The 57671-nt window shown below is 36.4% G+C and carries 64 protein-coding genes, 1 riboswitch and 1 other annotated feature (1 of these 66 only partly in view); of the genes, 20 read left to right on the top strand and 44 right to left on the bottom strand.

Features of this window, described 5'->3' with window-relative positions; translation table 11 throughout:
* The 3 genes from AN957_RS29110 to AN957_RS09515 form a co-directional block, all read right to left on the bottom strand.
* Positions 1–144: the 5' portion of a nucleotidyltransferase family protein gene (locus AN957_RS29110; RefSeq protein WP_425388940.1), read on the bottom strand. The gene continues 123 nt to the left of window position 1, outside the view; 144 of the gene's 267 nt are visible here — the first part of the coding sequence; its start codon is at positions 142–144; the stop codon falls past the left edge of the window.
* Between the two features lie 19 nt (positions 145–163).
* Positions 164–469, bottom strand: coding sequence for a nucleotidyltransferase family protein (locus AN957_RS29105; RefSeq protein ID WP_425388939.1), 306 nt, complete (start codon positions 467–469; stop codon positions 164–166).
* A 255-nt stretch (positions 470–724) separates the two neighbouring features.
* Positions 725–2284 (bottom strand): glycoside hydrolase family 10-like protein, encoded by a 1560-nt coding sequence (locus AN957_RS09515; RefSeq protein WP_056683654.1) that lies wholly within the window; start codon positions 2282–2284, stop codon positions 725–727.
* A gap of 411 nt (positions 2285–2695) precedes the next feature.
* Between AN957_RS09515 and AN957_RS09505 the strand changes: the two genes are divergently transcribed.
* The gene (locus AN957_RS09505) at positions 2696–2884 is read left to right on the top strand and encodes a DUF4177 domain-containing protein (protein WP_053475364.1); all 189 of its coding nucleotides are present in this window, start codon (positions 2696–2698) and stop codon (positions 2882–2884) included.
* Between the two features lie 29 nt (positions 2885–2913).
* On the opposite strand, the gene AN957_RS09500 is transcribed toward AN957_RS09505, so the two are convergent.
* Positions 2914–3474: a CBO0543 family protein gene (locus tag AN957_RS09500; protein WP_245637771.1), complete on the bottom strand. Its 561-nt coding sequence runs from the start codon at positions 3472–3474 to the stop codon at positions 2914–2916.
* Positions 3475–3641: 167 nt separating this feature from the next.
* On the opposite strand from AN957_RS09500, the gene AN957_RS09495 reads away from it, so the two are divergent.
* On the top strand, positions 3642–4175 hold the full coding sequence (locus tag AN957_RS09495; protein ID WP_053475363.1) for a hypothetical protein: 534 nt from the start codon (positions 3642–3644) through the stop codon (positions 4173–4175).
* A gap of 142 nt (positions 4176–4317) precedes the next feature.
* Here the strand turns inward: AN957_RS09495 and tyrS are convergent, their stop codons facing one another.
* Entirely contained in the window at positions 4318–5568 is a 1251-nt protein-coding gene (gene tyrS, locus AN957_RS09490) for a tyrosine--tRNA ligase (RefSeq protein ID WP_053475362.1), read from the bottom strand.
* Positions 5569–5612: 44 nt separating this feature from the next.
* Positions 5613–5831 (bottom strand) — a binding site (T-box leader).
* Positions 5832–5845: 14 nt separating this feature from the next.
* Positions 5846–6358 (bottom strand): MarR family transcriptional regulator, encoded by a 513-nt coding sequence (locus AN957_RS09485; protein ID WP_053477492.1) that lies wholly within the window; start codon positions 6356–6358, stop codon positions 5846–5848.
* A 657-nt stretch (positions 6359–7015) separates the two neighbouring features.
* Here AN957_RS09485 and AN957_RS27600 point away from each other — a divergent pair.
* Positions 7016–7186, top strand: a complete 171-nt coding sequence (locus AN957_RS27600) for a hypothetical protein (protein ID WP_156319096.1) — start codon at positions 7016–7018, stop codon at positions 7184–7186.
* A gap of 26 nt (positions 7187–7212) precedes the next feature.
* Here AN957_RS27600 and AN957_RS09480 read toward each other — a convergent pair whose 3' ends face one another.
* Both AN957_RS09480 and AN957_RS09475 read right to left on the bottom strand, forming a co-directional pair.
* Entirely contained in the window at positions 7213–7614 is a 402-nt protein-coding gene (locus AN957_RS09480; protein WP_053475361.1) for a YunG family protein, read from the bottom strand.
* Between the two features lie 391 nt (positions 7615–8005).
* Positions 8006–8830: an N-acetylmuramoyl-L-alanine amidase gene (locus AN957_RS09475; protein ID WP_056683646.1), complete on the bottom strand. Its 825-nt coding sequence runs from the start codon at positions 8828–8830 to the stop codon at positions 8006–8008.
* Positions 8831–9142: 312 nt separating this feature from the next.
* On the opposite strand from AN957_RS09475, the gene AN957_RS09470 reads away from it, so the two are divergent.
* Positions 9143–10897, top strand: a complete 1755-nt coding sequence (locus AN957_RS09470; RefSeq protein WP_053475359.1) for a B12-binding domain-containing radical SAM protein — start codon at positions 9143–9145, stop codon at positions 10895–10897.
* A gap of 32 nt (positions 10898–10929) precedes the next feature.
* Here the strand turns inward: AN957_RS09470 and AN957_RS28800 are convergent, their stop codons facing one another.
* Entirely contained in the window at positions 10930–11061 is a 132-nt protein-coding gene (locus AN957_RS28800) for a hypothetical protein (RefSeq protein ID WP_256376275.1), read from the bottom strand.
* On the bottom strand, positions 11061–11222 hold the full coding sequence (locus AN957_RS28035) for a hypothetical protein (protein ID WP_172797629.1): 162 nt from the start codon (positions 11220–11222) through the stop codon (positions 11061–11063). Before AN957_RS28035 ends, AN957_RS28800 begins: the two co-directional genes overlap by 1 nt.
* Before the next feature lie 142 nt (positions 11223–11364).
* Here AN957_RS28035 and AN957_RS09465 point away from each other — a divergent pair, with 142 nt between their 5' ends.
* Positions 11365–11712, top strand: coding sequence for a DUF3905 domain-containing protein (locus AN957_RS09465; RefSeq protein WP_053475358.1), 348 nt, complete (start codon positions 11365–11367; stop codon positions 11710–11712).
* A 226-nt stretch (positions 11713–11938) separates the two neighbouring features.
* Here AN957_RS09465 and AN957_RS09460 read toward each other — a convergent pair whose 3' ends face one another.
* The 6 genes from AN957_RS09460 to AN957_RS27595 form a co-directional block, all read right to left on the bottom strand.
* Positions 11939–13303: a TrkH family potassium uptake protein gene (locus tag AN957_RS09460; RefSeq protein ID WP_053475357.1), complete on the bottom strand. Its 1365-nt coding sequence runs from the start codon at positions 13301–13303 to the stop codon at positions 11939–11941.
* Between the two features lie 147 nt (positions 13304–13450).
* Positions 13451–14008: a hypothetical protein gene (locus tag AN957_RS09455; protein WP_142108972.1), complete on the bottom strand. Its 558-nt coding sequence runs from the start codon at positions 14006–14008 to the stop codon at positions 13451–13453.
* Positions 14009–14010: 2 nt separating this feature from the next.
* A complete protein-coding gene (locus AN957_RS09450) occupies positions 14011–14643 on the bottom strand; it encodes an SCO family protein (protein ID WP_053475355.1) in 633 nt (210 codons plus the stop codon).
* Positions 14644–14916: 273 nt separating this feature from the next.
* Positions 14917–16614, bottom strand: a complete 1698-nt coding sequence (locus AN957_RS09445) for a cbb3-type cytochrome c oxidase subunit I (RefSeq protein ID WP_053475354.1) — start codon at positions 16612–16614, stop codon at positions 14917–14919.
* Positions 16615–16629: 15 nt separating this feature from the next.
* On the bottom strand, positions 16630–17091 hold the full coding sequence (locus AN957_RS09440) for a cytochrome c oxidase subunit II (protein WP_053475353.1): 462 nt from the start codon (positions 17089–17091) through the stop codon (positions 16630–16632).
* Positions 17092–17103: 12 nt separating this feature from the next.
* Positions 17104–17250, bottom strand: a complete 147-nt coding sequence (locus tag AN957_RS27595) for a cytochrome c oxidase subunit 2A (protein ID WP_231690042.1) — start codon at positions 17248–17250, stop codon at positions 17104–17106.
* 267 nt (positions 17251–17517) lie between these two features.
* Between AN957_RS27595 and AN957_RS09435 the strand changes: the two genes are divergently transcribed.
* Positions 17518–17724, top strand: coding sequence for an alpha/beta-type small acid-soluble spore protein (locus AN957_RS09435; protein WP_053475352.1), 207 nt, complete (start codon positions 17518–17520; stop codon positions 17722–17724).
* Positions 17725–17880: 156 nt separating this feature from the next.
* On the opposite strand, the gene AN957_RS09430 is transcribed toward AN957_RS09435, so the two are convergent.
* From AN957_RS09430 to AN957_RS09400, 7 genes are all read right to left on the bottom strand, one after another.
* A complete protein-coding gene (locus tag AN957_RS09430; RefSeq protein WP_056683643.1) occupies positions 17881–18984 on the bottom strand; it encodes an anti-sigma factor domain-containing protein in 1104 nt (367 codons plus the stop codon).
* A complete protein-coding gene (gene sigI / locus AN957_RS09425) occupies positions 18981–19733 on the bottom strand; it encodes an RNA polymerase sigma factor SigI (RefSeq protein ID WP_053475350.1) in 753 nt (250 codons plus the stop codon). Before sigI ends, AN957_RS09430 begins: the two co-directional genes overlap by 4 nt.
* Before the next feature lie 129 nt (positions 19734–19862).
* The gene (locus AN957_RS09420; protein ID WP_053475349.1) at positions 19863–21008 is read right to left on the bottom strand and encodes a DUF5667 domain-containing protein; all 1146 of its coding nucleotides are present in this window, start codon (positions 21006–21008) and stop codon (positions 19863–19865) included.
* A gap of 158 nt (positions 21009–21166) precedes the next feature.
* A complete protein-coding gene (locus AN957_RS09415; RefSeq protein WP_053475348.1) occupies positions 21167–21643 on the bottom strand; it encodes a hypothetical protein in 477 nt (158 codons plus the stop codon).
* Positions 21644–21798: 155 nt separating this feature from the next.
* Positions 21799–25077, bottom strand: a complete 3279-nt coding sequence (locus AN957_RS09410; protein WP_056683640.1) for an efflux RND transporter permease subunit — start codon at positions 25075–25077, stop codon at positions 21799–21801.
* 138 nt (positions 25078–25215) lie between these two features.
* Positions 25216–26610: a Na+/H+ antiporter NhaC gene (gene nhaC / locus AN957_RS09405; protein ID WP_053475346.1), complete on the bottom strand. Its 1395-nt coding sequence runs from the start codon at positions 26608–26610 to the stop codon at positions 25216–25218.
* A 266-nt stretch (positions 26611–26876) separates the two neighbouring features.
* Complete coding sequence (locus AN957_RS09400; RefSeq protein WP_056683637.1) at positions 26877–28457, bottom strand: peptide chain release factor 3; 1581 nt, start codon at positions 28455–28457, stop codon at positions 26877–26879.
* A gap of 217 nt (positions 28458–28674) precedes the next feature.
* On the opposite strand from AN957_RS09400, the gene AN957_RS09395 reads away from it, so the two are divergent.
* Positions 28675–29544, top strand: coding sequence for a metal-dependent hydrolase (locus AN957_RS09395; protein WP_053475344.1), 870 nt, complete (start codon positions 28675–28677; stop codon positions 29542–29544).
* A gap of 23 nt (positions 29545–29567) precedes the next feature.
* Entirely contained in the window at positions 29568–29990 is a 423-nt protein-coding gene (locus AN957_RS09390) for a YkvA family protein (protein WP_053475343.1), read from the top strand.
* Positions 29991–30196: 206 nt separating this feature from the next.
* Here AN957_RS09390 and AN957_RS09380 read toward each other — a convergent pair whose 3' ends face one another.
* On the bottom strand, positions 30197–30796 hold the full coding sequence (locus tag AN957_RS09380; protein ID WP_053475341.1) for a cell wall hydrolase: 600 nt from the start codon (positions 30794–30796) through the stop codon (positions 30197–30199).
* A gap of 210 nt (positions 30797–31006) precedes the next feature.
* A riboswitch (TPP riboswitch) is annotated at positions 31007–31114 on the top strand.
* A gap of 109 nt (positions 31115–31223) precedes the next feature.
* On the opposite strand from AN957_RS09380, the gene AN957_RS09375 reads away from it, so the two are divergent.
* Genes AN957_RS09375 through AN957_RS09355 form a run of 5 tightly spaced genes read left to right on the top strand, consistent with a single transcriptional unit; the run spans position 31224 to position 34794 of the window.
* Positions 31224–32213 carry an ABC transporter substrate-binding protein gene (locus AN957_RS09375; protein ID WP_053475340.1) on the top strand — a complete coding sequence of 330 codons (990 nt, stop codon included), beginning with the start codon at positions 31224–31226 and terminating at the stop codon, positions 32211–32213.
* Between the two features lie 13 nt (positions 32214–32226).
* Positions 32227–32520 (top strand): thiamine-binding protein, encoded by a 294-nt coding sequence (locus AN957_RS09370; RefSeq protein WP_053475339.1) that lies wholly within the window; start codon positions 32227–32229, stop codon positions 32518–32520.
* Positions 32517–33284 carry an ABC transporter permease gene (locus AN957_RS09365; protein ID WP_053475338.1) on the top strand — a complete coding sequence of 256 codons (768 nt, stop codon included), beginning with the start codon at positions 32517–32519 and terminating at the stop codon, positions 33282–33284. Before AN957_RS09370 ends, AN957_RS09365 begins: the two co-directional genes overlap by 4 nt.
* Complete coding sequence (locus AN957_RS09360; RefSeq protein ID WP_056683634.1) at positions 33281–34024, top strand: ABC transporter ATP-binding protein; 744 nt, start codon at positions 33281–33283, stop codon at positions 34022–34024. Before AN957_RS09365 ends, AN957_RS09360 begins: the two co-directional genes overlap by 4 nt.
* A complete protein-coding gene (locus tag AN957_RS09355; RefSeq protein ID WP_053475336.1) occupies positions 34021–34794 on the top strand; it encodes a TatD family hydrolase in 774 nt (257 codons plus the stop codon). Before AN957_RS09360 ends, AN957_RS09355 begins: the two co-directional genes overlap by 4 nt.
* A 58-nt stretch (positions 34795–34852) precedes the next feature.
* Here AN957_RS09355 and AN957_RS09350 read toward each other — a convergent pair whose 3' ends face one another.
* From AN957_RS09350 to AN957_RS09330, 6 genes are all read right to left on the bottom strand, one after another.
* Positions 34853–35002 (bottom strand): YjcZ family sporulation protein, encoded by a 150-nt coding sequence (locus AN957_RS09350; protein ID WP_056683631.1) that lies wholly within the window; start codon positions 35000–35002, stop codon positions 34853–34855.
* Positions 35003–35047: 45 nt separating this feature from the next.
* On the bottom strand, positions 35048–35164 hold the full coding sequence (locus AN957_RS26770; protein WP_075209117.1) for a YjcZ family sporulation protein: 117 nt from the start codon (positions 35162–35164) through the stop codon (positions 35048–35050).
* Positions 35165–35389: 225 nt separating this feature from the next.
* Positions 35390–36925 carry a flotillin lipid rafts scaffold protein FloT gene (locus AN957_RS09345; protein WP_056683629.1) on the bottom strand — a complete coding sequence of 512 codons (1536 nt, stop codon included), beginning with the start codon at positions 36923–36925 and terminating at the stop codon, positions 35390–35392.
* Between the two features lie 15 nt (positions 36926–36940).
* Complete coding sequence (locus AN957_RS09340; RefSeq protein ID WP_053475334.1) at positions 36941–37465, bottom strand: NfeD family protein; 525 nt, start codon at positions 37463–37465, stop codon at positions 36941–36943.
* A gap of 139 nt (positions 37466–37604) precedes the next feature.
* Entirely contained in the window at positions 37605–37919 is a 315-nt protein-coding gene (locus AN957_RS09335; RefSeq protein WP_053475333.1) for a metal-sulfur cluster assembly factor, read from the bottom strand.
* 126 nt (positions 37920–38045) lie between these two features.
* Positions 38046–38789 carry a hypothetical protein gene (locus AN957_RS09330; RefSeq protein ID WP_056683626.1) on the bottom strand — a complete coding sequence of 248 codons (744 nt, stop codon included), beginning with the start codon at positions 38787–38789 and terminating at the stop codon, positions 38046–38048.
* A gap of 177 nt (positions 38790–38966) precedes the next feature.
* Here AN957_RS09330 and AN957_RS09325 point away from each other — a divergent pair, with 177 nt between their 5' ends.
* On the top strand, positions 38967–39203 hold the full coding sequence (locus AN957_RS09325; RefSeq protein WP_053475331.1) for a helix-turn-helix domain-containing protein: 237 nt from the start codon (positions 38967–38969) through the stop codon (positions 39201–39203).
* Positions 39204–39294: 91 nt separating this feature from the next.
* Positions 39295–39492: an alpha/beta-type small acid-soluble spore protein gene (locus AN957_RS09320; RefSeq protein WP_053475330.1), complete on the top strand. Its 198-nt coding sequence runs from the start codon at positions 39295–39297 to the stop codon at positions 39490–39492.
* A 49-nt stretch (positions 39493–39541) separates the two neighbouring features.
* On the opposite strand, the gene AN957_RS09315 is transcribed toward AN957_RS09320, so the two are convergent.
* Positions 39542–40669 carry an amidohydrolase gene (locus AN957_RS09315; RefSeq protein WP_053475329.1) on the bottom strand — a complete coding sequence of 376 codons (1128 nt, stop codon included), beginning with the start codon at positions 40667–40669 and terminating at the stop codon, positions 39542–39544.
* A 111-nt stretch (positions 40670–40780) separates the two neighbouring features.
* On the opposite strand from AN957_RS09315, the gene AN957_RS09310 reads away from it, so the two are divergent.
* On the top strand, positions 40781–41263 hold the full coding sequence (locus tag AN957_RS09310) for a hypothetical protein (protein ID WP_053475328.1): 483 nt from the start codon (positions 40781–40783) through the stop codon (positions 41261–41263).
* Between the two features lie 96 nt (positions 41264–41359).
* Complete coding sequence (gene pepT / locus AN957_RS09305; RefSeq protein WP_053475327.1) at positions 41360–42598, top strand: peptidase T; 1239 nt, start codon at positions 41360–41362, stop codon at positions 42596–42598.
* A gap of 82 nt (positions 42599–42680) precedes the next feature.
* On the opposite strand, the gene AN957_RS09300 is transcribed toward pepT, so the two are convergent.
* From AN957_RS09300 to AN957_RS09290, 3 genes are all read right to left on the bottom strand, one after another.
* Positions 42681–43862, bottom strand: coding sequence for an NAD(P)/FAD-dependent oxidoreductase (locus tag AN957_RS09300; RefSeq protein WP_053475326.1), 1182 nt, complete (start codon positions 43860–43862; stop codon positions 42681–42683).
* A gap of 36 nt (positions 43863–43898) precedes the next feature.
* Positions 43899–44342 carry a helical membrane plugin domain-containing protein gene (locus AN957_RS09295; RefSeq protein WP_053475325.1) on the bottom strand — a complete coding sequence of 148 codons (444 nt, stop codon included), beginning with the start codon at positions 44340–44342 and terminating at the stop codon, positions 43899–43901.
* 325 nt (positions 44343–44667) lie between these two features.
* A complete protein-coding gene (locus AN957_RS09290; RefSeq protein WP_056683623.1) occupies positions 44668–45606 on the bottom strand; it encodes a COX15/CtaA family protein in 939 nt (312 codons plus the stop codon).
* A gap of 223 nt (positions 45607–45829) precedes the next feature.
* Here AN957_RS09290 and AN957_RS09285 point away from each other — a divergent pair, with 223 nt between their 5' ends.
* Complete coding sequence (locus AN957_RS09285) at positions 45830–46537, top strand: class I SAM-dependent methyltransferase (RefSeq protein ID WP_056683620.1); 708 nt, start codon at positions 45830–45832, stop codon at positions 46535–46537.
* A 93-nt stretch (positions 46538–46630) separates the two neighbouring features.
* Here the strand turns inward: AN957_RS09285 and AN957_RS09280 are convergent, their stop codons facing one another.
* The 7 genes from AN957_RS09280 to AN957_RS09250 all read right to left on the bottom strand — a co-directional run bounded on the left by AN957_RS09280 (position 46631) and on the right by AN957_RS09250 (position 53761).
* On the bottom strand, positions 46631–47914 hold the full coding sequence (locus AN957_RS09280; RefSeq protein WP_053475322.1) for an MFS transporter: 1284 nt from the start codon (positions 47912–47914) through the stop codon (positions 46631–46633).
* Positions 47915–48115: 201 nt separating this feature from the next.
* Complete coding sequence (locus AN957_RS09275; RefSeq protein ID WP_056687121.1) at positions 48116–49417, bottom strand: alkaline phosphatase family protein; 1302 nt, start codon at positions 49415–49417, stop codon at positions 48116–48118.
* A gap of 185 nt (positions 49418–49602) precedes the next feature.
* A complete protein-coding gene (locus tag AN957_RS09270) occupies positions 49603–51078 on the bottom strand; it encodes a sodium:solute symporter family protein (RefSeq protein ID WP_056683617.1) in 1476 nt (491 codons plus the stop codon).
* A 2-nt stretch (positions 51079–51080) separates the two neighbouring features.
* Positions 51081–51263: a hypothetical protein gene (locus tag AN957_RS09265; protein WP_056683614.1), complete on the bottom strand. Its 183-nt coding sequence runs from the start codon at positions 51261–51263 to the stop codon at positions 51081–51083.
* Between the two features lie 166 nt (positions 51264–51429).
* A complete protein-coding gene (locus AN957_RS09260) occupies positions 51430–52065 on the bottom strand; it encodes an FMN-dependent NADH-azoreductase (protein WP_056683611.1) in 636 nt (211 codons plus the stop codon).
* Between the two features lie 177 nt (positions 52066–52242).
* Positions 52243–52941, bottom strand: a complete 699-nt coding sequence (locus AN957_RS09255; RefSeq protein WP_053475318.1) for a hypothetical protein — start codon at positions 52939–52941, stop codon at positions 52243–52245.
* Positions 52942–52945: 4 nt separating this feature from the next.
* Positions 52946–53761, bottom strand: coding sequence for an ATP-binding cassette domain-containing protein (locus AN957_RS09250; RefSeq protein WP_056683608.1), 816 nt, complete (start codon positions 53759–53761; stop codon positions 52946–52948).
* Between the two features lie 175 nt (positions 53762–53936).
* On the opposite strand from AN957_RS09250, the gene AN957_RS09245 reads away from it, so the two are divergent.
* The gene (locus AN957_RS09245) at positions 53937–55091 is read left to right on the top strand and encodes an acyl-CoA dehydrogenase family protein (RefSeq protein ID WP_056683604.1); all 1155 of its coding nucleotides are present in this window, start codon (positions 53937–53939) and stop codon (positions 55089–55091) included.
* A gap of 69 nt (positions 55092–55160) precedes the next feature.
* On the opposite strand, the gene AN957_RS09240 is transcribed toward AN957_RS09245, so the two are convergent.
* Both AN957_RS09240 and AN957_RS09235 read right to left on the bottom strand, forming a co-directional pair.
* Positions 55161–55625 (bottom strand): CBS domain-containing protein, encoded by a 465-nt coding sequence (locus AN957_RS09240; RefSeq protein ID WP_053475315.1) that lies wholly within the window; start codon positions 55623–55625, stop codon positions 55161–55163.
* 103 nt (positions 55626–55728) lie between these two features.
* Positions 55729–56388: a TetR/AcrR family transcriptional regulator gene (locus tag AN957_RS09235; protein WP_053475314.1), complete on the bottom strand. Its 660-nt coding sequence runs from the start codon at positions 56386–56388 to the stop codon at positions 55729–55731.
* A 160-nt stretch (positions 56389–56548) separates the two neighbouring features.
* Between AN957_RS09235 and AN957_RS09230 the strand changes: the two genes are divergently transcribed.
* Entirely contained in the window at positions 56549–56785 is a 237-nt protein-coding gene (locus AN957_RS09230; protein ID WP_053475313.1) for a DUF2187 family protein, read from the top strand.
* Positions 56786–56892: 107 nt separating this feature from the next.
* Here AN957_RS09230 and AN957_RS09225 read toward each other — a convergent pair whose 3' ends face one another.
* Entirely contained in the window at positions 56893–57648 is a 756-nt protein-coding gene (locus AN957_RS09225) for an amino acid ABC transporter ATP-binding protein (protein ID WP_053475312.1), read from the bottom strand.
* Between the last annotated feature and the right edge of the window lie 23 nt (positions 57649–57671).

The raw sequence follows: 57671 nt of genomic DNA, 5'->3' as shown, positions 1-57671 counted from the left end.
ATTGAATGGTGCATAAATATTAAATAAATCACTCTGCTCTTTCCTAATCCCTAATGAAGTAGCTGTTGTTGGCCAACTATGTATCGCGTCTTCAAGTGATACATAGGGTTGAATTGAAAAGCCAAACTTTTTCTCATACCACAGATGAACTCGGGCTTGATTTTTAACATCTAATCGAAAGGGAAAATCTCCAATTTATAACCAGGTAATCAGTAAATTTTTGTTCACTTGTTAAGCTTAAATCTTTATTATCAAAATACACTACATCTACATCAGATATTCCGTAAGTTAGCGGATAACCAGATAAATGGTTCCAAATAGTGTTTGTAATACAACCAGCACCGATGTAATAATTAAAAGGGATATTTGATTCTTTTAGTATCTCGAATAACCTCTTCAATTGGTAACTGTTACTTATAATTTCTACTAGTTTCTCCTCATTTTTTTCACAGAATCTCTCCTTAATCATCATTCACTGAAAATTTCTAAATCATCTTGCAAAATAAAGTCTACAATAAAACTTTTCACTCTTGTGTTTCGATAGTTCCAAACTCTTGTACTTAATATGTTCTAGCAAACTATTTGAATTAACACATCTTTAATGGACCATGCTTTTTACACATTTTAAGATGCTCTATTTTCTTTGTTTAGTTTCAGGTGCAGTTTTCGGTTTTCAAAAAAACCTTCTTAACCCATTATGATCAAGAAGGTTTTGATTATATTTTTATTGCACAATTACTGCACTACTTGCATCACTTTCATTATGAAGTCGGTCTAGGGATGTAATTACATACGTATATTTTTTTCCGATTTCTGCCGTTTTATCTAGGAACTTTTGCTGTGTTGCTGTTTTTCGAATCGTCTTTACTAAATAAGCCGAGTCATCAATGCTTTCTATACTATCCCCATCTATTCGATAAATGGCATAGTATGTTGAATCTTGATTTAAAGGATGATCCTCAATCGTAAGCTCAATGCCGTTCATTGTACGTGCAGCACTTTGAAGAATTGGCTGCTGCGGTGAAATATTATCGAGCCAAGGCATTGTTGGAATTAACGCTGGCTGCTTATAAAGATCATTTGTTAAGCGATCTTTTATCCCAAGTGGATTTCGATTTAAATCCTTCAAACTGAAATGCATGCTGCCCATGAATGTATCATATTGACGATTTAAGTAAATTTGTTTAGGATACTCCTCAGCATTTTTCCATGCTGGACTAGAATCATTTTTGATCTTATAAGCTGCTTGTCCAATATAAAGGTGAATGGGTTTACCGCTCGTCTCTTTAACCCACCAGTCTAGTAGAATATCGTAAGCCGCTGGCTTAAAGCCAATATTCCAATAGATTTGCGGAGTAATATAATCTATATAACCTTTGCGTATCCACTCTCTTGTATCGGCATATAAATCATCATAATTGCTTAGACCTGCTGTTGTTTTTGAACCTGTCGAATCTTTGGCAATGTTTCTCCATACTCCGAATGGGCTAATCCCGAATTTCACATAAGGCTTTTCCTTTTTAATTGCCTTATTCAAATCCCGGACTAGCTGGTTTACATTATCTCTACGCCAATCCGCTATTGTTTTAAACTTCCCTTTACCATATTTTTTAAATTCTGCCGTATCAGGAAAATCTTTTCCTTTTACTTTATAAGGATAAAAGTAGTCGTCCATATGAACACCATCAATATCATAGTTCTTTACAACCTCTAAAATTCCATCAATGATAAATTTCTTTACCTCAGGTAGTCCAGGGTTATAGTAGAGCTTGCCTCCATATGATTCAACCCAATTTTGATGTTTTCTAGCAGGGTGATCTGCCGATAAACGTTTAATATTCGTGTGATTCATAGAAATTCTGTATGGGTTGAACCAAGCATGAAACTCAAGATTACGTTTATGAGCCTCATCAATCATAAAGGCAAGTGGATCATAGCCTGGATTTTTTCCTTGAGTACCCGTTAAATATTCAGACCACGGACCATACTTGCTAGGGTAAAACGCATCAGCTGTTGGTTTCACTTGGACAATAACAGCATTCATTCCCATTTTCTCTGCTTCATCTAATAGCTTCGTAAACTCTTGTTTTTGTTTTTCTATTGATAATCCTTTTTTCGAAGGCCAATCAATATTCGTTACTGAAGCGATCCAAACAGCTCGCAGCTCTCTTTTTTTGTATGTAGTTATAGTTTCTGCTTGTCCATGTTTAGGAAATTGTATAAATGACGTCCCCATTAAGACAAGAATAAGCGAAATGATTGCCGCTTTTTTTGCTACCTTCATTCTTCGTCCTCCTCATATAGTAGTACTCTATGACCCTCTCATTTTCACAATTATTGGAAGGATAGTCAATTATTATATGAATGAAATTATTTTTCAGAGTATTATATAATTAAGTAGGACTAAAAATTCGGGGTGTTACTATGACTAATCAGGTTCAAACTTGCAAAGCCTGTGGTAGTACAAAATTTACTAAAGGCCGTTTAGATGGTTACGCAAAAGTCAGACCAATCAACAAGACTTTTTCTCTAGGCTCTAACTTAATACTTACATTTTGCAAAAAATGTGGTGAAGTATCTTCTATGAAGGTAGAAAAGCCAAACAAATTCTAAGATGGTTTAACAATATTTCATGAAACTATTTAGCCCAATCTACCGTAGTATTGGAAACAAGAAAAACTAAGGAGTGATGTTTATGTATGAATACAAGTTTGTCGATGTTGCTGTAGGTTCTTTTAGTAATTATCCTAAAGAAGATTACCATGAGATTATTCATGAGCACGCTCGCAAAGGGTGGAGGCTCCACCAAATTCTAACTCCCCCTTTTGCCGCAGGCGGCCAAGCAATCACTATGGAATTAATATTCGAAAGGAAACTTGGATAAGCAAGGCGGGCCGCGAGCCTGCCAATATTTTATTTGCCGCCAATCATTTCAAAGCTTCTCCTTCTGCTAAACCAGTGAGCAACTAAATATAAAGAAGTTAGAATTAAAAAAGAATAGGTATAGGCCCAGTCTACTTTTTTATATAGGTCTAGCATAGACATAATTGGCATACCTACAAAAGCACCGAAAGCTCCAAACAAAAGTGCCTTAATAAATGGATTCACATGGGACTTATATTGAAGTAAAAACATAATCGTTACCGGTATTACTGAATTTCTAAAGGAATAGCTTATTGTAGGCAACGGGATTACTTTAACAGGATACGTCCATTTGCCAAAGTCGACTCCTACTCCATCTAAGTTTGTCGATAAAATCATTATAATAAATCCAACAAATAGTAGTCGTGCCGAGCTTTCCCTTTTTCGGAATATTGCCCATAGAATCCATGGTACAATTAACATTGCTAACGATACCCACCAGCTCCAGGTGAATAGGAATGCATTAATCGTTGCATCAACAATTAATTCGTTTGCATGGACAATTATTTTATTTGCTTTTTCAACTTGCTTTAATCCCTCTTGAAACGTCATTCTCCACACACCCTTTTTATTCCTTAATACTTACCTCTTAATATTAGACTTGATGTTTTTTTTATTCTTGTTCTTGAGTGTTAAATGAACAAACCATTCTTTAATCCCTTACTTATTCATTTTCCATTTCCAAATGTTGTATAATATAGGGAGGAGAGTGATTATATTTGCAAATAGCGATGAAAAAACAAGACATTGATTTTACGGGTGCTAATCTAGGCGAAAAATGCTTTGAACCACTTATTAAGCTTTATAAAAAGAAAGTTGCGGAACAAACCGATTTCAATCGGATTAAAGAACAATTTTATGAGGAACTATCAGAAGGTCAAAGAGCATTATTTATGTTTTATGTTTTTTACAAACATGTAAGTAAGTCACATATCGAATTTTTTTGGTGGAGTGCTTATTTAATGGCTCAACCTAAAAGTTGGTCAGCCATCAAAGCTGGTATAAAGTATTTTAAAGACGAATCCATGCATTCACTTCTTGAGAAAATAGAATTAGAACTTAAACGACATCACTATCCCGAAACATTAGAAACCTTTTCCATTAAACGTGAAGATTTAGATCAAAACAAAGTACTTCTTGCATCCATCAAATCTCTGTATAGCTTATTTGAACATACATCCCCTCTTACTATTAAAAAAATTAATAACTGCATTGCTAAAAACTTACAAGAATATGTTGAAATAGAAGCCTAGTTTTTTAACAATGCAGCTTACTACAGCATCTTGTATTAAGATGCTGTTTTACCATTTGAATTAGATAGTTTCTCTATTAGTAACCTGCTATTTCATATGATTTTTTTGTATGAATTTCTATAAAGTATAACTTTTAATTACACTATGATTGGATTATCATTTTCACAAATTTCCGCTTACCAACCTGTATAATTAATCCATCAGTAATGGAAATTTGCTGTTGAACATCCCGTACCTTTTCACCATTAATCTTTATACCTCTATTTTCAATCATTCTACGGGCTTCACTTTTGGATTGGAACAACTTTACATTCACAAGTAAGTCGATTACAGAAATTTCTTCATTTCCTCTCCATTCAATCACTGGAATCTCGTCGGGAATACTACCTTGTTGGAAGACTTGAATAAAATGCTGTTCTGCTTGTTCTGCTGCATCTAACCCGTGATACATTCTTACAATCGTCTTTCCGAGTAGCATTTTTGCATCTCTTGGGTGCAGTATTCCTGATTTAATTTCTTCTTTGATTTTCTGAATTTGTACAGGCGTTAGATCTGTGACCAGCTCAAAATACTTATCCATTAACTCATCAGGTATAGACATCGCTTTTCCGTACATTTCTTGTGGACTTTCATCAATACCAATGTAGTTTTTCTTTGATTTAGACATCTTTTCTACACCATCAAGCCCCTCTATTAACGGCATTAATAATGCAACCTGCTTATCTTTTCCAAACTTTTCTTGAAAATGTCTTCCCATCAAAATGTTGAAATGCTGATCTGTTCCACCAAGTTCAATATCACATTCTAATATGACTGAATCATATCCCTGCATTAAAGGATAGAAGAATTCATGTAGAGAAATTGGTTTCCCAAAAGCTATCCGTTCTTCAAAGTCATCTCTTTCCAGTAATCTAGCAACTGTTATTTTCCCTGCTAATTGAATGACTTCCTCAAAATTCAATTTAGACAACCACTGGGAGTTGAAATGCAGCTCTACTTTCGACATATCCATGATCTTTCCAAATTGTTCAAAGTACGTTTTTGCATTATGCTTAACGTCTTCATCTGTAAGTTGCTTTCTAGCTATTGATTTACCTGTTGGATCGCCAATCTTCCCAGTAAAGTCACCAATAATTAGTTGGATGGTATGCCCATTTTCTTGAAACTGCCTAAGTTTATTTAAAACGACCGTATGACCAAGATGTACATCTGGAGCAGATGGGTCTAATCCAAGTTTTACTTTTAAAGGACGATTCTCAATTATTGATTTGGCTATTTTAATTTCTAATTCTTCCGTTGGAATAATTTCTTGCACACCTTGGCTGTAAATTGCCATCTGTCGCTTTACTTCTGTTCGTTGTTTCTCAGTCAATCGTTCCATTAAATGACTCATCTTCATTCCTCCTAAAAAATAATATAAAAAAACCACATCCCCTAAAAAGGGACGTGGCTTAACTTTTACACGCGGTACCACCCTTATTGAAGGATATGATCCTTCCACTCAACGTTTAACGGTTTTTCCGTTCTTTGCTGCTTTTTTCGCAAAGAAAGCTCAAGGAATGTAATTCGCGTTATCTTTGTGTCAATTCACACCAGCCATTGACTCTCTGATTACAGGGAGATAACTGCTACTAGATTTCCTCTCATTGCTTTTCGCATATTCATTTATATCAAAAATTGTTCTCTCTAATAACTCTTCGAAGTAATTTTGAAATGCCTTTTTGTTCACTCACACTCAAACTCAAGACAATATCAACTTCATTTTCATGAAATTGAGGATATAATTCTTCCATTACCCGTTTCCCTTTTTCCGTTATGGTTACAAAGGTAATTCTTCGGTCCCTGTTATCAACTTTTCGAAAACATAATTCTTTTCGCTCTAGTGTATTAGTTATATTGCTTACTGTTGCTTTTGTGATACCAGCTGATAAAGCCAATTTTTTTGTTTCTAATGAATTCCATATCCACAAATCATAAAGAATGGAAAATGAGGTCCACGATAACCCATATGCGGATAACACTTCACGTTCCATCTTTGTTCTTAATCCTTGTGCAATTCGATAAATATTTGTTACCACAGCAATTGCATCTAAGTTTAACGATTCAATTGGGATTTTAGTTAAGAGATTGATTGTATCTACCTCTTCGGGAAGCAATTCTCCATTTTCATTAAATGAATGTATAATCACTCACCTCGTTAATTTTCAAAATCATTAGCTATGAAACGATAATACCAAAAGAATTTTATGAATGCAATAACATTTTATTAAATTTATAAATTCAATAGTTTCTCTGCCAGATATACTTTAGCCATATAATAAGCATTTACTGTAAAAAGTTATGTTTTTATTTGATTATTTCGTATTAGTACTCGCTCCAAATAACTAAGTTAGTGTTATGAATAATTTTAACAGTATTCAACTTTTTCCTTCTTTTTTATGGATATAATCTTTTGATTGTCATAGTTGAAGAACGAGGAGGATTTTGTCGTTTAATTTTTACCTAGTTATCACTTTTTTCAATTATAATTAAAAAAGCTTCTTTCATAAAAACGCTCTTGTCCAAATACACTTAATATTAAATCATTGAAAGGGTGATTATTTTGAGTGAATTCATCGTTTGTAAAGAATGTGGAGAACTAGCTAGTTTTGAGAAAATGACATATATAAACAACGAGCCAATTTGTCCCTCCTGTTGTGACAAGGAAGCTTATGTACTACAACCTTACGATAGCAAATAGAGGGGAAACCCTCTATTTATTTTGAAAATTTCATTTTATAAAAATTCTCACCTGTACAAAAGCAATTACTAGGAATATGTAAGTATGAGGAGAGATCATTTTGAAAAAGGTATTTGGTTTTATTCTATTAGTTTTAATATTTATTTTTCTGCTTACCGGTCAATTTGACCGGGCATTAACAGTTTGTTATGCAGCAATAGTTATAGCTAACACATATCAAGCAATCGAATTTTTTCAGAAAAAAAACGAAAACAGACCATTATCCACCTAATTATTGCATCTGGATTTTTTTCTTTTTTATTCATTCATTGCTCTAGTTTCACTTAGTCGGACAGAGACTTCCTGCCTGATTGGGATTAATTTTTCTACTCTACGTTTTAAATACTTGTATTGTTTTTGATTGGTATCCAAAAAAGCTTCTTCCCTATTAGATTTAATATCTTTGTAATTAATTTCCTCACTAAATTGGGATTTGGTAAAATCATAACACTTCCCATCGACCCTATTGTAGAAGTGCCATCCATCTGGCAACATGGTTTTCAATATTTCTCCGCCGAAAATATCGTTTACGACTAATGCTGTTACCCCGCATTGTCCTTTTGCTGGATTATCCTCAGACCACTTGGAACTTGATTGAATGGACCAAGATTGGAATAAGAATCTCATCAAGTTTTCTAACTCATCTTTTTTGGAAGACATAATTTATCCCCTCTCTCTTTCCCTGATTATATTATACAAATCAATATATGTTTTATAATAAATACGAAATAACAAAATTTCTTCAATAAACGATGAATGAATCCTTCTCATTTTATGTAAGATATACGTACATACTTTCATTAAGGGAGTCATCGCATGCTAAAACATTTATTAATTAACATCCTTGCTTCTAGTATAGTAATGAAACGAAACTTAGATTGGCATAGACAGATCTTATGGATTTCCATTCCTTTGTTTACCATATTCATGTTGATTCAAACGAAGTATATTATTTATCAAATCAAAAAAGGAAACGACTAAAGAAAAATCCCACCTTAAATTTCATTGCAATAATACCTCATAGTCCCTCTCATAATTGAGAGGGACTATTTTATTTGTAATACTCATTTGCCTTCTTTAACAAAGCCTTTGACGGAGTTTCATATTTGATATAGCCGTCAATTTTAGTAATCCAATGATTATCCCCGACATCGTATTGCCCAAAATAAAGATCATCATATCCATAAACTCTGTAAACCTCACCAGGCTGTAGAATCCTAACAAAAACAAGCTGATCATTCGCGTCGCGTTTCCATAAGTTTATTCGTTTTAAAATTCTAATACGGCCAATTTGTTCTTGCTTCAGCTCCATTCCTTCCCACATTGGCGGTTTTGGTGCTTTTTCCTGAAGATTGAATGCACGTACCAAACCATTCGCATGCCCATGAGCGATCCTTTCAATATAGGGTTGTTGCTTTAATTTCGCTGCATCAGACGGATGATCAATAAATCCGTTTTCTGTTAAAATTGAAGGCATATTGCTTTCTCTTACCATATGAAAATTAGCTTTTTTCTTTCCTCGATCTTGAAAGTCAACCTCTTTTTTAATTTCTGCATGAATCATATTTTGATAGTTAACCGCTGCTGCACTAGCAGTTGGATAAATATAATCCTCAAATCCTGTACCACCGCCTGAATTAATGTGGACTGACAATAGATAATCAGCTCGCCATGAATTAGCAGCATCTGTTCGCTGAGTTAGTGAAAGTGTTTCATCCCCCTCGCGGCTAAGTTTTACTTGAACATTTTCATATTCACTAAGTATATCTCTTATATTTTTTGAGATTTGCAGTGTAAGGTTCTTTTCTTGAAGGCCATTTCCAACTGCTCCAGGGTCTATTCCACCATGTCCCGGATCAATAAAGAATTTCACCAACTGAAACCCTCCTTATCCAATATTAATACATAACTAATTTGCCGTATTATCGAAATTCTTTCCTATTTCATTATTTTGGTTTGCCTTTAATCAGTATATTTTTTTTTTATTCTCTAAAAAACATTCTCTTTAGTTTGGTTGTACTCTTTATTAACATATTCCTTTGACAGTCCTTACGTTCTTCAATATTATTTAATCCAATATTTTCTCCGCAGTTTTCTTACTTATTCTTGACTTTTTTCTACCCTATTTGTCAACAATGGGTTATAATAATAAGTTGATGTTTTTAATACTCTTAAAGGAGTTTCTATTATGAAGATTATTTGTTCCACACTAAATGCAAAATACATCCATACAAATATTGCCATACGTTATTTAAAGGCATTTGCTGAGCCTGAATTTAATATTGAAATTGCGGAATATACAATCAAAGATCCAATTATGAATATAGTGACCGATCTAATTAGTAAGAAACCTGCTATTATTGGCTTTAGCTGTTATATATGGAATATTGAAGAGACAATTAAAGTCGTAAAAATGATAAAAAAAATTGATCCGGCTATTCAAATTGTTGTAGGCGGCCCCGAGGTATCTTATGATGTACTTGAGTGGATGGAGAACGTAAAAGAATTTGACTTCATTGCCATTGGTGAGGGAGAAGAAACATTTAAACAATTGCTTACCGAGTTAAACGGGGACAAGCAAATGGAGAACGTCCACGGTATTGCCTTCCGAAAAGAAGGTCAAATAAAAATAAATCCGCAGAGAAATAAGCTTGATTTAAGAGAGCTCCCATCACCATTCAGATTTGAAGAGGATATTCCTCATTTGGGCAAAAGGGTTATTTATATTGAGACAAGCCGCGGCTGCCCATTTAGCTGCCAATTCTGCCTTTCATCTATTGAAGTTGGTGTACGTTACTTCGACAGGGAGAAGGTTAAGGATGATATTCGCTATTTAATGCAAAATGGAGCAAAAACGATCAAATTTGTTGATCGCACCTTTAATATTAGCAGGAGCTATGCAATGGAGATGTTCCGTTTTCTGATTGACGAGCATTTACCTGGTACCATATTTCAATTTGAAATCACAGCAGATATTATGCGGCCAGAGGTCATCGAATTTTTAAACCAAGAGGCTCCTCCAGGATTATTCCGCTTTGAAATCGGTGTGCAGTCAACAAATGATTACACAAATGAGCTTGTGATGAGAAAACAGAACTTTGAGAAGCTCTCACGCACGGTTACAATGGTTAAGGAAGGCGGGAAAATTGATCAGCATCTTGATTTAATAGCCGGTCTTCCAGAAGAGGATTATCATTCATTTAGAAAAACTTTCAATGATGTATTTGCAATGAGACCTGAAGAATTACAACTAGGATTTCTGAAGTTATTAAGAGGGACAGGTCTCAGGTTACGAGCCCAAGAGCACAAATATATTTATATGGATCATTCCCCATATGAAATGCTCGGAAACAATGTTCTTTCATTTGATGATATTATTCGAATTAAGCAGGTAGAAGATGTTCTTGAAAAATATTGGAATGACCACCGAATGGATTTTACTGTTGAATATCTTGTCACACATACCTTCCCCTCTCCATTCGATTTCTTTCAAGACTTCGGAAGCTTTTGGGAACAAAAGGGCTGGTCAAGAATCGGACATCAGCTGGAGGACTTATTTAAACGTCTTTATGAGTTTCTTGAAACAAAGGATATTGAAGACCTTGATGTGATTGAAGGGTTAATGAAATATGATTACTTATCAAGGCAAAAGTATAAACCAAGAAAGCCTTGGTGGGGACCTAGTGCAAGCTACGATAAAGCAGAAAGATCTATCATCTATCAAAGCATTATTCAGACTCCAACTCAATTAGGTCAAAATTTTGTTGATTTGGGGCTTACTGAGAAAGATTTATTTAAACATACACTTATTGAAAGGCTTACTTTCGATTTAGATAAATATTTTTCAGAAGGCAAAATTGAAAAACGAGGAACGACTATTCTATCATACTTCGATTCAAACACAGAAAAGACGATCATTTATTCTACACCTGAAAAGGGATAATAATTAAAACCGGCTTCATTAGCCGGTTTTAATTATTTCTTTTTCTTTTTCTCTTCATTCATGAATGGGATTTCATACATCTTACTTGCATTCATATCTCCAAGCTCATTGCTAAACTCCACATTTTCAGTAGCGCTTCTTTTCTTTCGATTCTTTTTACTCACTACGATCTTCCCTTTCTTCCTTGCTTTGAATTTCGATTGGCTCCTTTCATTGGGTTTTCTCCCTGACTAAATTCAGCTGAAAACTCTGTCTCTGCTACGTTCTTCTTTGGTGTTTTGCTATATTTTTCAACAGCATCGAATTGTGCTTTTCTTTTCGCCAAGATTTACGCCTCCTTTTATCGTGAATTCCTTTTTATTTTTCTCCTACTTCCTCATTTCATTCGGGAGGGAAACTTCCTATTTTTTCTTAAATAAAATGATCATTCCAACAAAAACTATTGAAAAAAAGGATGATGAATACTTATGAAAAATAAAGGGCAAAAACTGAATAAAATAGGAATAGACGAAACACTTCCGCATCAAATTGAAGCACCGAGCTTTAAAGGGACAGGTATAAAGATGGAGCCTCCCTTTAAAAATTCTCAAGGCGTAATAATTGGGGACAGCTATTATGCATCGGAAAATTCTCCTTTAGAAAACTGGAGTGATGAAGTCGATCCTGCCATTATGGCTGGGGACGAATGGGTACACCCTACGAATGACATTGGATGGAACACCACCGAAAATAAAGAATTGTTAGAACAGAAAAGAAAGCCTCAAGCCTACCCTTTTATGCATCCTACAAAAGATGTAAGCCGTGGCACAGATTAATACAAGAAAAGCGTAAGCGCCTTGGTCATCGCCGTACAAAATGGAAGGGCCGGTTCTTTCGATAAAGGAAACACAGTGAGCGAGAGCGAACCGATGTTGACTTATCGTAGGGAGGGGACCTGAAGTTTGATAGGCGATAGGACGCTTGCGCTAGACAATTCTCTAACTCCAAAGTTATAAATTCTGATAATATTATAAAACCGAGGCATTTGCCTCGGTTTCATTTTTATCCGATAATAACTCTTTCCTTCGGATAATGATAATTTGCCTTCTTTTCCTTCCCGCCAATTATAAATAGAAAGGACGTTAACCCAATTCTGCCAATAAACATTAAGATCATTAATATACATTTACCAAAATCGCTCAATTCTGCTGTGATCCCCATAGACAATCCTGTCGTTCCAAAAGCGGAACATACTTCAAAAATGATTTCAATTAATTCATGCTGGCTATCTGTAATACTAATTAGCACAACTGACATAAAGCACATGATTGTGGCTAGGATGGTAATAACTAATGATTTCATTATGTCATTATGATGAAGTTCGCGATTAAATATTTTTACATCCATTTTGCCTTTTGCAAAATAATAAACAAATAATATATTTAATGCAAAGGTTGTCGTCCGAATTCCTCCACCGACCGAGCTCGGAGATGCACCGATAAACATCATTAGACTCATTACTAATAATGTTGGCATTGAAAAATCACTAACATCCATTGTAGATAGTCCGCCGCTTCTTGTTGTAGCCGATTGGAAAAATGCGTAGAAAAAACTTCTATGCCAGGTGACGCCCTTAAAATAATGCTGAAATTCAAAAATCAAAATAATAATGGTTCCAAAAACAAGCAGTCCGGCAAATGTTAATGTAGTAAGCTTCGTAAACAAAGTAAAACGGAAAGGGATTTCTTGCTCTTCCCTTTTTCTAAACAAATATTGCTTCACTTCAATTAACACTGGAAAACCGATTGCACCAAGAGTAATTAACAGAATATTAATTAACTGTACAAAATAATCCCCTGCATAAGGCACAAGAGAATTCCCAGTAATATCCATTCCGCCATTTGTAGTTGCACTTATTGAGGCAAAAAGTCCTTGAAGCATTGCTTCTTCCCAGGAAGAATAATATTTCAAAAAGTGAAAGCCTAAAATAATCGCGCCAATTAATTCAATTAAAAATATAATTTTAATTATTTCTCTAATTAAATGAACAAGCCCAGATAAGGCAAACTGGTTATGGTCTACCATAATCAGTTTACGGCTGCGCAAGCCTATTTTCCGTCCTAGAATCATCCAAAAAAATGTACCAATCGCCATAATACCTACTCCGCCAAATTGCAGGATAGCCATAATGACAAAATACCCAAAAACACTATATGTTTCTGATATATTAACAACGGATAGCCCCGTCACACTTACAGCACTAATTGCTGTAAATACTGTATCGATAAAATCAACTTTCACTCCAGGTTTATGGACACCAGGCAAGCGCAATAACAATACTGAAACCGTTACCGCTAGTAAATAATAACTAGTAATGACTTGTGCGGGTGTCAGTTTATCCAGTATATCTCGAGTCTTTTTCCACATGAATGGCAATTCCCTTCATTGTTTTTCATACCCCCTATCATAAAGAATAAATGCAGGATTTGAAAGCGAAAACCAAAAAAACTTTTATGATCCATGTAAAATATGAAAAAAAGATAGCCTTCTTATACAAAGGCTATCGTAAAATAATTATTCATATGCTGAAGGATTAAAGAAAAAGCGATAGCCTAAAAAGATGACAAAAGCAATACCCATGGTTAGGAATCCCCATCCGAGTGTAATTTGCTCAATTAATAAATAATTATTGCACAATTGCATAGTCGCATTAATATATAACCAGCCCATAACGATAAAGGCAATTGAAAAAATGATAATTACTGTATTTTTTCCGGCTTGCTCTAGCTTCTTCCAGCTATCTCTCAATGGAACTCCAGCTAAAAAGGGCAAACTGATGAATTTAAATAGCTCTACCATCCATAATTCTAATGCTTCATCCATTGTTCGCGGGAGCATCCAATACCCTACAATAATGATAAATAACAGAATCCCCGGTATGCCATTATGATTCCATTTTTCAAAAAAACGGGAAAATTTCGATTGAAAAAAAGGAGCCATAAGGAAGCCAGTAATGACTAAAATAGGCATCTGCATGTGCATATGAATGATCATAACTGATTCCATTAAATTTGCAACAGGAGGAATAATTAAGAAAATAAATAATCCTAAACCAAATGTTTTCTGATTCATCATTATTCCTCCGTTTCATTCGCAAGTATATTTGTAACCTTTTTGGCAGCTTCATCAATTTCTTGATAATCCATTACGTCTATTAGACGACCTTTTTTATCTACTAAATAAAAGGCGGAATTATGCGAGAAATTTCCATTCCCATCCGGGATAACAATCACACCGAACTTTTTTAGCAGTGAATCTAATTCAGATTGGTCTGGAATTCTTGCCATTCTCCAAGTTTCCCCATCACTATTAAAGGCATCTTTATATTTATTTAGTGTTTCTGGGTCATCTCTCGTGGGATCGAAGCTAATGCTTAAAAATACGATATCCTCTCCAATATGCTTGGATGGCAGTAAATCATTAACCTTTGACATATTCATTTCTAACTGCGGACAAACCGTTGCACAGGATGTATATAGAAACGTAATAAATACATACTTGTCTTTGAACTCAGAGATTGAATATTTCCTTCCATTACTATCCTCAAGAGTCACATCTGGAAACTTTGGCTTATCATCTATTAACTGATTGACTCTCGCTGTTTCTGCGGTAAACGCTTGGAAGCCATCCGTTCCAATATAAAATAATACGATTCCAAATAATATAACAAGGATGGATGCGATTGTATTATTCCGATTTTTGATCATGGAAAACACTTCCCAAATCTTATTTACTGTCTGTTCCTAAAAACTTTTTATTCTTTTTTGAGCAGAAAGAGATAGCCCAAAACATCGAGCTATCTCTTTATTTATCAATTATCTTTCTCCAGTGCTCGTAGCGCTTCCGCTTTTCGTATTGTCTAGCTCCAACGGCTAGCCCCTCGAGGTCATAAGCCACTTAATGAACGAAGGCAAAGTACGCCTTCTTTCATAAGCGTCTTATGCATGTCGGGGCTAAACAAGCCGTTTCCGCTTTTCGTATTACCAAGTTTTAAACGGTGGTGATCCTGGAGGTGCATTTACGATAAAGTCTGTTAATGGAATGACATATGCCATTGCAACAACGATGATCATAAGAATGATCCAAACACCCCAACGTTCAGTCCAATATGGAGTTTTTGCTTCTCCGTCTTCTACTTCAGCAATTGGGAATTCTGTTTCCCCTTTTGGAGCAAAGAACATTAGGTTAAACACTGCATAAACTTGCATGATTGCGGCAATCATTAATAATGTACCGCCAATTGCTAGGAAAATTAAATATGGGTCCCAGCTTAAAGCTGTTGCATTATCAAAATATGTTGTATAAGACGTTCTACGCGGTGAACCAAATAATCCAACCGTATGCATAGCACCGGACATAGTAATCATACCTATTGTCCAAATTACTGTTGTAACAACCCCAAATTGGTTCATTCCTTTAGTCAATACTCGTTTTGATAAATAAGGAACAAGCCAATAACTAATACCGAAGAATGTCATTGCTACTGACATACCTAATGTTAAGTGGAAGTGTCCAACGATCCACATTGAGTTATGAACAACTTGGTCTAATTGGTTCGTAGTTTGAGCGATACCGCCTGCACCTGCAGGGATAAAAGCAAGCATTGCGATAAATGGTGCAAGGAAACGAACATCACTCCATGGCATTTTCTTGTACCAGCCGATTAAACCTTTTCCGCCTTGTTTTCTTGCAGTTTTTTCAAATACAGCAAACATTGCGTAAGCAGTCATTAAAGATGGGAATCCAATCGCTAAACTCATGAATACGTGCATGTATTTAACTGATTCTGAAATACCAGGGTCAACGATTTGATGGTGGAATCCACCAGTAATATTCATAATTACTAAGGCAATAACAACGATACGAGTTAGTAAATCACTCCATCGTTTTCCGCCAATAACTTTTGGTACAATTACATACCAGGCAGAAACTGCTGTTAAATACCAAATATTAACTGCCGTGTGACCAAATGCCCAGAACAATGTACGAGCAACCATTACATTAATCGTATCAACCCAGCCAAGAGACCAAGGGATAATCATGAAAATAACTTCCACTGCAACGAATGCTGTTGCACCAACTAATAATACAAATACTCCTGTTGCAAAGAATGAAAAGATTGGAAGATGCTGACCTTTATGATTTTTTCTCCAATTAGCTACTTGAATGAATCCGCCAAAGCAGGCCATCCATACACCAAGTACAACGAATACTAGACCAAAGTAGAACATTGGGTCAGCAGCCATTGGCGGGTAGAAAGTATACATTACAGAAGCTTTATTCATTAATACTGGTATTACTACTAGAACGACACCTATTATTTTTAACCAAAAGCCAATCCAAACCATTGTTCTAACTTTTGGAAGTAGTCCCCCTAATGTATGAGACATACCAGCATAAAAGTAACCAATTGTAAAAGTAGCTGAAAACACAACGACTAGTAATAATCCGTGTGCTGTTAACACTTGATAGTAGTTAAGCCATGATGGTAATTCCAATAATCCTGCACGGTTTAACCCCTGTAATAATCCTAAAGTTCCGCCGATTAATAGAGCAATAAATGCAACAGATAAATATGATTTCGATATTTTAGCATCCTGAAGATTGACTCCAAGTATTTTATTCGCTTTTTCCTTGAATACGCTTGCATTTCCTGTTTGTGAGATGACTGTTTCCACGCTAGCTTCCCTCCTTTATTTAACAGTAATAGTGGTGCCCATTAATTGGTGACCTGCACCACAATATTCATTACAAAGTACTAAATATTCACCAGCTTTATCAAACTTTTGTGTAATTTTTTGCACATACCCTGGCATAACCATTGCATTAATGTTTGTTCCCGCTACTTGGAATCCATGTACAACATCTTTAGAAGTCAATGTGAAATGTACAGTAGATCCAGCTGGAACTTCAATATCACTAGGAGTAAAGCTGAATACTTGTAATGTCATCACTACTTCATATTCATTTTCGCCAATTTGTTTAATCCCAGGCTGATCAAAAGGTGCCGTTTGATCGACCTTTTGTGGATCTATTCTTTCACCATGACTTGGTGGTCCCATTTCTAAAGCAAATGCTTGATAACCTGCAAAGATCATAAATGCCATGATCATACCGAAACTTAATGTTAACCATATCTTTTCAGAACGATGCATTTTTCTTCCCCCCTAAAATCTAGCCATATACAGACCGTATAATACTAAATACGTAACAAGAATTACTAATCCAACCACAGTGACAGAAACGATTGTCCCTTTATGGGTTTCTTCTTGATTTGAAACCATTTCTGTTTTTGACTTATTTTTTGTTTCCATTGAATTAATCCCCTCCTTGTGTGATATCTGTTCTCATTATAGGTGAAGGGATTGTGACGAATAGTGCATAATATCACATAGCAAATGTGATTTTGAAATTTTGTTCATATATGTGAAAATAATTTCACAAAAATTTCTGTTGACTTTCTTCAGAGAAAGGAAGGACATTCCGTAAATATTTCCATCAATAATTAGTTGATATTTATCCATAATACAAGTACAGGGAAATTTAATACTCTGTAACCGATAGTAAAGGGGTTGAAAGAAATGGCAAGAAGCAGCAACAAGCTATTAGTTCCTGGTATTGAACAATACTTAGATCAAGTTAAGTATGAAATTGCCCAAGAGTTCGGGGTTCATTTAGGGTCTGACACTGTATCAAGGGCAAATGGGTCCGTTGGGGGCGAAATTACAAAAAGGCTGGTCAAACAAGCTCAAGCTCAAATGGCGGGAAACAATAATCCACAAATCTAAATAGAAAAGCGGAAGCGCCTTGCTCACCCCCGACAAGCACAAGACGATCCTCACGGAAAGGTGTTCTTTACCTTTCTGGGAGGATTGGCTTGTGACCTCGAGGGGGTAGGCGCTGGAGCTAGACAACAAAAAGTCCGGTTATACACCGGACTTTTATTAGTCATCTTTTTGATTTTTGTGATGTTGATTTTCTTTTTTGTTACTATGCAGCTTTCGATCGTTATTCTCATCCCTATAATCATGCTTTTTTTCCTGTTTTTTATTCTGACCCGGAGGAATTCTTTTATCCTTGTATTCCCTTCGTTTTTCCTCTTTAGACTGATTTTGTTTCCTCTCCATTATCTTTTCATGGCCTGGAGGGATTTGTGTCCTGTTATTAAACTCTGGATCTTTTCTATAGGAAGGGCCATTCGTTTTGTCATTCTCATGCTGTTTTTCTGGCAATTGCACTTTTGTCTGTTGTTCTGCTTGTTGATCTGGCTGTTTCTTTGATTGATTTTGAGTTAGATTCTTATCATTCGGATTCTCTCGTCTTTTTGAATCATACTTTAATGGTTTTTCTTCTGAATGTTGTGTAGCTGCTGGTTTCGTATTCAATTGCTTTGTCTTAAATTGACCTGTAGTTAACCCCTCTTCTTTCGCTTGTGCTCTATCTTCATTTGACCCTTCGACAACCTTCAGCTCAAGATTTTCTTTATTAATTGTATTCTTAATTTCATTCATTTCTGCTTCCCAACGCTTACTCTTCTCTAGTTGGTTCTCTTTATAAACTGTAGCTATCACTATTTCCCGATTTGGTTTTATATACCCCTGCACTTTCATCTCTTGAAGTATTTCATTTGCTAAGACATGAATATTTTTCTTTTTCCAATTATGGATCTTATCGATGATTTTTTTCCCCGCATGATTATAAGACACGAATTCAATTACTTGGAAGTTATCATTAATCCCTAATTCAATACTAGGATTAACATCAATTGACATATAGGCATACACTTCATTCGATCCTAGTAATGGAATAAGACTAGCAAAGGTAAGCATTAAGATTAGTGCAACAGAGAAAATAGCTTTCCCTTTAAAGCTTTGGAAAAAGGGGGGAAGAATTGACTTTTTCATTTCATCGATTTCAACCGGAAAAAACTCTATTTCTTGGCCAAGCTGATAATGATTATGATGGTTATGTGCACGAAGAAATTCACCTTCAGGGGTTAACAGTGTTAAAAAACGCTCGTTCATTTCCATTATAATTCCTGTTTTCACGTTTCTAACACCCCTTTAATATAATCCTTTAAATAAACATAATCACCAATTAGTATGAGAGCGATCGCAATGATATATTTACGGTTTCTTTCGATCGTTTTCCGACTAATTGATACCTCCTTCTCAAGTTTTTTGATCGGGAGTCTTTTTTTATCTAATAATATTTGTTTCAGCTCTTCATTTTCAGTTAGCTTTTTTGCCACAATCATGGCGTTTTTCCTAGCATCTGCATGTTTTGGCGATTGCTCAAGCAATTCCTGGAAACTAAGCGCAAACTCACGGAGTAAAGCCGTAAATTGAATGATTTCTTCTCTTCTTAATTCTTCTTCGGTCTTTTTTCTAAATTCATCTATTGATCGTTCATTTTCTACAGTCATTCCAGACTGCTGTTCCTCATCATCAATAAAGCCATACGTTAAATCCACACTTAAATGTTGATATTTTGCCTGTTGCCTAATATAATCAATCACTCGTCTTTTTATTAGCACTTCTGCAAAACTGATTAATGAGCTTCCCTTATCAGAACTATACTTTTGAATCGCTTCATTAAAAGCAATGAGTCCAATGCTAAATTCATCGTCAGATTCATGAATATATCGCTTACATACAGAGGAAACTGTTTTAGCGATAAACGGCTTATAGGAATCAATGATTTCATTTTGTAAGCCCGCATCACCTTGCTGTATTAAATGAATCGCTTCTTCAAGCGTTCTTTTTCGTTTTTTCGCCATGAATAGCATACTTAGCATAGCCTCACCTCTTCATTCAAGACATTATATCATACGATGTCCCAATAGAGTTTATAAGGGTATGCTAAAATGAAAAGGAAAAGTAGACCACATATGGACTGCTCTTCCTTTCATAATATGGTTAACTAATTATTGATTTCCATTGTTTTTCCCATGTTCTTTTTGTGCATTTCCCTTTTGTCTGTCATTTTGCTTGTCATTTCCTGTTTTGGCTTTTTCAAATTTCTTCTCTTCTTTTAAAGCCACTTTATTTTCTTTCATTTCTTGCTTTTTCATTTCTTTCGTATTTTTTGCTTCTTCTTTAATTAATGCTTTTTGAATTTTTGCTTCTTCATGAGCTACTTTCTTTTCCTGCTTTTGTACAGCTTTTTCTTGCTTATTTTGTTTTACTGGAACAACCTCATCTTCCTTTTCCACGGTTGTTACCTCTTCTATTGCATCAACATTTTCTTCTGCTTGAGAATTTTCAGTCAAGCTTTTATCTGCTGTTAAGGATGTACTTGAAGTAGACTCTTCAACTACTTCTTCATCTGTCTTTTTTTCTTTTTCTTTCATTTTTTCTATTTTTGAAGCTAGCTTTGCATAACTTTTTTCAATATTTTTTTGTAAAGCAGCTTTTGCTTTTGGATTTTTCACTTTCTCCATTGCTGCTGTTAAAGCAATAATATTTTGCGATAATAACTCATCCACATCATCTTTTTCAGCGATTACATCCTCTGATACGCCATCTGTCTCTAAGTCCTCTGAAATTGAATCTTCATTTTCTATCTTTTCATCCGTGTTATTTGCATCATCTGCAACAGATTCTTTTTCTTCTCCAATAATTGTTTCTACATTTTCTAAGCTTTCAAATGCATTTTTAATGGCGTCAAGAGCTTCATCTTCCTTACCTTCTTTAAAAAGTGCCTCCGCTTCTGCTAAACGCTCTGCAGCAAAAGTCGCCAATAGCTTTGCTTCCTTTTCTTGATTGAATGTGAATGCTAGTTTTATTTTTTCCAACGCAACTTTAGCAAAATAGAAAAAGCTTCCTGGTAATAAAGAGGGAGTTTCTTCTTCGACTTTCTCCCCGTTAACTTGGTCTTCATTTGCCACATCTGGACTTTCTTTAGGTACACTAAGATTATCTGGCAATTCAACTGTCTCATATTTTTCTGTTTCTGCTGTGTTTTCAGCGGCAGAAGCCAATGATGTTGAAAATGTGAATGTCCCTGCAAGTAACAACACTAATGATGTTTTTCCTAATTTCTGTAATTCATTGTTTGATAAAAATTTCAACTCTTTCACCTCATAAAATGATTTAAGCGGCCGCCTTGTTCATTACAACTGTACGATTTGTTATGAGGTGTTTTTGGGGGTTGATAAATAATTTTTATTAAAGCTAAAAAAGCCTTAACAAAAATAATTGTTAAAGCTTTGCATTAGATAGATGCTTCTTATTTCTGCAGACGCGATGTTTTAATTGATAATATAATCCACCTAATTAAGAATCCAGTAATTAAACCCGGTATTAAAGATAGCATAGGTAAAAATACAGGTCCTATTAAGGTACCAAATAATTTTATGCGCGTGGAGTACATTAGACCTACTGTAACAAAATAGGCGCTAAAAACAAATGGCAGGAAGGATAATTCTTCCTTCTCAGGCATCGCACTTCGGTAAGCATCCCACATCGCAAAAAAGTATAGACAAGGATAAAACATTAGCCATTGAAAATTTATTACTTGGATGGCGTCATCAATTTCTCCTAGAAAGCTGAACATGATAGCAGAATTAAAATTACTGTACATATTAATAACGAATTCAAGCAATACAAAAAGCGTACCTTTTATTATTTGGCCCGTAAGTAGCTGACTGAATCCAGGAAGTGCAATACTCCATAAAACAGCCTCCAGTTTACCTAGTGTTTTCACCCTAAATCACCAACCGCTCCATAATTAGAACACTCTCTTTTAATCGGACTGATTCTAATTTCCCATTTTTGTTATATATCTTATTATTACTTTTATAGCGTAAAAAAACCGCTAATCCATGATTAACGGCAAATTTTTATTTTATTCATTTGACTTTACTTTTCCTCATGATTATTATTTCTATCTTGATTTACTATTTTTAACAGTTCTTCAAGCATAATTGCCATATCTTCCTTGCTAAATTTCCCTAGCTTTGGATCATCAACAGGAAACGAATCCTCTTTGCTTGCTTCTCTTTCTTTATACTTATCCGTTTCAGTACGGTCTTCAAGTAAATAGGCTGGAATCAGATGACCATCTGGCGTAGCATACATTTTATTCAGACGTCTCGTATCTTTATCAAAAAAACTGTATACGACTGGTATAACAAATAGAGTTAAGAAGGTACTGCTGATTAATCCTCCTATTACAGAAATACCCATTGGCTGATTTATTTCTGTCCCTTCCCCGATGCCTAGCGCAAGCGGGATTAAGCCAAGTATTGTCGTTAAAGCTGTCATTAGAATCGGCCTTGCGCGATCTTTCACGGAAATGACGATTGCATCATACGTTTTTATACCACTCTCCTTCTTCTGATTAATGTAATCTACAATAACTATCGCATTATTGACAACAATTCCTGCCAGTACGATTATGCCAATAATCGCTGTTATTCCGATTGGCGTTCGTGTCGCAGTTAATGCGATAGAAACACCAATAATCATTAGCGGAACTGTAAACATAATAACAAATGGGTATTTTAAAGATTCGAATTGTGCCGCCATGACGAGATAGATAAACATGATCGCTAGGACAAAAGCCATGAACATATCGTCTATCGAGGATTCAAGCAATTCACGATCGCCACTAAAGATAATATCTGTTTCTTCAGATAGACCTAGATCCTCTATTACTTTATCTACCTTTTTTGAAATTGCTCCTAAGTTTGTGGAAGATCGATATTTCAATGTAAATTGTACAGCACTTTGCTGATTAATACGCTGGATACTTACAGGCCCTTCCCCTTGCTCAATCACTGTTACTTCCTCAAGAGGTATAAACTGTCCATCTGGCTTTTTTATCAGCAGTGTTTTTAATTGGTCTAGATTTTGTGTAACTCCTCGGTCGTACTCGACAATTACTTGATAAATATTTGTATTGTCATCAATCATTTGTGTTGATTGGTTTCCCCTCGTCACATCGTTTACAATCATGGCTATTTGTGAAGGAAGAAGCCCATGTACCATTGCTTTTTCACGATCTACAGTAATTCTGACCTCTTCCACTTTTTCCATTAAATCCGTTGATAATTCCGTTGTATCATCCAGTTTATTTAACTCGTTGTATATTTTTTCTACATTTTTATTAAGGCGATCTACATCGACATCTCTAACACTAAATGTCAATGTATTAGGCGATGTTCCAGCTGAAGATTGCAGATTAAACGATATTTCAGTACTTTCATTTGCTTTATGTGCTGCCTGTTCAATCTCCTTTTTCACCTCATCAACAAATTCAAAAGTAGTTTGATCCCGTTTATCCACTTTTTTCATTTTTACGTAGAGTTCAGCAATATTGGCATTCCTTGATCCCCTGAATGATCCTTCCTGGGTCGTACCAACAAGACTGACATATGTTTCAACATTCTCTTCCTTTTGAAGTTCCTTTTCCAGTGCAGAAATGACTTTTTCCGTTTCTGTTAGAGCAGAGCCATTTTTAAGCTTTACACGAATACTAAAAAAACCTTCATCCGTATTAGGCAGAAATTGAGTACCAACCGTCGTTAACCCGTACGCTCCCCCACCAAAAAGCAGCAATGAGATGAGAATAACAGCTAAACGATGCTGCAATGACCATTTTACCGCTTTTTCAAGCATGAGCATTACTTTCGATTCTTGCCTTTTTGCTTCAAAATTTGCAGCTGGTGCTTTTAATAGGCGGCTGGCAAGCATTGGGACAACTGTAAGAGCGACAATTAATGAAGCAAATAAACTAAAGGAGATGGTCATCGCAAACGAAGTGAAGAGTTCTCCAATAATTCCAGTAATAAATACAACAGGTATAAACACAGCAATTGTCGTAAGTGTTGAAGCCGTTATCGCACCACCAACCTCTTTTGCTCCATCTAATGCTGCTTCCTTCGAATCTTTTCCCATTGATAGATGACGATAAATATTTTCTATAACAACAATTGCATTATCAACAAGCATTCCTATACCAAGGGCAAGACCGCCTAAAGTCATAATATTTAAAGTGAAGTTGGAAAAAAACATTAACACAAAAGTAAAAATTACAGAATACGGAATTGATATTCCAATAATTAATGGACTTTTTACGTTTCTTAAAAAGAAGAAAAGTACAACCATCGCAAAAAGTCCCCCGAGAATAAGTGAACTTGAGATATTCCCAATTGCAAGCTGAATAAAATCACCTTGATCAAATAATATATCGTAATCAATACCTGCGAATTTTTCTTTATCGAGCAGTTTTTCAAGCTCAACTTTAAATGCTTTGGAGACCGCTGCAGTATTCGCATCAGATTGCTGGAGGACACTTAACAAAACAGCTGGTTCTTGGTTTGTTCTTGTAATTGTCCGATCATCCTGATTTAGCAATTCAACCTTACTAACTTCTTGCAATGATATTTTTTGTCCATTCATTGGATTAACAGTAACTGTTAAGTTTTTTAATGTAGTAATTGAGTCGATCGTGCTAATGACCCTTGTTGTTAATTCTTTTCCGTTCGTTAAGATGGTGTCTCCAGGCAATGAAATATTATTGGCCTGAATCGTATGTACGATATCCTCTTGACTGAGCCCGTATTCCTTAAGTTTACCTTGATCCAGTTCTACCCTGACTTCCTTAACCGCTGTTCCAGACAGGTTAACACTTGCTACACCTTCGACCTTTGTCAATTCTAATTTAAGCTGGTCTGCTAATTGTCTCAAAACTTGTGAATTATTTTCTCCACTTAAAGATAATTGAATGATAGGAAACTGAGAAGGATCAAATTTTAGGAAGCGAGGACGATCAGCATCATCTGGTATAATAGCTTGATCTAATCGTTGGATGACTTCATTTTGAATTTCATCAATATCAGTCGTCCAAGAAAACTGCATGAGAATAAAGTTTGCACTTTCCTGTGATGAAGATGTCATTGTTTTTAAACCTGGAAGTGTTGCTAGGCTTTCCTCCAAAGGCTTCGTAACCTTTTCTACCACTTCATCAGGGCTTGCACCAGGATATGTGGCCACAACAACTCCTACCGGCGGATTAATATCAGGTATAAGCTTCATTGGGATATTTAAAACAGAGACTATTCCTAGAATCAGAATTAAGAACATGGTCACCAATGTAAAAATTGGCCGTTTTATCGAAAAGCTGCTCATTCTCATGCCAGTTCCCCTTTTGAGATCATTTTGGAAAAAATGTCATTGTATGTAAATCATTATTATTCTAACTATAGTAAAGGACGTTTCCTGATGCAAGTATATCCAGCCTAATGAAAACAAAAAAAGTACAAAGGCAGCGATTTATGCTGCAGCCTTTGCACTTTTTGTAATTGTGAAGCCGGTTAACCCGAATCCAACTGTTAATATAGGAGACAGTAAACAGAAAAAGGTGAATGGCAAATAGTCGATTGTTGCTACACCTAAAACCCCTGTTAGGAAAACACCACAAACACTCCAAGGGACCAATGGATTAATAACTGTTCCCGCATCCTCAAGCACTCTCGATAAATTTTTCCGTTCAAGACCTGCCTTATCATATGATTCCTGAAAAGCATTTCCTGTTAATAATATGGAAAGATATTGTTCTCCAAGAAGAAAATTGATCCCAATTGCAGTTCCAGCTGTTGCAGAAATTAATGATGATTGTTTACTTAACAATCCCTTTATGCCCTCCAAAAGGGCAGGTAAAATCCCTAGTTTAAAAAGGAGACCACCCATGGAAAGAGCTAATAAAACTAAGGAAATGGAGAACATCATACTTTCCATCCCGCCCCTCGTTAAAAGGGAATCGATTTCTTCTACTCCAGTATCTGATTTAAAACCGAAAAATAATAAATTCATCACTTTCTCAACACTTAAATCATTTTGTACGAAGAAGCTAATCACCAATGCAGCTAAAATGCTTGATGAAAGAGTGATAATCGCAGAGATTCTTTTTATCGCGAGAAATGTTAATAGAATAAAAGGAATTAAAGAATACCAATGAACAAACTCAAGCTCAATAAGCCTAGCTTTTAGCGTACGAATCATTTCAAAGCTTGCTGAGGCTTCAGTTGGCGATAAAAAAGCAAATAGGATGAGCGTTATTCCAAAAGCTGGTCCTGTCGTCCAAGCCATATTTTTTATATGTTCAAAAATATCAACCTTAACAATCATCGAGGCAAGACTCGTTGTATCTGATAGCGGAGACATTTTATCACCGAAAAAAGCTCCAGAAATGATCGCTCCAGCCGTAATCGCTTCCGACAGTCCGAGTGCTGAGCTTACACTCATGAAAGCAACACCAATGGTAGCTGCCGTTGTTAGCGAACTGCCAACACTTAAACCAATGATTGAAGAAACAATAAAAGCAATGGCATAAAAGAACTTTCCATTAACAACTTCTAAGGCAAGATATATAAATGTCGGGATCGTCCCGCTTGCCATCCAGCTGCTGATTAACATTCCAATAAAGAAGAAGATAAATACGGCACCAAGACCGGATTTTGCTCCATCAACAAGCCCATCTTCTAAGTCCTTAATGGCTACACGTTTGATCAGTCCATATGCGATTAAACAAATAACAGCTAACACAATTGGAACATGGGGAACTACTCCAGTAAAAATAATTGCGTAACTGATTCCACCTAATAGGATAAGTGTAATAATAAGTGCTTCCAACGGTCTAATCGTTAATTTTGGCCGTTCATGCTGCATATGAATTCCTCCTCTTGTTGTAAACGCAGCATTTATTCTGCGATTCTATTTAATTACTATTTTACTTAGACGCTTTTTAGCGTTAAAGTGAAATAATATAATATTACTATATTATTTTTAATAGGAATTGTCAATGGACACCATTAAAAAATACACTCTTGCTTCTTTTTGGAGATAAAAATAATCACGGCTCATTAACACCGTGATTATTCACTAACCAAGTTAATTGCAAAAAAAACGACTCCTATACAGGAGCCGTTTTCATATTAATATTCTGAATCCATTGGATTATATAATTTAACATCTGGATTTTTATCTTGGAACCATCTTAGTGCAAAATCATTTTCGAATAAGAATACTTTTTTATCATAACGATCATGAACAAGAAGACTTCGGGAACTGGAGAGGTTTTCACTTACCTCATCCCCTTCAACCCAACGGACAATTTTCGAACCAATTCTTTCCATATATACTTCTGTGTTGTATTCATTTTTCATTCGATGCTCAAATACTTCAAATTGAAGCTGGCCAACTGCACCAAGCAAAAGATCCTCCGTTTTTACCGTTTTATAAAGCTGAATCGCACCTTCTTGTACAAGCTGCTGAATCCCCTTATGGAAGTGCTTTTGCTTCATGACATTCTTCGCAGAAACCCTGACGAAGAGCTCCGGCGTAAATTGTGGCAAGCGGTCAAATTGGAAACTTTCCTTACCTGAAGTTAGTGTATCCCCAATTTGGTATGTTCCCGGATCATAAATACCAATGATATCCCCGCTTACAGCAAGATCAACCGTACTTCTATCATCAGCCATAAACTGAGTGGATTGGGCAAGCTTAATTTGCTTCCCAGTTCTCGGAATATTTACGGTCATGCCGCGTTCAAACTGACCTGAACAAATTCTTAGGAATGCAATTCGATCTCTATGAGCTGGATTCATGTTCGCTTGAATCTTAAAAATAAATCCTGAGAAATTATCTGATAGTGGATCAATTTCACCAGCTGTTGAATTTCGCGGCTGTGGCGCTGGCGCAAATTGCAAATACGACTCTAAAAATGTCTGTACACCAAAGTTTGTTAACGCACTTCCAAAGAATACAGGCGTTAGTTCCCCTTCTGCAATTCTTTCTTTAGAAAACTCATTGCCAGCTTCATTCAAAAGCATGATTTCCTCAAGAGTTTGCTCATACAGACCTGAATCCTTCAAAGCATGCTCCCCTTGAATTTCACCGTCTTCATTTAATGTAATAAAGCGCATATCTTCATCTACACGGAATTGCTCAATTCGATTATTAAAACGATCATAAATCCCCAGGAATTCCTTGCCCATTCCAATTGGCCAATTCATCGGATACGATTCAATCCCCATCACCTCTTCAAGCTCTGCAAGAAGTTCTAATGGTGTCTTCCCTTGTCGATCCAATTTATTAATGAAGGTAAAAATAGGAATGCCTCTCATTCGGCATACTTTAAAGAGCTTAAGCGTTTGCTCCTCAATCCCTTTTGCAGAATCGATAATCATGACCGCACTGTCTACAGCAGTTAAAGTCCGATACGTATCTTCACTAAAGTCTTGGTGTCCTGGTGTATCAAGAATATTGACCCGCGCACCATTATAATCAAACTGCATCACACTGGAGGTTACTGAGATTCCTCTTTGTTTCTCAATTTCCATCCAGTCACTAGTCGCATATTTTCCGGTCTTCTTTCCCTTTACCGTTCCTGCATCCCGAATAGCGCCTCCGAAAAGGAGCAATTTTTCTGTTAATGTCGTTTTACCTGCATCCGGGTGGGAAATAATTGCAAATGTCCGGCGTGATAAAACTTCTTCTTCAAACTTTTTTGCCATTGTTAATTCCTCGCTGACTCTCAAATTTATCGCAAATTACCTATCAGCGCAATTTGAATATTACGCTGAAGGAATTCTCAATTTAATCATACCTTTCATTTTATCGCTCTGAAAAAAAGATTGCAATGCTGCATTTACACATCGTATTGCTTTTTTTCAAGAAGGTTCATGAACTATACTAAGTATAGACAAAACTTTTCGATTTGGAGGTGCTCCGTTGGATTCCATTACCCATACTTTATTTGGGCTTACTTTATACGGAACTGTTGATAAAAAGAAACTAGATAAAAAGCATAAACAAGCCTATCTTGTAACTGCGGTTGGTGCAAGTCTAATTCCGGATATAGATGTTGTTTCCAGCTTTTGGGATACTGAAGGTATGTATCAAATGTGGCATAGAGGAATTACACACTCCATTTTTCTCACCCCTTTATGGGCACTATTTTTTTCACTCCTCTGTCTACTATTGTTTAAGGTTAAGGATATCAAACTGTTTTTTCTCGGCTGGCTTGCAGTCATCATTCATACTACTAGCGATCTATTTAACGCGTGGGGAACAGGTTATTTAGAACCTGTTTCATCCATAAGAATGACATTTGGAACGATCCCCATTGTTGATTTCGTATTATGGATGATTATGGGAATAGCCTATATCTTTTCAAAAAGGAAAAGAACAAAATCCCCATTATATTTTAGAATGGCTTGGATGTTTATCATCCTTCACTTTATGGTACAAACCATACAAGGAGTTTTTATTTACAGCCAATACGATGAAAATTATGATCAAGTGGCACTATCCGCTGGCTTTATTCCTTGGACCTATTCTGTAATTACTAAAAAGGATGAGGAAGTGTCGATTTTTTCTGATAGTCTATTTCAAAAGAAAAGGGAGCAGTATGTATTGCATTCATCTGAAGACGCCAATTTGGACATGCTATTTGATAAACGCCCAGAAGCAAAAACCCTTTATGATTGGGCACCATTTGTTGTCCTTGTGGATGATGACGATCGCATCGGTTTATACGATCCACGGTTTTACCGAAATGGACAATCCTTTTTATTTGAATATATCGAGAAAAACAACTAATTACTTAATTGGAGGAAAGCAATATGCCAGATGAAAAAAATTATGAAGCAGGCTATAGAAAATTTCTTTCAAAAGCAAAAAAATATGTAGATAACCCTCAAGAAACAAATCATTTACTTAAAAAAACTGAAAAGAAAGCAAAAGCGAATAAAGCATCTTTTGCCGGGGTATGGGAGAAATTTCAGCTTCTTATTGAACTTGTTAAGTCTTGGTCAAGCGGAGAATATCGAGCAATATCAAAGAAATCCATCTTGTTCATTATTGCTTCTATTCTTTACTTTGTCTCTCCGATTGATATCATACCGGATTTCTTGATTGGTCTCGGCATTGTTGACGATGCGGCAGTCATTGCATTTGCCATCAAACAACTTACTGATGAATTGGAGAAATATAAGAGCTGGAAACGGAATCAGCCCATTGATGCTGAAGAAAACAAGCAAATGTAATCGAGGTTTTGCTTGTTTTGCCTATGTTGGGCACTTGGTGCTACCTCATGTGACCGCGGTATCCTGTTTTTCACTCTTTGTCGGGCACATGTCAATCCTTCTTATGACCGTGGTGACGATTTCTCCACTTACCCTTGGAATCATAATCATGGCACCTCTTCCTGATTACAAAAAAGAACATCTCCACGAATACACTGGAGATGTTCCTATTTAGCAAAGCGATGATTTCCAATTTCTTCAGTCACTGTTTGTGCTCTTAACCATGTACTGCTTGTTTCGTCAGGATTGAAAAAATAGACGGAGTCATTTCCTTTTCCTTCTAGAGCAAGTGCCTCCATGACCGCTTTTTTAGAATTATTATCTGCAGGCTCATTAATAGCTCCATTATCCACTGGTTGAAACTGTCTATCTTCATAAATGACATCTTTTATTTTATCTGGAAAGCGATTGTCTTCCACTCGGTTTAAAACGACTAGCGCAACAGCAACCTTCCCAGCATAAGGCTCCCCTTTTGCTTCAGCATGGACAAGTCTTGCAAGAAGATCCTTTTCTTCTTTTGAAATCGATTTTGGTAAAATTAACTTTTCACCAGGTCGGATTTTTTCTGACTTTTTATGATTAATTTTCATTACATCTATTTCAGATACTCCATATTTCATTCCAATCTCAAAAAGGGAATCACCTTTTTGAACCGTATATATATCAACATGATCTAAAGTTTCAGCATACGTGTAATGTTTATCTGGTTGGAAAAACGGATATGAGAGCATCATGAACCCTGCAAAAACCGCTGCAAGTTTCTTCATTCAATCCCCTCCTTTTTTCTTGCATGAACAACGTATATAACCGTAACATAGAAAACTAAACACCTCCACACCTCAATTTTTTCCATAGAAATGCAGTAAAATAGTGGAATGACTATTTAGATATATTTAATTAGTACTTTTTTCTAGTCAATTAGAACATTTCTGTTATAATGGGTTAGGAATAAAAACGCTTTTGACAAATTAAATAGGCTAAAAATGTGGGGGAACCGTATATCGGTTGAGATTTCATCAGTGAGATGATAACCCTTTGAACCTGATCTGGTTGATACCAGCGGAGGGAACATATTCTAATACATAGATGTGTTTAGTTTATATGCGCCCTGGTTCATGCCAAGGGCGTTTTTATTTTGCAAAAAATCCATACATTCTGGAGAACATAAGTATAAATTACCTGGAGGTTAAAAGGATGAAGAAATGGATAACAATCATTTGCTCCGCACTCTTGCTTACTGGCTGCAGCAGCGGCGACGATCAAGCAAAGGAAAAGGACAAAAAAGACCTGGAAAAGGTTACGGTTGTTCTTGATTGGACACCAAATACGAACCATACTGGCTTATATGTTGCCAAGGATAAAGGTTACTTTAAAGAAGAAGGCCTTGATGTGGAAATTATTATGCCTGGTGAAGCTGGTGCAGATCAGCTAACTGCATCTGGAAAGGCTGATTTCGGGGTAAGTTATCAGGAAAGTATCACACAAGCTCGTGTGCAAGGAGTTCCTCTTGTGTCCGTTGCCGCAGTGATTCAGCATAATACTTCTGGATTTGCTTCACCTGCTGAAAAAAATATCACATCACCAAAAGACTTTGCAGGAAAAACATATGGGGGATGGGGCTCACCTGTTGAGAAATCCGTTCTTGATTCTTTAATGAAAATCGAAAAGGCAAATGTTGCAGATGTTTCAATCGTTAATATGGGCGATGCCGATTTCTTCACAGCTGTTAAACGCGATATTGATTTCGCTTGGATTTATTATGGCTGGACAGGCGTGGAGGCAGAGCTGCGCGGGGAAAAAATTAATATGGTTTATTTAACCGATTATAGCGAAAAGCTTGATTATTATACCCCAGTACTAGCAACAAATGAAAAAATGATTAAGAACAATCCTGAAATAGTAAAAGCTTTTGTTAAAGCGGCATCCAAAGGTTATGGCTATACAATCGAAAACCCTAATGAAGCAGCAGACATCCTATTAAAAGCCGCACCCGATCTAGATGAACAACTTGTGAAAAAAAGCCAGGAATGGTTAGCTCCCCGTTATCAAGACGATGCCTCAAGATGGGGTGAACAAAAGCTAGACGTTTGGAAAAACTATGCAGATTGGATGTTCGAAAACGGTTTGCTTGATAAGAAATTAGAAGCTGAAAAAGCTTTTACAAATGAATTTTTACCTGAATGAGGAGTGTTAAAGTATGGCTAATGCATTAGTAAGTATACAAATCATACCAAAAACTAAAAACGGTGAGGATGTCATTCCCTACGTTGATGAAGCAATTCGTGTAATTGATGCGTCAGGAGTTAAGTATGAGGTTCACCCGCTGGAAACAACTATGGAAGGTGAATTAGAACAATTATTAAGAATCATAGCTGAAATGAACGAAAAAATGATCGAAAAAGGGAGCAGAAATGTCATTTCGCAAGTAAAAATTTTATATCAGCCTTCAGGAATTGAAATGAACGATTTAACGGAGAAATACCGTTCATGATAAACAATTTATTAAAAGGATGGAGACCGGCTCTTGTTCTCCTCCTTTTATTCATTATTTGGGAAATGGCAGTTAAACTAGCTGATATTCCTGCGTGGCTTCTCCCACCACCAACAGATATTCTTAAAGAAGCAATAGAAGGCTGGGGAAATTTTCATGAGCATCTGCAATCAACAATTAAACTTTCGTTGCTCGGATTTGTCATCGGCTCAAGTGTTGGACTGCTGACAGCTATTATCCTTCATCTTATTCCAATGGTTAGAGAATCAATCTACCCTTTGCTGATTTTATCACAGAATGTACCAATCATCGTTCTTGCTCCCCTATTGGTTATTTGGTTTGGCTTTGGCTTAATGCCAAAGATTATTGTCATCACACTTGTCTGTTTCTTCCCCATCACTGTTGCTGCTTTAGATGGGTTTAGACAAACACCAAATGAACTGAAGCATTATATGATGATGGCTGGTGCTAATCGAAGACAGCTTTTCTGGAAGCTTGAGCTTCCTTTTTCCTTGCCAGCTATATTTTCTGGTTTAAAGATTTCAGCTACATATAGCGTGATGGGAGCAGTCATCTCTGAATGGCTCGGAGCCAAATCAGGAATTGGTGTATATATGACGCTTGCTTCCTCTTCCTTTCGAACGGATCGTGTATTTGTTGCTATATTATTTATTATGATATTAAGTCTTTTATTATTTTTGCTCATTCTGCTGGCAGAGCATTTTCTAGTCCGCTGGAAAAGAATGGAGGCTGAAAGAAAATGAGTTTACTTTCAATTGAAAATGTCTCGAAAAGGTTTGGAGAAAACGAAGTTATCCGAGGATTAAGCTTGGATGTGAAAGCGGGTGAATTCGTCTCTATCCTTGGACCGTCTGGCAGTGGAAAAAGTACGATTTTCAACTTAATTGGAGGGCTGCTAACTCCAGATGAAGGAACGATTCGATTACAAAAAGAGAGCATTATTGGAAAGCGCGGTTCCATTAGCTATATGCCGCAAACCCCCTCATTGCTACCATGGCGCACGATTCTCCATAATGTATTATTAGGTCAGGAGCTTCAAGGGAATATCAATCGAGAGAAAGCCATTGAAATGATTGAAAAGGCAGGACTGAAAGAATATATACATTCCTATCCGCATGAATTATCAGGAGGAATGAAACAGCGAGTGGCATTTATTCGTGCGCTCTTAAGCCCGCAGCCTATCATTCTGCTGGATGAACCTTTTTCCGCTCTCGACGAATGGACAAGGCTCGGTATGCAAAAGTGGCTTCTCGATATTTGGGATTCGCATAGACCAACCATCCTCTTTGTTACCCATAATATTGAGGAAGCACTTTTCCTTTCGGATCGTATTTTTGTTCTTTCTCACCGGCCATCACATGTTATTTCTGAGCTTAAGGTTCCTTTTAGCCGCCCGAGAAATGAAGAGCTTTTACTTGAAAATCGTTTTTTGGAAAGCAAGAGAACGATTCACTTTGCATTAAAAAGGAGCAATAGAGAATGAAATCAATGATCGATTCCCATATTCATCTTGATCATTATAAGGATGAAGAAATTGAAGCGATTATCTCGAGTTCCCCAACCATTCAATCCTTTATTTCTGTTTCATATGACATAGAATCTGCAAGGAGAAATCTTTTATTATCTGAAAAATATTCAAAAGTGAAGCCTGCTTTTGGGTATCATCCTGAACAGTCATTACCGAATGAAAATGAGCTGGCAAATCTAATAACTTGGATAGAATCAAATAAAGAAAAAATGGTTGCCATTGGTGAAGTAGGACTTCCCTATTATTTACGAATGGAGGCAGGCGATCCCTCTTTTCCACTACACGGCTATATCGAGCTATTAGAAGCCTTTATTATCCTCGCTAAAAAGTGGGAGATGCCCATCGTGCTTCATGCCGTTTATGATGATGCCCCTGTCGTTTGTGATCTTTTAGAAAAACACTCGATTGAAAAAGCTCATTTTCATTGGTTTAAAGGGGATAGCAAAACCATACAGCGTCTCATAAGAAATGGCTACTTTATTTCCTTCACTCCTGATATTGTTTATGAAGAAGAAATTCAGGAAATTGCAAAAGTGTTCCCAATTGATCAAATCATGGTCGAAACGGATGGACCTTGGCCATTTGAAGGACCATTTCAGGGTTTAGTTACCCATCCAAAAATGATGAATGATTCAGTTTCCTTCCTGTCCAAGCAAAAAGGAATGTCAATACAGGAGGTTTACCGTCAACTGTATCATAATACAAAATGCTTTTATTCACTTTAAAAAGTTACTTAAACAACAAAAAAAGCAGGAATTCTTCTCCTGCTTTTTCTAATACTAATTATCTAAAACAAGCTGCGCCTACAATGATTAGAAGGATGAAAAGAACAACGATTAAGGCAAAACCACCGCCGTATCCAGCTCCTCCGCCGTATCCAGCTCCTCCGCCGTATCCACAGCAACCATAGCCATAGCCGCCGTATCCATACATACACGATCTCCTCCTTGCTGTCCTATAATTCATATTTTCCTATTATTAATATCCGTAACCACCGTAACCCCATGAAGCACCAATGATAATCAATAGGATAAACAATACGACAAGTAGAGCGAAGCCTCCACCGTAACCAACGCCTCCACATTCATTTCCCATGTTCAAATACCTCCTTTGTTTGTTTCCATATATCCTATTCATTTACTCTAGATTGTGCGATAGACGAATGCACAATTTTAGGTAGAATCCCCATAAATAAAGAGGGATCCATATGAAAAGGCCCCCTCTAAATAGATGTATTTCTTCGTTTTTATTACTTTTTTATCATTAAAAAATGGGCTATTTATACCTCTTAAAGAGAAATATGTCTATACTATTTTCCCTCTATTGCAATTCACTTTTATCTTCTTCTTGCTTATTATCCTTCAATTCCAACTTTAAATGTTCGATGCTTTCACGAATATTCGATTTTCCTGAGAAATTTTCCAATAGATCTTTTACATCAATACCCGAAGAAGCTTTCAAGCTTTCCTGCAATGTAGCCATAAGGTTCGTTGCATAGCCAGTAACTTTATTCGCACCGCCATTTTTTCCATCACTGCCTGTATCAACCACTGTAATTTTATCAATGTTTGATAGCGGGCTTGCCACTTGTTTCGCGTATTCTGGGAGCATAGTTAAGACCATATCCATGATTGCAGCTTGACCATACTGCTCAAACGCTTCAGCTATTTTTCGCTTCGCTTCTGCTTCAGCAAGACCTTTCAGACGAATGATTTCAGCTTCTGTTTCACCTTGTGCACGCTGTGAGTCTGCTTTTGCTAATCCATCCGCTCTCACGCGCTCAGCCTCAGCCTTTGCTTGTGCTTCAATTCGGTACTTATTGGCATCGGCTTCAGCAAATTGCTTCTTCTTTTCTGCTTCCGCTGCCTGCTCTACTGCATAGCGATCCGCATCTGCCTTTTTCTTCACTTCAGAATCGTATTGTCGTTCTCTTCTTAAAATCTCTTTTTCTTCTAATTCGATTTGCTTTTGACGCTCGATAATTTTAATTTGCATTTCTTGTTCGGTTACTTCCTGTTTGGCACGAGCTGTTTCAAGATCATACGCTTGGTCTGCACGAGCTTTAGCAATATCCTGATCCCTGCGGTAATCTGCCATTTTCATTTGGTTTTCTTTTTCCGCTTCAGCAATTTCTGTCGCTCTCTCAAGTTCAGCCTTTTGTGCATCCTTATCAGCTTCAGCACGCTTAATTCGAGTTTCTTTTTCCGCTTCAGCTGTTGCAATATCAGCATCCCGTTTCACTTGTGCAATTCTCGGCTTCCCTAATGAATCAAGATAGCCGTTTTTATCACGGACATCTTTAATGGTGAAGGAAACGATAATCAGACCCATTTTTGCAAGGTCCTGTGAGGCAACCCTTTGAACTTCTTGAGAAAATTTATCCCGGTTTTTATAGATTTCTTCTACTGTCATCGAACCAAGAATGGAGCGTAAATGACCTTCGAGTACTTCCTTTGCTTCATTTTCTCTGTCTTCTTTCTTTTTTCCAAGAAATTGTTCTGCTGCAGTGGCAATTTCCCCTATTGAACCGCCAATCTTTATTATTGCTGTTCCATCAGCCATGACTGGAACACCCTGCTCTGTATACACCTCAGGGGTGGAAACTTCTAGTTTGCTAGAAAGTAAGCTTAACGGTTCTGCCTGTTGAAATACCGGCAGTACAAATGTTCCTCCACCCCTAATAATCTTAATTTTGTTCCCGGATTCATCCACATGAACATTTTTACTACCTAGGTAGCTTCCTGTTACGATTAAAGCTTCATCTGGTCCAGCTGTGCGATATTTCGTAATAAAAACACCCAGTAAGGCAATTAATAAGAATGCAACAATCCCAACGATAATCCAAATTTGAAGCATTGTAACTCCCCCTATCTAATATTCATTTTGAGGTACTACATAAAGAACCCCATCTTTCACATCGATAACAAGAACCTTTTGTCCTTCACCAATGCCTTTATTATCAAAGCTAGCAGCAGGCTTTGAAATTCTGCCGCTATAGCTTTCAATCAATATTTCTCCAAAGCCATCCTCTGGAATTGGGATTATTACCGAAGCTATTCTTCCTTTTAAAGATTCTTCCGTATAAACGAGTGATTCTTCTGTATTGGCTAATGGAATAAGAACAAAAACATTTAGTAAAGTATCTAAAACAACTGAAGCGATTGCGGCAATGATAAGTATAAGTACACTATTCATCCCAGTAAGGACTTCCAATAAATAGCCAATTGCTGACAAAAAGGTTAAAAAAGCTAACACTAGAACTGGATGGAGAAACCCTGCAGCCTCAGATAATCCTTCCACCATATCACCAAAAAACAAGTAAAGGATAATTAAACTACCAGAAACAATAAGTACATAGAGATAAAGTGTATGAATAGGCAAGCCAAAAAGTTCCATTATATCACATCCCTTCTTTATCTATTATCAGATATATTTGGTTTAATTTATATACGTATAAGCAGTACAAAAGTTTCAAAATTCTAACAAAATAAATAGGCACTAAGAATATTCATTCTTAGCGCCTGCTTTTATCTTATTATCTGTGGATACCAAGTGCGAGCTGAGCGTATCGCGACATTCTATCCTTTGTCCAAGGCGGACTCCAAACAATATCTACATCTACCTTGCTGATTTCTGCAATATTATCTAAAATGGCACTTTTGACCCCACCAACGATTTGTCCAGCCATTGGACAGCCCATTGATGTCATAGTCATGACAATATGCACATTATTTTCTTCATTAATATTTACTTCATATATCAAACCTAAATTTACAATATCTATGCCCAATTCTGGATCAATTACTAATTCCAGCTCTTCATAAATTTTTTCTTTTAGAGCGCTGTTCATTAACTTACCTCCTCGATTCGAATAACATGAATTATAATTGAAATTTATTATCATTATAGAAAATAAAAAAAGACAAAGCAGTGAATCGCGTCACACTTTATCTCTTCATTTATAATAGTCATTGAATTAGTTTAGTACTCTTAGAGTCTGTTTTGCAAATTGGGACAAATACTTTGTATTTAATCGGCTATGCTGGGAGATTAAATAAGCTGACTGGGTTGCGTTTTCTTTTCTTAATGTATTCAGTGCTTTAATCATCCCTTCAGCAGTTTCAATTCCAATCCCATGGCCAAAATATAGTCCATTTCCCAAATAAACGGTATTCTCCCCTGTCCAAACAGGATGATCATAATCAGGATTATAAAAATATACGACATCTCCAGGAATAAAGTCTCTGCCGACTGTTGTAATGATACCTAAATCACGATCATAATTCCAGTCCCAAACAAGAAGCCGCTGGAACAACGTATTGAAATAGCTTGTCGAGATCGAATCGAGTACCGCTTTATAATAAATGATTACAATGGCTGTTGAACATTCAAATGCATATTCATTACTATTTATAAAGATATCATTAATTGCATCAGATGGCAGAACGGACGGATTTAACAAGTACCCGTATTTTATCTTTTTCCAAATTTCCGGGTTGAATTTAGATGTTTGAAATGGAGCAAAAGCCACATCGCTTTCATGAAGTTTTCTAGCTGTCCGTATGATATTTTCTCTTAATTGGAGGTCAAATAGCAATTCATGGAGAGAACCGTACATATGCTGCAATGGACTGTTCTCTAAAGCAAGGTAAATCTCTCGCTTTATCCCTTGAAAACGGCCAACAGCTGGTTTTAATCCATAATCGCTAAGAACGATCATTTTTTCCCCAGCCCTTCCATAAGGTTTTATTTTACCTTATGGGATTCTATCCAGGTTGGTTCCAATAACAAGTCGTTCGATAATACTTTTCCACTGTTGGGAATAGAATTTACTTTACAAAAGATTGATATAAATGCTAACTTAATAAAATAATCTTGTTTTTAAAAAGGTGAGAACATGAATAAAGAAATTATAAAATTCATACGTGAAAGCTATAATATGACACAACGAGATTTTGCTAAAATTGTTAGTTGCAGTTTTTCGCTAATCGCCTTAGTAGAAATTGGTAAAAGACGAGTAACATCTAACTTAGAAAGTAAAATTAAAGTAGCTTTCGATTTAGATGATCAACAGCTGCAATCAATCGCTTCTCTTGTATCAGAGTTCAGCAAAGGCATTCCGCCCTTTATGTAGACGTGTGATGAATCAAGGACCCTAATATCGGTTATGTTAAATGCGAGCAATCATTTAGTTGCTCAAATAATCGTGGTGGGAGTGATGTATCATGGCAAGAAACAAACTTTTAGTACCCGGTGCTGAAAATGTATTGGATCAAATGAAGCAAGAGATTGCGGGTGAGTTTGGTGTTCAGCTAGGTGCTGATACGACCGCACGAGCTAATGGCTCTGTCGGAGGCGAGATGACGAAACGTCTAGTCGCGATGGCTCAGGAGCAATTAAAAAATCAACAAGGGCAATCTTGATGATTTTTTGGAAGAGACCCTTTAAGGGTCTTTTCCTTTTTCCCAACTATTATAATTGATCCGCTTCTACTAACAGCTTCACTAAGATCTTTGTCCCATAGATCAATGCTTCTTGATCAAATGACATATTTGGATGATGCAAGCCTGGACTTAAATCACAGCCTAAACCAATCATTGTCGCTGCAATAGTAGGATTTTTCAACGTATAAAAATGAAAATCCTCTGCTCCCGGAGATTTGCAAATCGGCTGCAGATTTTCTTCACTAAGTACAGAAGTAATTGCCCTTTCAGCTAATTTAATAGCTTCGTCATTCTTTATTGCTGCTGGAGAATACTCCGCAAGACTAAAATCAATGTCAGTCTCCGTCAGATTAGCAATGTTCTTAATCGTATGTTCTGATTGTTTAATTAATTTTTCCATCGTTTCATTTGTTTCTGCTCTTAAATCAAATGTAAATCTAGCAGATTCTGGTATTAAATTTGAGGCCTCTCCCCCATGCAGCTCAGTTATTTTAATTGAATAAGGAAATTCATCCTTTAAACGAATTTGTCTAATTGCTTGGATTAACAGCGCAACTGCTTCGAGCGGGTTATTCCCTTCTTCCGGCCGGGCTGCATGTGCTTGCAATCCTTTTATCACTCCCTTAATACTAACGGTTGAACCGTGGAGAATAACGGGAGATGCTTTTTGATATGGAACCTCAAAGCTTGGGCGCACATGAATGCCTCCAAGAAATTTCACATTTTCTAGCACACCTTCCTCCATCATTTTAAGGGCACCTTCTGCTTTTTCTTCAGCTGGCTGAAAAATAAACCTAATCGTATGAGTAAGTTGTGTTTTTGTTTTTGCAAGTGCAAGTGCCGTAAATAATACCATTGTACTATGTGCATCATGTCCACATGAATGATTTGCCCGAACCATTCCATCCACTTCCTGCACTAACGCATCCATATCCGCACGAAGCGCAATTACATCTGCTTTTTTTCCTGGTATTTCTGCCACCAGCCCATAATGACCGAGAAACGTCTGGACACTAATACCCACATCTTCAAGCAGCCCTTTTATATATTTGGAGGTGTTCTTCTCCTTCCAGCTTGGCTCTGCAAGTAAATGAAGCTCTTTATAAGTTTGCAAAATAAGTTTTCGTTCTTGATCAATAAACAAAATCGGATCCAATTATGTATGCCCCCTAGTCGAAATAGTCAAATAAATCAATAACATCATATACAAAAATGAATGCTTTTGAAAGAAAAATGATATAGTTAAAAAAAGGGCTGGAGGGGGAATATGATAGCTAGATGGCTTACAATTAATGTAATTACTGTCATAATAATAATTTTCTGGAGCCTATATCAAGGGTATGATTCAAACTATATTTTAATCGGAAAAATGATTGCACAAGCTGCATTTATTTTATTTTTAATCAATGTAAATATGTATTTTGTATTCCTGCTTATTCGCAAAAGCAAGGTAAGAAATGTTAAAGTAAAGCTTGCAAAAATTTCAAAAAGGATGATGAAATATCATATTCCTATTGCCGTAACAGCAACCTCACTAATTATTATACATACAGCTATTATGATATCTGTTGAATTAGATCACCTTTGGAAGGCAAAAACAACAAGCGGTGCACTCACCTTAGGCATATTGCTGCTGCTATTGTATAGTGGATTATTGCGCAGATGGAAGGCATCAGGAAAAAGGAGAAGGTTTCATTATGTAATGGCCTTTGTATTTCTTGGTCTTGTTTTTATCCATGTCTTTATTTAATAAGGATTCATCATCACCACAGTACGACGAGACAATAAAAGCTAAAAAATTATGATAAAATAAACTTGAGTTACAATTAAAGGAGATGTTCATAAGGTGAAAAATGAAATAATTGAACGATTTACTACCTATGTAAAAGTTGACACACAATCGAATGATGACAGTGAAACATGTCCTTCCACACCAGGACAACTAACCTTAGGGAAAATGCTCGTAGAAGAATTAAATTCAATTGGCATGCACGAAGTAACGATGGATGACAATGGGTATGTAATGGCAACCCTTCCTGCAAATACGGATAAACAAATCCCAACAATCGGATTCCTCGCACATCTAGACACAGCAACAGACTTTACAGGATCAAGTGTAAAACCGCAAATCGTAGAAAACTATAGTGGAAACGACATCATCTTAAATAACGATTTACATATCGTCCTTTCACCGAAGGATTACCCTAATTTAAGCAAATATAATGGCCATACATTAATAACAACGGATGGCACGACCCTACTTGGTGCTGACAACAAAGCTGGCATCGCAGAAATTATGACTGCAATGGCCTACTTAATCAATCATCCTGAAATTAAACACGGAAAAATTAGAGTGGCTTTTACTCCAGATGAGGAAATTGGCAGAGGACCCCATAAATTTGATGTAGAAGCATTCCAGGCGAAATATGCCTACACTGCTGATGGCGGCCCACTTGGTGAACTCGAATATGAGAGCTTTAATGCGGCAGCTGCCAAAATTACAATTAAGGGGAATAATATTCACCCTGGTACAGCTAAAGGGAAACTGGTCAACTCCGCAAAAATCGCCATGGAGTTCAACAATAAACTGCCAGTTGAAGAAGCACCTGAATATACAGAGGGCTACGAAGGATTTTTCCATCTATCCTCTATTAATGGAGATGTTGAGCAAACCGTTTTAAACTATATTATTCGCGATTTTGATAGAGAAAACTTCAATAATAGAAAAGCAATGGTCGAGAAGATTGCTAATGAACTCCGTGATATATACGGACAAGAGACAATAATCTTAGAAATGAATGACCAATATTATAATATGAAGGAAAAAATTGAACCCGTAAAAGAAATTGTCGATATTGCCTATGAAGCAATGGAAAGATTAGACATTAAACCGATCATCAAGCCGATACGCGGTGGCACAGACGGCTCCCAGCTTTCCTATATGGGGCTTCCAACACCAAATATTTTCACTGGCGGCGAAAACTATCATGGCAAATACGAATATATTTCTGTTGATAATATGGTGAAAGCAACGAATGTGATATTGAATATTATTCAGATTTATGAAGAGAAGGGCGAGATTTAAATTTAGTATATATTAAACAAAATAGAACCAGTTTACTGCATCTTATCATGCTGTAGACTGGTTCCTTCTATATATACTATTTTTAGTAAGCTAAGCTGAATAGTGCTTTAATATGTGATAAGTATCGAACGTTACTTGCTTCTTTCATTAATGTAGCAGGCATGCCTTTTAGAGAAGTATTGTTTGCACCAATTGTTGCAACCGCATCTTTGCGTCCAAGGCTAGCAAGCGTACCAGAGTTAACTGGTGCAAATGCTTCAAACGTTTTATCTTGAAGATATGCATATAAATTGTAACCAACAAGTTCTCCCATCTGCCATGCATTTTGAGCAGTTGGAGCGTATGGACGACCACCTTCTGCTGGGAATGCAACAGCACTATCACCAACAACAAATACATCATTATGTGAAGTTGATTGTAGGAATTCATTCACAGTTGCACGGCCACGGTCACATGCAAGACCAGATTCTTCAACGATAGGAAGAGCTTGGATTCCGCCTGTCCATACAAATGTATTAGCAATGATTTTTGTACCATCTTTTAAGTCGATCTCATTACCGCTAACATTTGTTACAGGAAGACCAGTTAAGAATTCAACACCACGCGCTTCAAGGCTTGCTGTTGCACGTTCAATTAAGTGATCTGGCAATACTGGAAGAATTTTTGGACCTGCTTCTACAAGCTTGATCTTTAATTCTTTTGGATCTACGCCATAGTTTTTAGCGATTTTTGGCATATTATCAACAATCTCGCCAACTAATTCAACACCTGTTAAACCGCCGCCGCCGATTACGATCGTTGCATCTGCTTCATTTTTTGATTTCGCATATTCACGAATTTTGCCTTCAATATGATTGAAAATATTGTTTGCATCATCAACTGATTTTAAAACCATGCTGTTTTCTTCAAGTCCTGGGATACCGAAGTAACCTGTTTTACTGCCTAAAGATACAACAAGAGCATCATAAGTTAAAGTAGAACCGTCAGAAAGCTTCACTTCTTTATTATCTACAGAGAATGATTCAACTTTAGCAATTTTAAGATCAATATCTTTTCCTTTGAAAAGCTTTTCTAATGGCATAGAAACAGCTTGTTCAGAAATTGTTCCACCAGCAAGACGGTGTAGTTCCGTAATGATTTGGTGTGTTGGATATTGATTTACTACTGTAACATAAGCTTCATTACTATCTAAATATTTACGAACAGTTAGAGCTGAAAGAAGTCCGCCGTAACCTGCACCTAGAATAACAATATGTTTCGTCATTATTTTCCCCGTCCTTACTTTGTTGTATAGAAAGAATTATTTTTGGTTGCTGCGTTCTGAAGAAATTTCAAGATAAGCTGTTATAAAACGGAAAAGTTTCTGTGCTTGTGGGTCTTTAATCATTTTTAAAAGACCAAAAAGACCGATTACTTCATGGCTTTCTTCTGCACGATCCTTTGCTTCAATGGCAGTTGCAGCAATACTTTTCACGGAATTTTTAACAGGATCTACTATTTCTTTAATAGCTCCAACAGTATCATTCTTTAATACATCATCAGTTGCAACTGATTGAGCAAAGTCATAAGACTTATTCAATACATTAAGAAGTTCAGTTAGTTTTGGCAGCTGATCAACTAAGGCTGTTAATGATTCTTGAACTTCTGGTTTTAACAGCTGATCAAGGATATCTTGTCTTTCACGATTGGATGACATTTCGAAATGTTCTTGTTCTGGCTTTGTTTGAGTAAGCGTAGCTGTCATTTTCTATTCCCCTTTGCATCTAAAAATATTTTGAAAATAATAAACTGAAAGGAAATTGTGACTTGTGTGATATTTCACAAAAAAGTTCAAAAAAAATTCACTTGCTTGCTTCCTATCAGTTACCCCTTAACTACTATACTCCTATCTTTTAAGAATTTCAAATACATATTTAAAAATATTATCATTACTATTAACTTACAATTCTAGATTAATAATTATCCGCTTAATGATAAGTTTAATAACGAATTAAAATACATCCCTGGCTCATTCAAAAAAAAAAAGCTGGTCCATTATTCTGGAGCAGCATTTTTTCATAGTTATATTTTCACATCTGACTTTTATTATTTTCATTCACTGCTATTCTTGGCTTTCTTGTTAATGGCATATGAATTCCTGCAAAGGCTCTTGCCTCATATACGAAACCGAACAATGCGGTTCCAATCGCCAAATGCAGTACAGCCCATGGGATATCAAGATAAGATATGACTGTCAATACTCCGATTAGCAGTTGCAGCAACACTACTAATAATGCAATGAATAAGCGATTTTGCATAGCCACACCCCATCTTTTTGAAAACGCCCAAAAACTGATCAGCAAAAGATAGATAGTAGATATGACCGCTAATACTCTATGTACCGTTTGAAGAATTTCTTGTAATGTATTTGGCAGAAGTGAATCCCCACATGTTAGCCACCCGCATGCTAATCCGTAAGATTCATGTTTAATGTAGGCGCCAAAAACGAGAGTTAATAGTAACAGGATTAAGACAATATTTAAATGATTGATTATTTGTTTACGTTTTTCAATATTAATAGAAACCGTATGAATTTTTTCCTTCGATTCCTTCATACTCGTGCTCCTCCAAAGCCAGATAAGGCTAGCAAGGAATATCATGGCAACTAATAAATGTCCTGTCACGACAATAGCAGGCAGATCAAGAATGACAACTACAGCTCCAAGAAGAATTTGTACAGTTAATAAGAATATCATTCCCCATGCAACTGAACGAATAGTAGTATTTGTCTGTGACCGAATAATCTTAACAAATAACAGTACCGCCATTATTCCGAGAATGGCCCCTATCACTCGATGAGCAAATTCAATTAACGTATCTCCTTGTAAAATGGGGATAACAGCTCCGTTACATAACGGCCATTCTGGACCACAGCCCATGCCAGATTCTGATGAGGCTACATACCCTCCAAATACAATCAAAAGATATGTCAATAAAATAGTAAAGAACGCTAATCTACCGCGATTCAATAAATACACCTCTCTCTTTATTAAAAAATTTAGAATTTTAATTTATTTTAATAGAGAAAAATCAACTAAACGGTGATATGAATCACAAAAAAATGGCATTCGCTAATAATAGTGGCATTTCGATAAAAGAAGTGTTTATTCGCTATGATGACAATCACAGTGTTTTGTCCTTTTTTTCGTATAGTTAAGAGAGAAAATATAAAAAAGAAAGGATGATTACTAGATGTCATTTTATAAAATTTTGACACCCTATTATGATCAAATTTTCCCTGCAAATAAACATACAAAGCAATTTCTATCCGCTCATTTACCTAAAGGCGGAAAAATCTTAGATGTTGGTGCTGGAACGGGGAATATGGCACTTGCTCTTGCAAAGGAAGGCTTCACTGTCACTGCGACTGAGCCTGAAGAAAGAATGGCCGAAGAGATACGTATGAAGGCATTAGCAGAAACTATATCACTTAATGTTGAGACTAAAGCTATGCAACAAGTAGATGAATTCACAGAAACCTATGATGGCATCTATTGCATAGGCAATACCATTGCACACTTAAAGAATTTGGAAGAAATCGATCAATTTTTGCAGGTAACCTTCAATAAACTGAATGAAAATGGAGTTTTTATTCTTCAAATAGTAAATTTTGAAAGAGTATTAGGAAAAAAGGATTTCTCCTTCCCAGTGATTAGAAAGGAAAATTTAGAATTTCAACGCCATTACAATTTAGCTAGGGATAATATACTTTTTACTACCACCTTGACAGTAGATGGGGAAACTCAATCCAATACTCTTCCATTGTATCCAGCTACAGCGAGTCAGCTGCTGCCACTGCTTGAAAGCTGTAGATTTAAAGAAATTAACTCATTTGGGAATTTTAATAGCAGCCCTTACTCTATTGATACACCAGCTTTCATTGTTACTGCGAAAAAATAATCCGGTTACATGCACCATACGGGGAATTCTCCTCTGTATATTCTGAAAGAAAAAAGCTGCAATCTATAAAATGGATTGCAGCTTTTTCTCGAATTAGTGTGTGGTATTTGATATTGATTGATCTGTTGCCACTCCCCCATGCTTTGGAACACGAAGAAGCAACACCCCGCCAATGACAAATAAAATGACAAGACTGAATACCCCACTATTAGTATTCCCAGTGATTTGTGCGGTAGCACCAACAAGTACTGGACCGGCAATCGCAGCAAACTTGCCGAAAATATTATAGAAGCCAAAGAATTCATTCGAAGATTGCTTTGGAACCAGCTTAGCAAAATAGGCACGGCTAAGAGCTTGAACCCCACCTTGAACGGTTCCTACGAGCAGAGCAAGAACCCAGAAATCTATGGCTGTTTTTAGGAAGTAAGCATAAATACAAATGAAAATATACATAAGAATTCCGACCATAATCATTCTTTTTTCATTAAATCTTTGTCCCAGCTTGCCAAATAGAACTGTAAATGGCGCGGCTATTACCTGCGTAACAAATAAGACAATTAATAGAGTCGTTGAATCGATCCCAATGTCAGAACCATAGGCTGTTGCCATCGTAAATATTGTATGAACCCCATCAATATAAAAGAAATATGCTAATAAGAATAGAAATAACGCACGATAGGCTTTAATATTTTTCAATGTGGTAAAAAGCTTCTTAAAACTAGCAGAAACAGGATTCGGCACACGCTCTTCATAGTACATTTGCTCAACATTTTTCAGCATCGGCATTGTGAAAAGTCCCCACCATAACGCTGTAATGACAAAGGCAATCTGGCTGGCAATTCCTACAGACAACGGTATAACACCTTTCTGAGCTAAAATAATAATAGCAATAGACAAGATAAAAGGAATCGTGCTTCCGATATATCCAAGGGCAAAACCATTTGCGGAAATACGGTTCATTCGATCCTCACTCGTAACGTCTACAAGAAATGCATCATAAAATATATTTGCCCCAGCAAATCCGATTGAAGTCAGCACAAAACAAATTAATAAGATTAGCCACTGTTCAGTTGGGACAACCGCAAGGATTAATGTAAAAACAATTCCTAAACAGGCAAAGAAGGTAAAAAACCTTTTCTTAAACCCTCTAAAATCAGCAATCGTCCCTAATAATGGAGCTAATATTGAAACGATTAATGTAGCAAATGAATTAGCATATCCCCAATAGGCTGTTGATGTTGCGGCAGAAATTCCTGCCGCTGTTGCAGCTGATTTAAAATACAAAGGAAAAATGGCAGTAACAACAACAATGGAGTAAGCCGAGTTCGCCCAATCATAAAACACCCAGCTACGTTCAGGTTTGGACATTTTCTTCATTAAACAACCTCCTTATACTAAATGCGGAAGCGCCTTCGGAACAATCAAAGGCGGATTGTTCCTGCGTGGATTACTCAAAGGAGCTTTCCTTAGTGTTCAGCCCCGACAAGCACAAGACAAGCCTCCTGAAAAGGTGCTCTTTACCTTTTTGGGAGGATTGGCTTGTGACCTCGAGGGGCTAGGCGCTGGAGCTGAATCTCCTTATGGATCCTTTAAATTTAAGAACTTTTCTATTACTTGCCCATCAGTGTGCCCTAGGTCCACCCCTAGCAATCTAGCTAAAGTTGGACCAATATCAATGAGTCTCATAAAAGGAACTTCCTCATCCGCAAGAATCCCTTTTCCTGATGCAAGGAAAAATGTTGAATAATCTTGCTTCTCTGGCGAATATCCATGACAGGCAAGCATATATTTATTATTTTCCCAGACATCTTTCTGCGTCACATGCTTTATATACTCGCCCTCATGAGACTCAAGAAAGTAAAAGCCAAGACGAGCCTCGACCATATATGCACAAGTAGAATCTGCCCCTTTTCTACCAGCCTCCTCTCCAGTTAGAATTCTTTCAATGCCGTTGTCAGGATCGGCTATTAATTCATCTAGAATATTTTTCACCGCTTGTTTCGTTTGATTGTCATTATTATTTTTTAAGTAAATATATGCTGAGCCGTCACAGCCATTGCAATAGACCTTCCAATCGGTTATTTTCCCTTTAGAATCAATAGATATTAGGTTCTTTTCCCGGAAAATTACATTTAAATGAACAGCTTTATTTTCATCCAATGCACTATGATCCCCAAGAATAACAATTGTTGTTTCCTCATATCTTCCGTTTTCCTCGAGTGCATCCAAAATACGTCCAAGTCTTTGATCATGCCGGTGAATGGCATCTGTTGCCTCATCTGAAAACACGCCATAATTATGGCGCATCGTATCCAGATCTGTAAAATGAACGAGAAGTAAATTTGGTTCTTTCGTCAAAATTGTATGAACCGTGGATTCTAAAACAAAATCATCCAATTCTGGCTGGTTTAATCCATTCCGTATGGAACCAAAACGTTTATTTAACTCCCATTGATACGAAGGGGTGCCGCTCATGAGCGATACGAGAATTTGGTTCTGCCACGGCCGATTCGGAAATATTTCTGGCAAATTGTATTGAATACTTTTTGCTTTCCCAGTAACTGGCCATAAAAGCGCCGCTGTTGTTAGGTTGGCTTTGCACGCTTCATCGTATAATGTCGTACCCTTAATTGCACTTCGAAACCAATTCCAATCAGGAGAAGCAACACCTGGCTGTAATAATGTATTATTAATCACCCCATGACGATTCGGGTAATTACCGGTAACAATCGTTGCATGACATGGATATGTAACAGAAGGATAAATCGTTTCCACATTTTTTGAAAACGATCCTTTTTGAAAAACCCGCATGAAATTTGGCAGTGTATGGATGAGCGGGAAATCTAATGCAGATAAACAATCAAAAGAAATAACAATCATATTTTTCGTTAATGCAGTCAATATGAAATAGCCTCCATTTGAAAACTCTTACTATTTATTTTACCATTATATAGGAATGAGTTATATGTAAATATATTTTATTTATTATGAATTTTTTGTAAATTATTAAAATGTCTATCTTTTAAGTAAATAAGCTCCCCTCTTCAATCGAGGGGAGCTTATCATTATACAATTTTACTTCTCTTTAGTTCTGTCTTTAAGTAACTTAAAAATTCATCCGCTTTTTTCTCAGGAGCTTTCGTTATCAAACTAACTGTAATAAAGAGAATCGAGGAGATAACTATTCCCCATATTCCTGAAGCAAGTCCAAACGGCTTTAGTTTGGCAAATTCAAAAATAATTACAATAACACCACTAACAATTACACTAGTCATTACGCCAGCAGCTGTACCTCTTTTCCAAAAAAACGCGCCAATTATAGCTGGTACTACAACTAGTAAGCCTGCTGATGATGCTACTGACAGCACGGCAATTAAATTTACATTCATCTGTGCAAATAGATAAGCCAATATCGCAATGATTGGGATAACAATTTTCCCAACAAGCAGCTGGCTTTTATCACTCGAATCTTTCTTTATATATCCGTATACATCCCTTGCAAATAAAGAAGATAATGTTAGTAAAATAGAATCAATCGTCGAGATGGCCGCTGCCATAATTCCAACCATCACAATTACCGCAAGAATAGGCGATACTAAATCTGATGATACTATTTTTGGTGTGGCAAGATCTGGATTCGCCAAGTCTGGAAACATTGCTGCAGCAGAAAATCCCCAGATGACAGAAACTAGCGTATATACAAAACCGAATATTAAAAATCCCATCAGCATCGTTCTTAAACTTTTCATTGAAGCTGGCATAAATAATCTTTGACTTACTTGTGGATTAGACAAACTAAAGAAAAACCAAGGAATCGTTAATCCTAAAAAGTTTACAAAGCTAAAAAATCCATTTCCAGGAACCGTTAATGAATGTGGCTGGTTTGTCTCAAGAGTTTCGAAGAATGAACCGAAACCACCTAAACCATTGATAATGAGAATAACAACCAATGTAGCAGAAACAATCATAAATAATGCTTGTAAGGAATCCGTCCAGGCAACTGATCGAATACCAGCAATATAAGAAAAAACAATAGCAAGGACTGTCGCAATAATCACACCCGTAGTAAATGGAATCGCATTATTTGTCATCCCCTGCAAAAGATAGCCTACCCCAGCAAGCTGAACTGCACTGTAAGGAATAAGGAATAGACAGCTGAATATGGAAACAACCATTGCGACCTTTTTATTATTATAACGATCACCTAACATTTCTGATGGTGTCACATATCCATATTTCTTCCCTACCAACCAAAACCTTGGCCCAAAAAACGCAACTAAGGATACACCCATAAAATAGATAATTTCGAAACCAAATGCACCTACTCCACCTTTATATGTTAATCCTGCTAATCCAACCAGCATAAAGGCACTATAAGTTGTTGCACTATAACTTAATGCAGATACGAAGCCGCCTAATTTGCGATCTCCAAGAAAATAACTAACCATATTCGTTTGTTTTCCACTTCTTGATAAATAAGCAACAAATAAAGAAATAATGATATAAATTGCAATTGTCCACCAAACCATATTCGTACTCAAGATTACTCACCCCACTTCCTCGTTATCAAATAATTAATTCCAATAATTGCTATTGCCAAAATTGTCCACAATAAAAAACTTCCATACCATGCGGCTATGTTTGTAAACAAAGTATATGGAAGTATATAACCGAGCAAAACAATCACAAGGATTACTAACGCCCATTTCAACTCTGTAGATTTCATAGAATCACCCCCAGCTACTAACATAAAAAAATAGCAAATTAACAACCTTATTATACACCAGAATATTCATATGTAAAGACACCTATATTTTATAAAAAAATAGCTCTAACTCCTTAGCTAGGAATTAGAGCTACTACTGCTGTTATTTTGTCAATCATCAAACGAATTATGCATGAACTGGTGATAATTTACCAGTTGAAGCTTTGACACGCTCCATACCTTCTGACACAATTTCTTCTGCACGGTCAGGGTATTGATTATGACCCTCGATAATCACTTCTTCAATTTGCTGAATACCAAACAGATTCATAATTTGTCTTACATAGTTTACACTCATTTCAAGTGGAGCCATTTGCGGTGTAGAGTAATCTCCCCCACGTGCATTTAAAATGATAACCTTTTTCTCAGGCACCAATCCAACAGGTCCATTTTCAGTATATTTAAACGTTACACCTGCACGGTAAATATAGTCAATGAAAGTTTGTAGTGCTGCTGGGATTGTTTGATTCCATAATGGGAATGCGAATACTACTGTATCTGCAGCCATAAATGCATCCATCGCTTTTGTTGAAGCAGCAAGAATACGTTGCTCGATATCATTTAATTCTGCACCTTGTGCAGTTTTTCCCATCGCATTGAAAAAGTCCTGACCGAAATATGGCATATCCTCTGCGAAAACATCAAATGTATTTAGTTCAATACCAGAAACTTTTCTAGCTTCCTCCATGAAAACTTCATACATTCTGCTTGAAATGCCCTCTGTTGCAGGACGATTATTAGCTTTAACTACTAAAACGTTCATTATAATCTTATCTCCTAACTTTATATCTATTTATTACCTCGAAATAAAATATATTTAATTCAAGATACATTGATATACTACAATAATCGCTGCGAGCCGTCAACTGATATAACTTTTAATTTTTTTATAAAAAAAGTGAATCAATCACTAAAATTGATTCACCCTTCCATAATTTTATTAACGCTCCTTCTTTAAAAATAGCAAAACAACTATGATTGTGGTTAGAGTAATATAAATAATCACAAAAATAATATTGATCCAAAAGTCTGTGTTTACAATAAATTCATTCCCCATATGTTCAATAACATTAAAAACCGGCGGGAAAATCCATAGAACCCACTTCAAAAAGGCTGCCGTTTCTATCAATGACTTTGATGCTAGTGAACAAACTATTACAAATACAGCTGATAGCCAGGCGTACCTTTTAACGGCTAAACCTGTTGCTGAAAAAAGCGTTCCTACTAAAACTCCAAAAATAGCAAAAACAGTGTGGCAAAAAAATGTTAACAGATAATATTCTATTGTCATTCCATCATTAAAACTGCCAGTGATGATTGGAAAGAACACTGCAAATAGCATGAGTGGGATCATCATAAGAAATAAAGTATGCCATTTACCTCGCAAGTATCTCCATTTACTTCCTAAATGTGCGAATAGAATATGCTTTTCACTTTCTTCCTCCATCGAAAACATGGCCATTGCTAGCCATGTCATTACTAAGTATATAGCGATAGACGAAACTCCATAGCTGCTTAGTATGGGCACGTTTTTATATGCATACAAAATAAATATCCAAGCCAGGTATATGACAACTGGGGGAATAAACTTTAATGACCGGATAAAGTTTAATAGCTCATAACGGACAAAAGCTGACACTTTCCTACCTCTTCTCTATTAACTCCACAATTGAGCAGCCACTTTCTAAGAGCTTGGTTAGAACTTCATCCGAATGATCACATAAAACCGTTATCTCAACTGTATGTTCTTCTAGATAATGAATATGAATACTAGGAATCTCTAAAGCTATTGTTTGATTCGGAACGATAGCTTTTATACATCTGTATTTTTCCTTTATTTCCTTCTTTTCGTCTGCAATGATCCTTCCATTAGCAACAGTTATCACCCGATCTGCCAAACCATCGATTAATAATGTCTCATGTGCTGTAAAGACGATTGTTAATCCTGTTTTATAAGAAGCTAATTCGTTTAACAGTTCCACTTGTGTCGCTTCATCCAAGCCAGTTAACGGTTCGTCCAATAAAAGAATATCTGGATCGATTAGCAATGCTTGAATAATACCCGCTTTTTGCTTTGTTCCCTTTGAACAATTTTTTAAAGGGGTATTCAAAAAGTCTGTAATGGCGAATATTTCCGCATAGATTTGAATTCTCTTAATGAGTTCAGACTCCGATTTACCGTTCATTTTACCCATTAATAGTAAATATTCCTGCATTTTAAATCGAATATTCTCAGGAAAATGCTCTGGGACATACCCAGTCTTACTCATTATCCTTTTTACTTGACCAGAGGTGTTTTCATAGAAACCGCCAATCAGTTTTAACAAACTGCTTTTTCCCGACCCATTATGTCCAGTGATAGCAACTTTTTCCCCTCGTGAAATACAAAGAGAAATATCATGTAAGATATTTATACCATCAATCTTTTTTCTTGCCCTATCTGCTTCAAAAATAATCATTCAATTGCCTCTACTTTTTTCTTTATTTTACCATCAAAAAGTGTTATTTTTAACTATTTCTTCCTAAGTATTTAATGGAATCTTTTTTCAATAAGATGTATAATTAAGGTTAAATTTAAACCGATAGGATTAGTGAGAAATGGAGTGTTAATTAAATTTAGGGGATGATGGTTGAATGAAATTTCAAGATACACCAAGTTTGAAAGAACGACTTGAATTAATGAGCAAGCTTTCTAAAACATTTTTATCTAGGTCGGCTAAAATTGATGAAGAAGGTGCATTCCCATTTCAAAATATTTCTGAGCTAAAAATGTCTGGCTACACTTCGTTAACTCTCCCAAAAAGATACGGAGGCGAAGAGATTTCTCTATATGATCTTATTCGTTTTCAAGAATATATCGCTAGAGGAGATGGAGCAACCGCCTTATCCATTGGCTGGCATATGGGAATCATTCAGGACTTAGGAGAAAAAAACAGCTGGGATGAATCCATTTTTCAAATGCTCTGTGAAGATGTAAAAAATGGAGCACTTATTAATAATTGTGCTTCAGAACCACAGACTGGGAGTCCCACTAGAGGGGGAAAGCCAACCACTACAGCTGTAAAACACGAAGGATATTGGCTGATTAACGGGCGCAAAACATTTACGACCTTATCCCCTGTTCTTGATTACTTTAATGTAACAGCTTTTATTCCAGAAAGTGACTTGGTTGCCTATTTTTTAATCCCGCGATCAACTCAAGGCGTTGAAATTGAAGAAACATGGGATAGCATCGCAATGAAAGGAACAGGAAGCCATGATTTAGTATTAAATAATGTCAGGATTAAAGACGAATTCTTAGTTGAGTATGTTGAACCTGGAAAAAAAGGAGCTTCTGGATGGCTGCTTCATATTCCTGCATGTTACCTTGGAATCGCTCAAGCTGCTGCGAGCTATGCGATTGAATTTGCCAAGAGCTATTCCCCTAATAGTATAAAGGGAACAATCAGTGATTTTCCTAATGTTCAGCAGAAAATCGGAGAAATAGAATTAGAATTAATGAGAGCAAGACATTTTCTCTATTCGGTTGCTAAACAATGGGATTATTCAACAAAGGATGAGCGGGCCCAAATGAATCCTGAATTAGGTGCAGTAAAGCTTTCCGTCACAAACAGCGCGATCACAGTCGTTGATATAGCAATGAGAATAGTCGGTGCCCGCAGTTTATCTGAAAAAAATCCGCTGCAAAGGTATTACCGAGACGTACGTGCTGGACTTCATAATCCTCCGATGGATGACATGACGATCCTGCTGCTAGCAAAAAATGCGATTAATAGCTACAAAGATTGAATGGTATAAGTAATTGCAATAAAAAAAGCTGAAAGACCATTTTTATGGAGCTTCAGCTTTTTAGCTTCCCTATAATTCATTAAGGATCGATTTTTGAATTTTTCGTATCACGTCTCCCCTGCTGATTACACCAACTACCCTATTATTTTGGTTAACAACTGGGAGCTTTTTAAAATGATGCTTAGATAATAATGTGACCGCATGCTCAATTTCATCATCAGGGGAAACGGTAATAAGCCCTTTTGTTTTTGCAATTTTAATGATTTCCTTCTCTGTTAAATCCTTCAAACGACTTTGTAAATTCTCCTCGCCCAAGTATTCCATATAAAAGACGAAATCATAGACACGCTGCTCAATTGGCTTAATCGATCTCAAAATATCCCCATCAGATACCATTCCTACCAATGTCCCATCAGTTTCACAAATGGGCAGGCCGCCAACTTTTTTTTCAACAAACATCGTCATTACTTCTCTAATACTGTCCTTTGGATGCGCTTTAATTACATTTGTAATCATGAATTCTCTAACCTTCATGCCTTAACACCTCATTGTTGGAACAAATAGTTTATAAATATGAATCATAGTTCAAGTATTTCATGCTGTCTTTTTGAAGTCAAGAAAAAATATGAACTCTAATTCATCTTTTGGTTTCACCGTTACTTTCATACATTTTCTCCATAATTTGTGGAGGAAAAACGAGTCGGCAAATGACCTTAGCCATTTCATCATATTCTAACGGACTTCCACTTTGTTCCTCTTTTTCAGGACTGTTTTCAACCATTAATATTATTGTCCAAGTAACCGTATCTAAATCTAGGTCTTCCCATGTTAGTCCCTCATCTTTGGCACTTTGTAACCCTTTATATATTCTTGCATGCAAACTTTTTCTTGCTTCTAACATGACCTCTGATAGCTCTGGGTCTTTTGGCAATAACTCTGGGAGAACACGATGAATGCCAATAGCTTCTAACGAATTAATATAATGTTCCAGGAGGGACGTGAGCAATTGTTCCGGATTTCTGTGCATCCAATTAGGTACAGGTGGCAACAGCTCTTCCATTTTATCCTCCAATAAAGCCAATAACAGCTGCCGTTTATCTGAAAAATAGCGATAAAATGTCCCCGTTGCTACACCGGCATGAGAAGCAATATCCTTTGCAGTCGTTTGCTCATACCCTTTTTCTATAAATAAACTGCGCCCGCTCTCAAGCAGAGCTAGTCTTTTTTTCTGTGCACGTATTTGTTTCGGTATAGAAGGAAATACCCCAACTAGCTGTCCTTCATCTCTTTCAGACATCCAATCACCTCTTTCCTTATCATATCACATATAAAACATGAACTAAGATTCACTTTAAAATTGACAGACAATTAGTCACATGCAATAATTGAACCAAAGTTCATGTTTTATCTGCACACCATAGATTTCCGATCTCAAAATAGATAGGGGAATGTTGAAAATGTTTACAAGCAAAATAGCTAGCGAAGGAGATCAAGTCCTTTTTAAACGGAACAATCTTTCGATTAATGGAGAGGTTATTAAAGTGAAGGAATCGAGTGTGATTGTACAAATCAGTCCTTCTGATGCAGACCGAATAAATATTGATACACTCTATACCGTTGTGTCGCATCGGAATTATAAGCTATTGAATACTAACAAACATCTGTCATTTTCAGACTCAGCTGAAAATTTGTGAAGGATGGAATGACATAAGCCATTTTAGGATTAAATGAAAAGCCCAATTTCTCACTATCATTTTTGAGAAATTGGGCCACGATCAAAATATTATCCATTCACCAACAGCTAAATATAATAAGTAAAATCCTCTGGCAATACCCTCTTTAAAAATTTTCTCGTACGCTCTTCTTTTGGATGGACGAAAATATCTTTTGGTGATCCCTCTTCAATAACAATTCCTTCATCCATAAAGATCACTCTGTTTGCTACATCTTTTGCAAAAGACATTTCATGTGTGACAACTAACATCGTTGTTCCCTCTTTAGCGATATTCTTCATTACTGTTAATACCTCACCGACAAGTTCAGGATCAAGTGCAGAAGTCGGTTCATCAAAAAGAATAATATCAGGATCAATTACCACCGCCCTCGCAATGCCAACCCTCTGCTGTTGTCCGCCAGATAATTCACTAGGATATGCATTGTATTTTTCTGATAAACCTACCTTATTTAAAGCTTTTTTACCTAGCTCATTCGCTTCCTCTTTTGGCATCTTTCTCCCAACAATCAGTCCTTCGGTTACATTTTCTAATGCCGTTTTATTATTAAATAGATTGTAATTTTGAAAGACAAAGGCAGTTTTCTGCCTTATTGAGTGGATTTGTCTCTTTGATGCCGTTTTCAAGTTTATATCTATCCCGTCAAAAACTGCTAGCCCCTCATCTGCTTTTTCCAGAAAGTTGATGCATCTCAGTAACGTTGTTTTACCTGAGCCGCTTGGCCCAAGAATGACGACAACATCACCCTTATCTATTTTTATGTCTACACCTTTTAAAATCTTACTTTCACCAAATGATTTTTGGATATTTTTAATTTCCAGCATATTGATCACATCCTGCTTCAATC

Source organism: Cytobacillus solani, assembly GCF_001420595.1.
Lineage (GTDB): Bacteria > Bacillota > Bacilli > Bacillales > Cytobacillaceae > Cytobacillus > Cytobacillus solani.
The sequence above is the reverse complement of the archived record's forward strand: the minus strand, read 5'-3'. Positions and strand labels throughout refer to the sequence as shown.

Bases quoted from the DNA above. Each gene is read 5' to 3' on its own strand.
- AN957_RS09310 (WP_053475328.1), top strand. From the start codon at position 40,781: ATGATAGCTAGATGGCTTACAATTAATGTAATTACTGTCATAATAATA.
- AN957_RS09465 (WP_053475358.1), top strand. From the start codon at position 11,365: ATGAAAAATAAAGGGCAAAAACTGAATAAAATAGGAATAGACGAAACA.
- AN957_RS09340 (WP_053475334.1), bottom strand. From the start codon at position 37,465: ATGGAACTTTTTGGCTTGCCTATTCATACACTTTATCTCTATGTACTT.
- tyrS (WP_053475362.1), bottom strand. From the start codon at position 5,568: ATGAGTCATTTAATGGAACGATTGACTGAGAAACAACGAACAGAAGTA.
- AN957_RS09280 (WP_053475322.1), bottom strand. From the start codon at position 47,914: ATGAAGAAAATGTCCAAACCTGAACGTAGCTGGGTGTTTTATGATTGG.
- AN957_RS09335 (WP_053475333.1), bottom strand. From the start codon at position 37,919: ATGAACAGCGCTCTAAAAGAAAAAATTTATGAAGAGCTGGAATTAGTA.
- AN957_RS09480 (WP_053475361.1), bottom strand. From the start codon at position 7,614: ATGTCTTCCAAAAAAGATGAGTTAGAAAACTTGATGAGATTCTTATTC.
- AN957_RS09470 (WP_053475359.1), top strand. From the start codon at position 9,143: ATGAAGATTATTTGTTCCACACTAAATGCAAAATACATCCATACAAAT.
- AN957_RS27595 (WP_231690042.1), bottom strand. From the start codon at position 17,250: ATGGAAACAAAAAATAAGTCAAAAACAGAAATGGTTTCAAATCAAGAA.
- AN957_RS29105 (WP_425388939.1), bottom strand. From the start codon at position 469: ATGATTAAGGAGAGATTCTGTGAAAAAAATGAGGAGAAACTAGTAGAA.
- AN957_RS09515 (WP_056683654.1), bottom strand. From the start codon at position 2,284: ATGAAGGTAGCAAAAAAAGCGGCAATCATTTCGCTTATTCTTGTCTTA.
- AN957_RS09505 (WP_053475364.1), top strand. From the start codon at position 2,696: ATGTATGAATACAAGTTTGTCGATGTTGCTGTAGGTTCTTTTAGTAAT.
- AN957_RS09230 (WP_053475313.1), top strand. From the start codon at position 56,549: ATGTTTACAAGCAAAATAGCTAGCGAAGGAGATCAAGTCCTTTTTAAA.
- AN957_RS09265 (WP_056683614.1), bottom strand. From the start codon at position 51,263: ATGAAATCTACAGAGTTGAAATGGGCGTTAGTAATCCTTGTGATTGTT.
- AN957_RS09360 (WP_056683634.1), top strand. From the start codon at position 33,281: ATGAGTTTACTTTCAATTGAAAATGTCTCGAAAAGGTTTGGAGAAAAC.
- AN957_RS09435 (WP_053475352.1), top strand. From the start codon at position 17,518: ATGGCAAGAAGCAGCAACAAGCTATTAGTTCCTGGTATTGAACAATAC.
- AN957_RS09325 (WP_053475331.1), top strand. From the start codon at position 38,967: ATGAATAAAGAAATTATAAAATTCATACGTGAAAGCTATAATATGACA.
- AN957_RS26770 (WP_075209117.1), bottom strand. From the start codon at position 35,164: ATGGGAAATGAATGTGGAGGCGTTGGTTACGGTGGAGGCTTCGCTCTA.
- AN957_RS09235 (WP_053475314.1), bottom strand. From the start codon at position 56,388: ATGTCTGAAAGAGATGAAGGACAGCTAGTTGGGGTATTTCCTTCTATA.
- AN957_RS09275 (WP_056687121.1), bottom strand. From the start codon at position 49,417: ATGATTGTTATTTCTTTTGATTGTTTATCTGCATTAGATTTCCCGCTC.
- AN957_RS09440 (WP_053475353.1), bottom strand. From the start codon at position 17,091: ATGCATCGTTCTGAAAAGATATGGTTAACATTAAGTTTCGGTATGATC.
- AN957_RS09250 (WP_056683608.1), bottom strand. From the start codon at position 53,761: ATGATTATTTTTGAAGCAGATAGGGCAAGAAAAAAGATTGATGGTATA.
- AN957_RS09390 (WP_053475343.1), top strand. From the start codon at position 29,568: ATGCCAGATGAAAAAAATTATGAAGCAGGCTATAGAAAATTTCTTTCA.
- AN957_RS09260 (WP_056683611.1), bottom strand. From the start codon at position 52,065: ATGAACGTTTTAGTAGTTAAAGCTAATAATCGTCCTGCAACAGAGGGC.
- AN957_RS09370 (WP_053475339.1), top strand. From the start codon at position 32,227: ATGGCTAATGCATTAGTAAGTATACAAATCATACCAAAAACTAAAAAC.
- AN957_RS09450 (WP_053475355.1), bottom strand. From the start codon at position 14,643: ATGATCAAAAATCGGAATAATACAATCGCATCCATCCTTGTTATATTA.
- AN957_RS09460 (WP_053475357.1), bottom strand. From the start codon at position 13,303: ATGTGGAAAAAGACTCGAGATATACTGGATAAACTGACACCCGCACAA.
- AN957_RS09245 (WP_056683604.1), top strand. From the start codon at position 53,937: ATGAAATTTCAAGATACACCAAGTTTGAAAGAACGACTTGAATTAATG.
- AN957_RS09320 (WP_053475330.1), top strand. From the start codon at position 39,295: ATGGCAAGAAACAAACTTTTAGTACCCGGTGCTGAAAATGTATTGGAT.
- nhaC (WP_053475346.1), bottom strand. From the start codon at position 26,610: ATGCAGCATGAACGGCCAAAATTAACGATTAGACCGTTGGAAGCACTT.
- AN957_RS09300 (WP_053475326.1), bottom strand. From the start codon at position 43,862: ATGACGAAACATATTGTTATTCTAGGTGCAGGTTACGGCGGACTTCTT.
- AN957_RS09380 (WP_053475341.1), bottom strand. From the start codon at position 30,796: ATGAAGAAACTTGCAGCGGTTTTTGCAGGGTTCATGATGCTCTCATAT.
- AN957_RS09240 (WP_053475315.1), bottom strand. From the start codon at position 55,625: ATGAAGGTTAGAGAATTCATGATTACAAATGTAATTAAAGCGCATCCA.
- AN957_RS09365 (WP_053475338.1), top strand. From the start codon at position 32,517: ATGATAAACAATTTATTAAAAGGATGGAGACCGGCTCTTGTTCTCCTC.
- AN957_RS09345 (WP_056683629.1), bottom strand. From the start codon at position 36,925: ATGCTTCAAATTTGGATTATCGTTGGGATTGTTGCATTCTTATTAATT.
- AN957_RS09355 (WP_053475336.1), top strand. From the start codon at position 34,021: ATGAAATCAATGATCGATTCCCATATTCATCTTGATCATTATAAGGAT.
- AN957_RS09455 (WP_142108972.1), bottom strand. From the start codon at position 14,008: ATGAATCAGAAAACATTTGGTTTAGGATTATTTATTTTCTTAATTATT.
- AN957_RS09285 (WP_056683620.1), top strand. From the start codon at position 45,830: ATGTCATTTTATAAAATTTTGACACCCTATTATGATCAAATTTTCCCT.
- sigI (WP_053475350.1), bottom strand. From the start codon at position 19,733: ATGCTAAGTATGCTATTCATGGCGAAAAAACGAAAAAGAACGCTTGAA.
- AN957_RS09375 (WP_053475340.1), top strand. From the start codon at position 31,224: ATGAAGAAATGGATAACAATCATTTGCTCCGCACTCTTGCTTACTGGC.
- AN957_RS09330 (WP_056683626.1), bottom strand. From the start codon at position 38,789: ATGATCGTTCTTAGCGATTATGGATTAAAACCAGCTGTTGGCCGTTTT.
- AN957_RS09500 (WP_245637771.1), bottom strand. From the start codon at position 3,474: ATGACGTTTCAAGAGGGATTAAAGCAAGTTGAAAAAGCAAATAAAATA.
- AN957_RS09400 (WP_056683637.1), bottom strand. From the start codon at position 28,457: ATGGCAAAAAAGTTTGAAGAAGAAGTTTTATCACGCCGGACATTTGCA.
- AN957_RS09225 (WP_053475312.1), bottom strand. From the start codon at position 57,648: ATGCTGGAAATTAAAAATATCCAAAAATCATTTGGTGAAAGTAAGATT.
- AN957_RS09350 (WP_056683631.1), bottom strand. From the start codon at position 35,002: ATGTATGGATACGGCGGCTATGGCTATGGTTGCTGTGGATACGGCGGA.
- AN957_RS09410 (WP_056683640.1), bottom strand. From the start codon at position 25,077: ATGAGAATGAGCAGCTTTTCGATAAAACGGCCAATTTTTACATTGGTG.
- AN957_RS09295 (WP_053475325.1), bottom strand. From the start codon at position 44,342: ATGACAGCTACGCTTACTCAAACAAAGCCAGAACAAGAACATTTCGAA.